Consider the following 56,521-nt stretch of genomic DNA (forward strand, 5'->3'; position numbering starts at 1 on the left):
CGCCCTGGTGGAGCGGATGGCGGCCGAACTGCGGGACGCCCTGCGGCCCGCCCCGGGCGCGCAGGTGATAGCGCTGGTCAACGGCCTGGGGGCCGTCAGCCGGCTGGAGTTGTACGCCGTGCTCAACGAGCTGCTGGAGGCGTTGGAGGGCCAGCGGCTCTCGGTGGCCCGCAGCCTGGTCGGCGACCTGGCCACCGCACTGGACATGCGGGGCTTCTCACTGACCCTGCTGCTGGCCGACGACGAGGAGGTCGCCCTCTTCGACGCCCCCGTCCGCACCCCGGCGTGGCAGTGGTAGGCGGCCCGGTCGGGACGCCCGGCCACACCGAGTTCGACGGGGCCTTCACCGAGCGGTGGCTGCGGCGGTTCGCGGCCTCGGCCGCAGCCGTGGAGCGGGAGCTGACCGAGCTGGACCAGCAGGTCGGGGACGGTGACTTCGGCACCAACCTGTGCACCGGCTTGGGGGCGGTGGTGGCCGCGCTCGACCGGCTGCCCGCCGGTCCCACTGCCGCCGCGACGCCGCTGGGGGCGGCGGCGACGGCCTTCCTGGACGATGTGGGTGGCACCAGCGGGCCGCTGTTCGGCCTGGTCTTCCAGGAGCTGGCCGCCGCCGCGGCGGCAGCCGGCCCGGTCCTGGACGCGCCCGGCCTGGCGGCGGGCGCGGCGGCCGCCCTGGCCGCCGTACAGCGGGTCGGGGAGGCGGAGCCCGGCGACAAGACCCTCGTCGACGCGCTCGCACCGGCCGTCCGGGAGATCCAGCGCTGTCTGGCGGACAGCCGGCCGGATCAGGTGCTGTTGGCCGCGGCCGACGGCGCCTGGGAGGGCGTACGCAACACCGCGATGCTGCGCGCCCGCCGCGGCCGGGCCAGTTACCTGGGAGAACGGGCCTCGGGGATCGCCGACCCGGGGGCGGTGGGCGTGGGCCTGCTGTTCACCTCGGCCGGGCGGGAGGTCACCGTACTGGCGCCGCTGCTCAGCGGCCCGGACCCGGAGTCGACCGACCGGCGGCGGCCGGCGCCCTGAGGGGTGCCGCGCCGGCCCGGTGACCGGGGCCGCCGCCGGTCCGGCGGCGGCCTCACGACGCCGCCCGCTGCGGCCCCAGGCGCTCCGCCCAGGCGACCAGCCGGGGCTCGGCCAGGGTGGGCACCCAGAGGTCGACCAGCGCCGCCAGCTCGGCGGACGGCTGCGGACCGACGCCGAGCACCCGCAGCCCGGCCTGCACGGCGGCCTCAATGCCGCACCGGGAGTCCTCCACCGCCAGGCAGTCGGCCGGGTCGGCGCCGCACAGGCGGGCGGCGGCCAGGTAGACGTCCGGGTACGGCTTGGGGAGCAGGTCGGCGGCCTCGTCCGGGACGACGACGTAGGCGATCAGCTCCAGCAGCCCGGCCTGGGTGAGCGAGGACTCGACCACGTCGCGCGGGCAGTTGCTGGCGACCGCCAGCGGGGCGAAGCGGGCGACGGAGCGGACCAGTTCGGGGGCGCCCGGCATGGTGACCGGGTTCTCCGCGACGAGCTTGCGGAAGCACTCCAGCAGCTGCTCCGTCATCTCCTCGGCCAGCTGGGGCTGGTCGGCGGCCTCCGCCATCAGGCGGCCGCACTCGGTGTAGTGGACACCGCGGGCGCGGGCGGCGAACTCGGCGTCCGGCGCGACGCCGTAGCTGTGCAGCACCAGCTCACGGGCTTCCACCCAGTGGCTTTCGCTGTCCATGAGGGTCCCGTCGCAGTCGAAGACGATGGCTGCGGGGGTCCAGGCGAGGATTCGTTCTGCGTTCATGTTCTGTGCCGTTCGTGAGGGTACGAGGGCGCCCTTGCACAGGGCGGCGGGCCTCGCCCGCGGCGGCGCCGAGGCGCTTGGGAGCACGGGGGTCGCTTGCCGTCGAAGGGTGTGGCCGGCCCCGCGTCGAGAGGGGCGGAGTGGGGGCGTCGGGGACTGCGCGGGCCAGGCGCAGCCGCAGGGCGCCGTTCGGTCCGGGCGGGACAACCCAGGAACATAACGATCGCTACGTTACTTCTCGTACCGTCAGTAGTCAATCGATTACGCGAAGTTGCTACGAACGGATCTCATGGATACCGGAGCACCCCCACCGCCGTCGGCCCGCCGCCCTGCCGGACGCGGAAGACACAGGTGCGGTCGTGCACGGTGCACTCCAGCGGGGCGGGCGGCTGGAACTCGGTGATCCGCAGCGCCCGCAGCCGCCAGGCGATCGGCCGCAGCAGCCGCCCGGCGGTCCGCACCGCGACCGCCTGCCGGGCCGCCTCCAGCAGGGCCATGCCCGGCACATGGTCGGAGCCATGGTCGAAGTAGTACGGGTGGTAGGGGTCGGCGGGGTCGACCAGCAGGGTGTCCCCGGCCAGGGCGAGCACCACATCGCGCGCCGACGCCACCGCCAGCTGCGCCGGCGCGGGGCGCGCGGGCGGGGCGGGCTCCGGCCGGGCGGCCGCCCCCTCCGGCTGGGCGAGCGGCTCGGCCGCGCCGTCGGCCCAGGTGCCCCGGAGCGTCGCGTACTGCCGGGCGTCCAGGAAGCGGGCGCCCCCTTCGGCGTAGGCGAAGGTCCGCCCGCCGGCGCGCAGGTGTATTCGCAGGCGCAGACCTGACGGGCTGTCCGCCCCCTCGGCGCGGCGGACGCCGCTCACCTCGGCGAGGCAGAGCACATCGGTGGCACCGCGTCCGGCCCGGGGCTCCGCCGCCGGGTCCAGCTCGAAGGCCAGGTCCTTGATCAGCAGATGGGCCGCCGCCGGGACGCCGTAGTGCCGCAGCGGCAGATAGATCCCCAGCTGGCGCAGGGTCTCCGCCACCATCAGCGGATTGTGCCGGTCCTCGTCCCGGCCGTGCGGGAAGGTGGGGTGGGAGCGCGGCCACTGGACGGCGGCGAGGAAGCGTCCGGCGCCGCGCGGCCGGACATCCGTCAGCAGCACTTCGGCCACGGATGTGCGATGCACCAACTCGCGGGCGACGGTGCGGGACCAGCTCAGCGGCCGGGGTCGGCGGACCTCCGGTCGGCACAGCCCATCCGAACTATGCATACGAACAGAAGATCCCAGTTTTCGGGAGAGCGCATGTCCGCGACCGGGTCGAGGGCCGGTGACCGACTAGATTCCCTCCGTCGGCGGGTGGCTTCGGCCGGTGATGTCCGGTAGGGGCATCGGGCGGTGGTGCCGGACGCAGCGCCCGACGGGGCTTCGGACAGCGGCTTCGGGCGTCGGCTTCGGGCGCCGGCATCGGGGCGGTGGCTTCGGGCGGTGGCTTCGGGGCGGTGGCTTCGGGCAGTGACTTCGGGCAGTGACTTCGGACTGGGACAAGGACAGAGAACACGTGCAGCAACGGGCGGAGACGACACGCAGGTCGGTGCTGGAGGCGGCGGCGGGCCTGTTCGACGAGCGGGGGTACGCCGGAACCAGCATCAGCGACATCAGCGCGCTGTCCGGCCGCACCAGCGGGGCGATCTACTTCCACTACACGAGCAAGGAGAACCTCGCGCTCGCCGTCGTGCGGGAGCACTTCGCCACCTGGCCGGTGCTGGTCGACCGGCACGCCACCGGCGACGGCTCGGCGCTGGAGCGGCTGGTACGGCTGAGCTTCGCCGTCGCCGAAGCCTTCCGCGACGATGTGGTGGTCCGCGCCGGGGCCCGGCTCTGGGCGGAGCGCAAGGCCATCGACGCACCGCTGCCCGCCCCCTTCGTGGGCTGGATCGACACCGTGACGGAACTGCTCCGGCAGGCCCGCGCCACCGGCGAACTGGCGGCGCACGTCGATCCGGCACCGGCCGCGCACAGCGTCGTCTGCGCCTTCTTCGGTCTGCACACCGTCTCCGACGCGCTCGACGGGCGGCTCAGGATCACGGACGACCTGGCCTGGCTCTGGCTGCTGCTGCTGCCGGCCCTCCAGGCCCGCCCGGCCGCCGCCGCGCTGCTGGCCAGGGTGCGCGGCGGCCTGCCGGCCTCGGCGCCCGAGCCGCCCCGGGAGGCGGCTGTGCTGCCCACCCCGGCGGCGGGCTGACGGGGGCGTACCGCCCGCCGCTGCCGGGTGCGCCGCCCGCTGCTCCCCGGGGCCGGCCGTGCGGCGCACCCGGCACCGGGGTTCCGGGTGCGGCGGCCGCAGCCCGACCGGGCGGGCAGCGGTGGCGGCCGCGCCGTCCGCCGCGTCACCTCTCTTGACATGAGCATCATTGACCCCTCCAATGGGAGCGCTCCCACACACTGCTTCAGGAGGTGGATCGTGCCCGCGCACCGATCGCGGTTCCGCAGGAAGGCGGCAGCCCTCGCCCTGGGCCTGCTGGCCCCGCTGGCCGCCGTACCCGCCGCACAGTCGGCGCAGGCCGCCACCGCAGCCGTTGCGACGCCGCCCGCTGCGGCCCGGCAGGTGTACGAGGCCGAGGACGGCGTCCTGCAAGGGGTCACCGTGGCCTCCGACGCGCCCGGCTACACCGGCACCGGCTATGTCGACGGCTTCGACGAGTCCGGCGACCAGGTCACCATCACGGTGCCGGACAGCCCCGGCGGCCTGTACGACCTGAGCCTGCGCTACCGCGCCCCGTACGGTGACAAGAAGACCACGCTGCTGCTGAACGGCGCCGGGGCCGGCGAGGTGTCACTGTCCGGCACCGAGCAGTTCGCGGACGCGCCGGCCGGCAAGGTGCTGCTGAAGGCGGGCCGCAACACCATCACGGTGCAGAACGACTGGGGCTGGTACCAGGTCGACTCCATCAGCCTGGCCCCGGTGCAGCCCCGGGCCGCCCACCAGGTGACCGGCGACCTGGTCGACCCGCAGGCCACCCCCGAGGCCCGCTCGCTGATGCGGTACCTGGCCGACCACTACGGCAAGGACCTGCTCAGCGGTCAGCAGGACATGGACTCCGTCCAGTGGCTCCAGGACCATGTGGGCCGCGCCCCCGCCATCGCGGGCCTGGACATGATGGACTACTCGCCCAGCCGGGTCGAGCGCGGCACCGCCTCCCAGGAGGTCGAACACGCCCTCGACTGGGACAGGCAGGGCGGCATCACCGCCTTCGTCTGGCACTGGAACGCGCCCAGCCACCTGGTCGACCAGCCCGGCGAGGAGTGGTGGCGCGGCTTCTACACCGATGCCACCACCTTCGACCTGGCCGCCGCGCTGGCCGACCCGTCCTCCGAGGACTACCGGCTGCTGCTGCGTGATATCGATGCCATCTCCGCCCAGCTCTCCCGGCTCCAGGACGCCCAGGTGCCGGTGCTGTGGCGACCGCTGCACGAGGCCGAGGGCGGCTGGTTCTGGTGGGGCGCCAAGGGGCCGGGCCCGGCCAAGCAGCTCTACCGCCTGATGTACGACCGGATGGTCAACCACAACCACTTGCACAACCTGATCTGGGTCTGGAACTCCGTGAGCCCCGACTGGTACCCCGGTGACGATGTGGTCGACGTGGTCAGCGCCGACTCCTACCCGCCGGCCGGCGACCACGGTCCGGTCAGCGCCACGTACGACCAGCTGCTGAGCCTCGGCCATGACGGCAAGCTCGCCGCCCTCGCGGAGGTGGGCTCCATCCCGGACCCGGAGCTGACCCGCGCCTACCAGGCCGACTGGAGCTGGTTCACCACCTGGAGCGGTGACTTCCTCACTGACGGCAACTCCAACTCGCTGGACTTCCTCAAGCGGGTCTACGACGACTCGCGCGTGATCACCCTGGACGAGCTCGGGGACTTCAAGCACGACGGCGGCTGCACCGCCGCATACGACGTGCTCAGCAGTTGGAAGGACGGGTACCTGGTGCGGGTCACCGTGCGCAACAGCGGGACCAAGCCGATCAACGGCTGGCGGGTCGGCTGGAACGCCCCGGCCGACCAGCGGGTCACCGAGTTCTGGAACGCCGACCTGAAGATCAGCGGAACTGCCCGGACGGCGACCGATCTGCACTGGAACGGTGCGCTGAAGCCCGGTGAGCAGGCCGACTTCTACCTGATCGGCGGCACCCCGCCGACCGCGCCCACCACGCCCGCGCCGAGCTGCGCGGCGAACTGACCCGGGGCGCATCCGTCCCCGCGCGTGATACCGCCGCGCGCCGGCCCACCAGCCGGCGCGCGGCGGTTCTTCGCGTCTGCGTGGCCGTGCCTGCCCGGGGTTCGGGGTTCGGGGTTCGGGGTCCGGGACCACCTGGAGCAGCACGGCGGCCGGGTCAGTGCGGGGCCAGGCCGGCGGCCACGGCGATCAGCGCGCCGAGCAGCAGCAGGGCCAGGCCCAGCATCAGATGCACCCGGGAGTGTCCGAGCGGCCGGCGGTGCCGCATCCGCTCCTGGCGGACCCGCCACTGGCGGTAGCCGATCACGGTGACGGCCATGGAGAGCGCGATCAGATAGCAGGCCAGGGCCAGCCGCAGGGCGAACGGGGCCACCGTCACCAGCTCCAGGACCGCCAGCGAGCCGGCCAGCAGCGCGAGGGCGGTCCGCGTCCAGGCGAGGAAGGTGCGCTCATTGGCCAGCGTGGCCCGGTAGTCCGGCTCCTCGCCCCGCTGCCACCAGTCGCCGCCCTCGTCCGGCGGCTGCGCGTCGGCCGCCATCGGTCCGCCTCCCTCATCCGCCCGGGAACCATCCGCCCTGGGAGCCATTTGCCCGGGGAGCCAGCCGCCCGGGAGCGTCACATACCACCCTGCCACACGCCTGATCGCACCACCGGCGTCGAGCCGGGCGGGCCCGGCCCCCGGGCGGGGGTCAGGCCGGGTAGCTGTGGGTCTGGGTGGCTTTGACGGTGGCCCAGACCGGGGTGCCGGGGCTGAGGGCGAGGTCGGCGACGGCGGCGGTGGTGAGGTCGGCCGTCAGGGGGAGTTCGCCGGTGAGGTCGACCCGGATGCGGTCGCCGTGCGACTCCAGCCCGGCGACCTCGCCGCGCCACACATTGCGGGCGCTGGAGGTGGGCCGCTCCCGGTGCAGGGTGACCGCGCTGGGCGGGAAGGCGACGAAGGCCCGGCCGGTCAGTGCCTCGGTCGTGGTGACGGCCGGTCCGGCGTCGAGCCGCACCGTACTGCCGTCCGCGTGGCCCTGGTACAGGTTGAGGCCGACCAGCCGGGCGATGTAGTCGGTACGCGGATGGCGTGCGATGTCCGCCGGGGCGCCGGTCTGCACCGCCCGCCCCTGCTCGACCACCACGATCCGCTCCGCCAGGATCATCGCGTCCAGCGGATCGTGGGTGACCAGGACCGCCACCGCGTCGAACTCCGCCAGGTGGCGGCGCAACTCGGCGCGGACCTCCAGCCTGGTCCGGGCGTCCAGCGCGGCCAGCGGCTCGTCCAGCAGCAGCAGCCGGGGCCGTACGGCCAGCGCGCGGGCCAGCGCCACCCGCTGCGCCTGGCCGCCGGAGAGCCGGCGCGGCCGTACGGCGGCGTGGTCGGCCAGCCCCAGCCGCCCCAGCCAGTCGGCGGCCAGCCGCCGGGCCTCGGCCCGGGGCACGCCGTGGCAGCGCGGCCCGAAGGCGACGTTGTCCAGCGCCGTCAGATGCGGGAAGAGCAGGTAGTCCTGGAAGACGACGCCGACCGGGCGGCCCTCGGGCGGGACCCGCAGCCGCCGCTCGGGCTGCTCCAGCGGGTGCCCGTCCAGCCGCAGATGGCCGCCGCTGAGCGGGGCGAGGCCGGCCAGCGCGCGCAGTGCGGTGGACTTGCCCGCGCCGTTGGGCCCGAGCAGGGCGACCACCTCGCCGGGGGCCGCCGTCAGCCGGATGTCGAGGCGGAAGGCGTCCCGCTCGACCACCAGGTGGGAGTCGAGTCCGGAGTCGGCAGCGGCGTCGGCGGTCATACGGCCCCCATCCAGCGGTCCCGCAGCCCGGCGAGGACGGCGACCGAGACGGCGAGCAGCACCAGGCTGAGCGCGATGGCCGAGTCGGGGTCGCTCTGTAGGGCCAGGTAGACCGAGAGCGGCATCGTCTGGGTGCGGCCGGGGAAGTTGCCCGCGAAGGTGATGGTGGCGCCGAACTCGCCCAGCGCCCGCGCCCAGGCCAGCACCGCGCCCGCCGCGACGCCCGGCGCGATCATCGGCAGCGTCACCCGCCGGAAGGCGGTGAACCGGGACGCCCCCAGCGTGGCCGCCGCCTCCTCGTACCGGGGGTCGGCCGCCCGTAGGGTGCCCTCGACGCTGATCACCAGGAACGGCATCGCCACGAACGCCTCCGCCACCACCACGCCCGCCGTGGTGAACGGCAGCGTGATGCCGAAGGAGGAGTCCAGCCAGCGGCCGACCAGCCCGTTGCGGCCGAGCGCCAGCAGCAGCGCCACGCCGCCGACCACCGGCGGCAGCACCAGCGGCAGGGTGACCAGGGCGCGGACCACCCGGCGCCCGGGGAAGCGGGTGCGGGCCAGCAGCCAGGCCAGCGGCACCCCCAGCACCAGCGCCACCGCCGTGGCGGCGGTGGCGGTGACCAGCGAGAGCCGCAGCGCCTGCCAGACCCCGGCGCTGGCCAGGTGCTGCGGCAGGGTGCGCCATGGCGCCCTGACCAGCAGCCCGACCAGCGGCAGCACCAGGAAGCCGAGCCCGAGCAGCGCGGGCAGCAGCAGCGGCAGCGGCGCCCGGCCCCGGCCCGCCGCAGGGGCGCGCCGGAGCCGGGGGCCGCCCGCCCCGGGCGCGGCCGGGGCGGCCGGGCCCGGGGCGGCCGGAGTGGGGACGGGTGGGGCGGGGTCGGTCACGGGTTGAGGAAGCCCGCCGCGGTGAGCACCTGCTGCCCCTCGGCGGACTCGACCAGGCCCACGAACGCCTGGGCGGCGTCCGCGTTGGGCGCGTGGCTGAGGGTGGCGATCGGGTACGCGTTGACGGCCTGCGCGGACTCGTCGAACGCGACGCCGTCGACCTTGCCGCCCGCCGACTTCACATCGGTGGTGTAGACCAGGGAGGCGTCGACCTCCTTGAGCTCCACCTTGGTCAGCGCGCTCTTGACGTCCTGCTCGTAGGTGACCGGGGTGAGCTTGACGCTGCCCGCCGCCAGCGCCTTCACGGCGGCGGCGCCGCAGGGCACCTCCTTGGCGCACAGCGCGACCTTCAGCCCGGAGCGGGTGAGGTCCTTGAGCGAGGTGATCTTCTTGGGGTTGCCCGGCGCGACGGCGATCTGCAACTGGTTGCGGACGAAGGTCACCGGGGTGCCGACCGCGTCACCGGCGTCGGTGACGGTCTGCATGGTCGCGGGGCTGGCGGCGGCGAAGACGTCCGCCGGGGCGCCGGAGACGATGCTCTGCGCGAGGGCGTCGCTGCCCGCGAAGTTGAACGTCACCTTGGTGCCGGGGTGGGCGGCCTCGAACTCCTTGCCCAGGGCGGTGAAGCTCTCCTTGAGCGACGCGGCGGCGAACACGGTCACGGTGCCGGAGACCTTGTCCGCAGCGGCGGGCGCCGAGCTGCCGGCCGGGGAGCCGGTGGTCGGGGTGCTGTCCGCAGCACTGGAGGAGGTACCGGAGGAGCAGGCACTGAGCGCCAGGAGCACGGCGGCGCCCCCGCCGGCCAGGCGCAGGGTCCGGCGCACGGAACGGGTCGTCACGGGGATGGGTCCTCTCTGCTGCGGCGGGTGCGCGCTTGCACCGTCCTGCCGCCGATCCTAGTTGCGCGACTGCGAGCTCCGTACGGGTATTCGCCTAGCAAGTGCCCAAATGACGGCAACTTCCGGCTCGCAGCTGCGAAACCGCGCCGGCCCCCTTCGGCAGGCCCCCGGACGCCGGGGGCCTCACCCCGGTGGCCGCGCCCCCGAAGGCGCGGCCACCGGGCCCGCAAGACCCGGGACCGCCGCCCGGTGCGCGGGGAGCCTGCTGCGGGCGTGGATCAGGTTGACGTCCAGCAGCAGTTCCCGCCGGGCCAGCACCTCGCCCGGGGTGCCCTCGGCCCTTACCCGGTGGTCCTCCCCGAAGACCAGGCAGCGGTCGGCCAGCCGCTCCAGGCTGTCCAGGTCGTGGGTGGCGTGCACGATGGTCTTGCCGGCCGCGCCCAGCTCCTCGATCAGCTCCATCAGCCAGACCTGGGTGCGCGGGTCGAGGGCGGCGGTCGGCTCGTCGAAGAGCAGGACGTCCGGGTTCATCGCCAGCACGCTGGCGATGGCCACCTTCTTCTTCTGGCCGCCGGAGAGCTGGAACGGCGCCCGGTCGGCGAGCGCGGTGATACCCAGCATCTCCAGCACGTCCGCGACCCGCTCGGCGGCCTGCTCCCGGTCGAGGCCGAGTTGGAGCGGGCCGAAGGCGATCTCCTCGCGGACGGTGGGGGAGAAGACCTGCGCGTCGGCGTTCTGGAAGACGATGCCGAGCCGGGAGCGGAAGCCCCGGTTCATCTGCTCGTCCTCCAGAGTGTCCTCGGTGACCGGGTGGCCGAACGCCAGATACTCGCCGCTGTCCGGGAAGAGCAGCCCGGCCAGCGCCTTGAGCAGCGTGGACTTGCCGCAGCCGTTGGCGCCCAGCAGGGCGATCCGCTCGCCCCGGCGCACGGTCAGCGAGACCCCGTCCAGCGCCGGATAGCGGTCGAGGTAGGTGTGGTGGAGGTCGCGGCAGACCAGCAGCGCGTCCCCCTCCGCCTCTGCGGGGGCGGGCAGCGCTGCGTGGTGCGGGTCAGTGGGCAAGGAAGCGTTCTCCTGTGACGATGAGGACTGCGGCGGCGAGCGCGGCGGCCAGGTAGAGGCCGTCGGCCGGCCGGAGGGCGGCGCGGTCCAGGGTCTTGGCGTCGCCGGTGTAGCCGCGTGCCGCCATCGCCTGGTGCACCTCCTCGGAGAGCTGGTGCGACCGGCCGATCAGGGCGCCGACCGAGGCACCCAGGAACGCTCGGGCCCCCCGGTCGTGCTTGACCGGGCCCAGCGTACGGGCGGTGCGGGCCTCGTACATGTCGGTGATCCCGGCCAGCAGCAGGAAGACATAGCGGTACGCCATCCCGATGATCAGCACGAACATCCGTGGCACGCCCAGCGCCCGCAGCGCCGCCAGCAGCCGCGCCCAGGTGGTGGTGAGGGTCAGCAGCACCACCAGCGAGATGGAGACCGCGACCCGGCTGACCACCAGCCCGGCCGAGAGCAGCCCCTGCCGGGTGAAGCCCTCCGGGTGGCCGTGCCAGTGCCAGAGCGTCCAGACCACCTCGCCGTGGGTGACCACCGAGAGGGTGGCGGGCAGCACCATGATCCCGGTGAAGATCGGCACGAAGAGCCAGACCCGCTTGACGAAGAAGCCCAGCGGCAGGCCGGAGGCGGCGGCCACCGCGAGGGTGGCCGCGTACAGCACCAGCAGCGCCGGGATGGTGTGCAGCAGCGAGGCCGCGACCAGCAGCGCCACGGCGGCCAGGATCTTCGCCCGGGGGTCGATCCGCTGGAGCAGGCCCGCGCGGGCGGCGACGTCCTCGGTGAACATCACCTGCTGGAGCAGCTTCGCCCCGGAGGTGAGGGTCTTGCGCAGATAGCTGCCCTTGGTGCGCTTGCCGATGCAGCCGCAGGGGCACATCGCCAGCTCGCCCTGGAGCAGCCACTGCGGGGTTCGGCTCCCGGTGGGCCGCTCGACGGCGGTGCTCATCGGGCGCTCACCGCGGCGGGCCGGTCGGCCTCGCCGGTCCCGTCGGAACCGCCGTCGCGGCGGGCCGCGACGGTGCGGGCGACCAGCGCGACCAGGTAGACCGCGACGCCGATCGCGGCGATCCCGACGACGGCGGAGACCAGGTAGCCCAGCCAGGGGTGGGCGTCATCGGTGAAGTCGTAGTCCGCGAAGATCGCGTGGTGCCACCAGCCGGCGTACTTGTTGAGGCCGCTGGGCACCGCGCCCAGGTGCACCGAGGAGAGGTCCAGGTCCTCCGGGGCGTCCTCGCCGAACGCGCCGCCCGGCGCCAGCAGGCCCAGCGGGGTCAGCACCACCATCAGGCCCACCGCGCTCGCGGCGACCACGGCCGGGCGCAGCCGGCGCGGCCGGTCGACCCGCTCGCCGGCGGCCGGGACCCCGGGGTGGTTCAGCCGCAGCAGCGGCAGGTTGGCGCGCTGGAGGTAGGCCAGGACGCCGCCGGTCAGGATGGCTTCGGCGGCGCCGGCCACGGTCAGGTGGGCCAGCGCCATGGCGGGGATGGTCTGGCTGAGGTGGTACGGGGAGTACAGCGGGGTGCCGGCGGCGTCGTGGAACAGCGACGGCTGGATGCCGAACTCGATGGCGGCGGCCAGCGCCGCCGCGTTGATGCCGACGTAGCCGCCGATGGCGGCGGCCACCACCCGGCGTCCGGAGGTCAGCTCGGAGCGGGCGGCGATCATCCGGTACACCCCCAGCGCGGCGAACGGCAGGATGATCGCCATGTTGAGGACGTTGGCGCCGTACGCCAGCACACCGCCGTCGCCGAACAGCAGCGCCTGGAAGGCCAGCGCCACCGCGATGGCGATCACCGCCGCCCACGGCCCCAGCACCACCGCGATGACGCAGCCGCCCACCGCGTGCGCGGTGGTGCCGTCGGGTATCGGCACGTTGAACATCATGGCGAGGAAGGAGACCGCTGCGAAGACCGCCAGTACGGGCACATGTCGGTTCCGTACCGTGCGTTTGACGCGGACGCTCGCCACGGCCAGCACCGGCACCGAGACGGCGAACGCCGCGGCGCAGGTCTGGGGGCTGAGGTAACCGTCGGGGATGTGCATGGCTCCGCCTCGGTGGGGGACTCGGGTGAGGGGCCCCGCTCCGCACCCGGCCGCCCGTCGCGGGGTCGACTGCCACCGGGCAGCGCGGAACGCGGTCCTCGCGGACGTAGGCACCATGATGCCTGCTCTCCGTACCTGCAAGGAAGTCGCAGAAGCGGTGGAGTCGCCGCAGGGGGGCGCCGCCCCCGCCGGGGCGGTACCCGCTGCGGGGCCGCCCGGGGCACGACTCCGGGCGGTAGCATCGCGCCTGACCCTCCATCACCTGGGCGGAGGGCTGCCGGACGGCTCCCGGCCGACGCCGGCGGACGGCCCGAGCAGCCTGGACGCGGCCGGGGCCGGCTGCGAGCCCGCCGCCTGACCGGCCGCCGCCGGACCCCGGCCCGCCGCCGCCGACCGTCCGGCCCCGGCGGGTCGCACTACCCAAGCGCGGGCCGCCTCTCTACGGTGATACGAACAGCTTCATGAAGGGGGCCCAGTGGAGGCTGAGTTGGCGGCACTCGCGGCGTCGGGGGCGACGACGCTGGTCGGGTTGATGGTCTCGGAGAGCTGGACCCAGGCACGGGACCGCGTCGCGCGGTTCTTCGCCCGGGGCAGCGGCGACCCGGCACCCCAGGAGCAACTGGAGGTCTCCCGGGCCGAGCTGGCGGCGGCCCGCGAGACGGGCGACGACACCGGCGCGGCCGATGTCGAGGCCGAGTGGCGGACCCGGCTGCGCCGGCTGCTGCGCGCCGACCCGGCGGCGGCGGCCGAGCTGCGGGCCCTGCTGGCCGAGCTGGGCCCGCAGCAGACCGAACCGGCCGGCAGCGTGCACAACACCATCAACGGCGGCGTCCAGCACGGGCCTGTCATCCAGGGACGCGACTTCTCCGGCCTGACCTTCCACACCTCGGGCCCCCAGGGCTGACCCGGCGTGCCACACGACAACCTGCCCGACGCGCCCGGCTACCCGGTCGTGCACAACACGCTGAACGACACCATCGTCCAGGGTGCCAGCATCCAGGCCGGCCAGGTCCACGGCGGGATCACCTTCAACTACGCGGCGCCCGGCCCGACCCGGCCGGACGACGCCCCCGACCAGGTCCCGGCCCCGGCGGCGCCGTTCGTCGACCGGACCGCCGACCTCTCCCGGCTGGACGCCTGGCTGGCCCCCGGCGCCGCCCCGAGCATTGGGGTGCTCACCGGGCTGCCCGGCGTCGGCAAGTCCGCGACCGCCTGCCACTGGGCGCAGCGGTCCCGCGCCGACTTCCCCGACGGCCAGCTCTACGTCGACTTCGCCGCGCTGCGTGACCGGGCCGGCGCCGACGTCTCCGAGGCGCTGGCCATGTGCCTGCGCGCGCTGGGCATGGACGACCAGTACATCCCCGGCAGCCTCAGCGAGCGGGCCGGCCTCTACCGGACCCGTACCGCAGGACGCCGGGTGCTGGTGGTGCTGGACGACGTGACCCAGCCGGCCCAGGTCAGCGCGCTGGTGCCCAAGGGCCCCGGCGCGGTGCTGGCCACCAGCAACGCCCGGCTGGGGGAGCTGTCGCTGCACGGCGCTCGGCTGATGCCGCTGGAGCCGCTGGACGCGGCCGGCGGCGCGGAGCTGCTGTCCGCCCTGTGCGGCGCCGAGCGTGTCGCGGCCGAGCCGGACGCCGCCGCCCTGCTGGTCGAGCTGTGCGGCGGCCTGCCGGTGGCCCTGCACATCGCCGCCGCCCGGCTGCTGACCCGCCGCCGGCTCACGCTGGCCGGGCTGGCCGAGGAACTGGCCGACGAGAACCACCGGCTCACCGGGCTCACCGTGCGGTCCGTACGAGGGGAGAGCACCGTGTCCGCTGTCATCGGCCTGGCGTACCGGGACCTGCCGGACGACGCCGCCCGGCTGTACCGGCTGCTCGGTCTGCTCCCCGGCCGCACCTTCGACGCCGGAACCGCCGCAGCCGCCGCCGGACTGGACACGCCCACCGCCGAACGGCTGCTGGACGTCCTGGACGACGCGCATCTGCTGGACACCACCGAGGACGGCCGCCACCGCTTCCACGACCTGGTCCGGCTGCACGCCCGCGAGCGCGCGGCGGCCGAGGAGCCGGACCGGGAGCGGGAGGCGGTGACCGCCCGGGTGGTCCGGCACTACCTCGCCCTCACCGCCCTGGCCGACCGCGCGGTGCAGCAGAAGCGGCTGCGGATCGGCAACCTCGCGGAGCTGCTGCGGGACGCTCCCGACCCGTTCGCGGCGGGCGGCCGCCCGGCCGCGCTCGCCTGGCTGGAAGCCGAGCGGGCCGACATCCTCGCCGTGCTGCGGGCCGCCGCCCGGCACGGCCTGGACCGGCGGACGTGGCAGCTCGCGGAGGCGTTCACCATCCTCTTCCTGAACCACCGCCACCTGGGTGACTGGCAGGAGTCCCTGGAACTGGGCATCGCCGCCGCGGTCCGCGACGGGCAGCCCGCAGCGGAGGCCCGGCTGCGCAGCCTGCTCTCCCGCCCGCTGCTCGACCTGGGCCAGGACGAGCGGGCCCGGCTGGAGCTGGAGACCGCCGCCGCCCGCGCCGAGGAGTCCGAGAACCTGGTGCTGCGCGCCTCCGTCCAGGAGTTCCTGGGCCGGTACTGGGACCGCCACGACCCCGACCGCGCCCGCGCCGCCTACCGGCGCTCCCTCGACCTCAACACCGCCGCCGACGAGCCGCGCGGCGTCGCCATCGCCGCCTTCTTCCTCGGCTGCGCCCAGCACGCCGCGGGCGACCACCACGCCGCCCTGGCCACCCTGGACGACGCCTACCGGCGGATGCGGGAGCTGGGCGACGCCCGGATGGCGGCCCGGGTGCGGGCCGCCCTCGGGCAGGTGCACGGCAGTCTCGGCGACAGCGGTGCGGCCCGGCGCGAACTGGAGGCGGCGGCCCGGGAGCTGCACGAGGTGCGGGCCTCCCACTACGAGGCGCAGGCCCTGGTCGCCCTGGCCGACCTCGGGGAGCGGACCGGGGGCGATCCGGCGGCCGTACGGGAGCAGCTGACCCGGGCCGCCGAGATCCACCAGGCCGGGGGCAGCCCGGAGGCCGAGGCGTTGCTTGACCGGCTGGCCCGGCTCGGCTGACAGCGGTTCGGAACGGGGCGGCGGTCAGAGCGACGGGCGGACCCGTAGCGCGACGTCCTGGCGGCGGCCGCCGACCCGCAGGGTGACCACGGTGTCGTCCAGCGGCAGGGCCGCCCGCAGGCAGGCGTAGACCACGGCGGCCGACAGGCCGGGGTCGGCCGCCGGGCCGGTGGCCGCCGCCTCCACGATCCGGCCGTCCCGCAGGCCCGCCAGGCAGCCGCCGTCCACCGGGACGGCGGCCAGCAGGCTGCCCGGGAAGCTCTCCAGGGTCTCCCGGACCCAGCGCACCCCGGCGACCGCCGTCCCGGCCGGCCGGCGGCGGAGCAGCACCGAGGCGCTGCCGGTCAGCCGCTGGTCGGGCTCCTCCTCGTCGCAGGCCAGATGGACATACGCCCCCGCGCCCTCCGCCAACGGCCCCTCCACGCCCGGCTCCCCGGCCACGGCCGCCGGGTGGCGGCGTACGGTGACCGACCACTGGCCGGCCACCCGGTCGACCGCCGTGTGCACCAGCGCCGAGGTCACCGGCGCCGACCGCTGCTCCGGCGGCGGGTAGGCGAGCGCCGGTGCCGCCGCCGGGCCGGGCTCCGGCAGCCGCAGCAGCCCGTACAGCGCGGTGCGCAGCCGGGCCAGCGCCTGGTCCGGCTCGGCGAAGGCCCGGTCGGTGATCCCGGCGTAGCGGCCCGGCGTGTGCTCGCGGACGGCCCGGTCGAGCTGGGCCCGCAGCGGCTCGCCACCGGCCAGGCGCGGGGCGGTGCGGCTCAGCTCGGCCATCGCCGTCCCCGGCTCGGAGTCGCTGCCGACCGTGGCGAGCAGGACGGGCTTGCCGAGCGCCGCGCCGTACAGGGTCACCGAACCGTGGTCCCCGACCACCGCGTCCGCCGCGACCAGCGTCGGCTGCCAGCCCCGCTCCGGCGGGATCAGCAGCAGCCCCGCCTCCAGCGCGGCGGCCTGGAGGGTGCGGATCTGCCAGGAGCCGTGGCCGGACCAGACGTTGGGATGGGTGATCGCGGCCACCCGGTACTCGTCCAGCGGCAGTTCGGCCAGCAGCCGGGCCGGCAGCTGCGGGTCGCGGCCCAGCAGCGAGGTCGGCCCCCAGGTGGAACTGACCACCACCAGCCGCTGGTCGTCCGCCACCCGCAGCGCCCGCCGGTACGCCGCGCGCCGGGCCAGCCCGGCCCGCAGCCGGTCGTAGCAGGGGTCGCCCACCAGCAGGGTGCGGCCCGCCGCCAGCGGATGGGAGGCGAGCAACTGCTCCTCCTGGTCCGGGTGCGAGACGGCCAGCCAGGCGCGGCCGGTCGCCAGCAGCGAGTCCGGTACCACGCCGGACAGCCGGGTCCGGGCGCTGCGCGAGTCCGGCACCCGCTTCTGGAACCCCACGCCGTGCGGCAGCACCAGCACCGGGCAGTCGCCCTCGGGCAGGTCGATGTTCTCGCTGGCGGAGAGCACCAGGTCGGGCGCCAGGCCGTCCAGCTGCTCCCACGGCATGACCCGGCAGCCCTCGGCGCGCAGCAGCTCCGACACCCCGTCGCCGAAGGCGGAGGTGGGGTCGTGGGCGACCACCACCGTCACCCGGCCGTCGCCGCGCAGCAGGGCGGGCAGCACCTCCAGCACCCGCACCGCCGAGGTCACCGTCCGGGCCGCCACCACCAGGGTCCGGGTGCCCTGGAACGTACGCCAGCGCTCCGCGTCGTGCCCCACCGGCACCCGCAGCAGGCTCACCGCGCCCCCGTGGGGGCAGGGCGGGCGGACCCGACGTCAGCTCTCATCGGACCTGCAACCTCCCTGCCCGGCGCCCCGAAGCACCAACGGTAGAACACCGGGCGGCCGCTGCGGGGGAGTACGGCGGCTCCGGGGCGGCGGCGGCCCGTCCGCCTCGGGGAAGCCCTTGGGCGGGGCGTCCCTGATCAGTCCGTCCGCCGGCTCCCCGGGCCGGTGAGCCCTTTTCAACCCCGGTGTGAACTGGTGAGATGGAGGGGCGGGAACGGTTTCGAAGGAGACACGGGGGGAGCCGGACCGCAGCTTCCGAGGCCAGGGGGCAGATGTGGTGGGGAACGGTCCGCACGGAGAGAACCGTGCCGGGGACGGGGATACCCGCAACCAGTTCACAGGCTCCGCCGGACCTGTCTTCCAAGGGCGCGACTTCCTTGGCAACATCACCGTCAATCCGCCGCCGCAGCCCGTTGTTGCGGAGCCCCCGGTCCGAGCAGCCGGCGACCCGGCCTTGGCCCAGGCCGCAGACGACCTGGCATTCGCGGTCAAGCGCCAGTGGGAGACAGAGGCGGCGCTGCGCCGCCTGAATGATCCGTATCCGCTCCCGGTCCGGTGGCAGCCGGCAGCACCGGCGCTCATGGAGCCCTGGCCCTCACTGGTCCGGCTGGCCACCACGGGAGTCGGCCGAGCGTGGCCGGGCCCGGTGTCCGGCTGGGCGTCCGGGCCGGAGGCACTGTTCGGTGCCGGGGGTGATCTGGTGGAGGTCTTCGCCAGGGTGCCCACCGGCCGCCTGGTGGTACTCGGAGAACCGGGCTCCGGCAAGAGCGTGCTGCTGGTACGGCTGGTGCTGGACCTGCTCGCCCGCCGCCGTCCCGGAGACCTGGTGCCCGTGCTGGCGCCACTGGGCTCCTGGGACCCGGACCGGGAAGACTTGGACGCCTGGCTGGAGCGGCGGCTGAGCGTCGACTACCCGGCGCTCGGCGAACCCGGCCGGACCGGAACCAGCCGGGGGCGGGAACTGCTGGACGCCGGCTCGATCATGCTGGTGCTGGACGGGCTGGACGAGATCCCCGCCGGTGTCCGCGGCCGTGCCGTCGCCCGGATCAACAACGCCCTCGGCCGTCATCCCGACCTGGCACTGGTGCTCGCCTCCCGCAGTGACCCGTTCAGCGCAACGGTCCGGCCCAGCAGCGGGACCGAGGTGCGGCTGACCGGCGCGGCAGGCGTCGAGCTGCTGCCCCTGGACCTGGACACCGTCGCCGGGTACCTGCGGGACTCCGCAGGAGGACCGACCAACGCGGCCTCCTGGCAAGAGGTCTTCGCCGCGCTGGCCGCCGAGCACGACCCGCACCCCCTGGCCCAATTGCTCACCACACCGTTGATGGCGTCTCTGGCCCGCGTCGCCTACACGCCCCCGCCGGACGAGCACCCCGCCCCCGCCGGCTGTCCGCTCGAACTCCTGGACCGCTCGCGGTTCCCCACCCCGAGGGTGATGCGGGCGCATCTGCTGGACTCCTTCATCCCCGCGGCCTATGCGTTGCCCGCGACGCCGCAAGCACAAAGCGACTGGACCAAGCGGCAGGCGACCCACTTCCTGGCCTTCCTCGCCCGCGACCTGGAGGAGCGGCAGAACGGCAGCACCGATTTCACCTGGTGGAATCTGGCCGATGCGACACCGAAGCCGCTGGTGGGAATCGCCGCAGGTCTCGCGGCGGTGCCGGCCGGGGCTGTCATGCCGTTCGGTGCCTGGCTCGGAGTCGGCATGGTCGTGGGCGTCGCAGCGGCCTTGACCGCCCGGCGGTGGAGCCCGCCCGGCCGCACCTTCAACCGCGGGCTGGCGGGCGGGCTGGTCGGCTGCCTCCTCGGGTCCGCTCTCGGACTCGGCATCCGCTTCGCACTCGGGGTCCACAGCCCGGCGGGATATCTGGTCAGCGGACTGGCACTGGGCCTCATCCCCGGATTCCTGGGCGGCTTCAGAGCCGGATTGGCCGGCGGCATGGCGGCGTCCTTCGTCGGGGCGTTCGTCGGTGAGCCCACGATGGGTGAGGCGGCTCCGCTGGCCAACAGCATCGGTTTCGCCGTCGCCGCCGCATGTGTCGTCACCTTCGGCCAGCGCCGCCTTCCGGCGCGAGGACTTCGCTGGTCCCCGCTCGGCATCCTCAACGCCGTGGGCGGTGGCCTTGCCATCGGGCTGGCGGTCGCCCTCCAGGCGGGTGCGCTCAGCGGCCTGGTGGCGGGGGCGGTCGCCGCCGCCGGCGGCTCCTTCGGCGCCGGGCTGGAGGCGAAGCCGGCCGAGGCGACGGTGGCGGCAGATCCTCAGACGGTACTGCGCCAGGACCGGGTCACATTCTGGACCACCGCGCTGGCGGGCGGCCCCGCCATCGGGCTCGCCGCCGCCGTCGTCGTCGGGTCGGCCCTCGGGTCATCGAAGGGCATCCAGACCGGATTGGCCGACGGACTGGCGACCGGGCTGGCCTGGGGCTTCCTTCAGGCCGCCTATGGAGGGTTCACGCTCGCACGGTGCTGGCTGGCCCTGCGGGGCCGGCTGCCGTGGCGGGTGATGCCCTTCCTCGCGGACGCCCATCAGCGAGGGGTGCTGCGCCAAGCCGGTGCCACCTACCAATTCCGGCATGCCGAGTTGCAGCGGCGCCTTGCCGGGAATCCCCTGGGAGGGGGGAGGGCCGCGGGGGATCGGGAGAGCGGGGCCCTTCCGGACGGCGGCCGGTCCGCCTGATCCCGTCTGATCCCGCCCGGCCCGGCGGTCGAGGGCGGCTGACGGCCGGTCGGCGGCGCGCTGCGGGGCCGGGGCCCGGGTGGGCCCCGCACTCCCCGTACGGGGCGCGGCATGGCACCCTGTGGTCCGTCCCAGAACCGGTCCCGTCCCCGTCGACGTCCACCGGCTGGGCGCCACCGCCGACGGACCGACCTGTGGGGGACCGCATGACCTCGGAGATCTACTTCAGCAGCAACCACCGTGACCTGTGCCAGCAGAGCGGCACCGGTGCCGGGTTCCAGTTCGAGTTCTCGTGCTCGCGCTGCCATGACACCTGGCGCTCGCCGTTCGAACCGTTCACCAGCGGCAGAGTGGCGGGCTGGGTCGGCAAGGCCGCCAGCACGGCCTGGGGGATGCTCGGCCGTACCGGCAGCAGCATCAGCACCGCCGTCGACGGGCTGGCCGGCGCGGGCTGGGGCAGCGCCCGGGACGCCGCCTTCCAACGGGCCATCACCAACGCCGAAACGCACTTCAACCGGTGCGGCCGCTGCACCGACTACGTCTGCGGCCGCTGCTGGAACGCCGCCCAGGGCCTCTGCCTGCACTGCGCGCCGGACACCGCCGCCGAGGCGCTGGCCGCCCGGCAGCGGGGGCTCAACGACCGGGCGTCGGAGCGGGCGTACGAGGTCGGACAGCAGCGGGCACAGAACTTCGACGTCACCTCGGACCGCCAACTGGTCTGCCCCCAGTGCCGCGCCGAGACCCGGGGCTCCGCCTACTGCCCCGACTGCGGCCACCACCTGGCCCAGCAGGACCAGTGCGGGTCCTGCTCCGCAGCGGTCCCCGACGGCGCCGCCTTCTGCCCCGCCTGCGGCACCCGCCGCTGAGCGGCCCGGGGCGGGGGACCACCGGGGAGCTCGGGCCGGGTACGGGCGGTGACTTGGTGGTGGCCGGGGCGCCGGGGTGCGGCGTGGTTGGGCGCCGCCCCGGCCGGGGTCAGCCGGTCAGCAGGATGATCTCCAGGGCGCGGGGGCCGTGGACGCCCTCGACGCGGGTGAGTTCGATGTCGCTGGTGGCGGACGGGCCGGAGATCCAGGTCTGCGGGCGCAGCGGGTCCAGCCGGGCGACGGCCTGCGGGACGGAGTCCACCACCTGGTCCGGCAGGCGGACGACGCACAGGTGGTGGTCCGGGACCAGGGTGGCCCGGCGGCGTCCCTGGCCGGCCGTGCCGTCCAGCACGATGGTGCCGGTCTCGGCGACGGCCACCGCGCAGCCGGTCAGCACGGTGTCCACCGCGTCCAGCTCGCGGGCGCTCTGCTCCGGCCGGTCCGCGACCCGCCGCACCGAGCTGTCCACTCCGGTCAGCCACTCCGCGGGCAGCCACTCCGCGGGCAGCCCGTCCGGCACCAGCAGGGTGCGGCTGCCCCGGGCGGCCAGCAGCCGGCCGAGCAGCGCGGGCAGTTCGGCGGCGTCGCAGCGGTGCACGGCGGCGCGGTAGTCGGCCAGGCGGTCGGCCAGCAGGTCGGCCCGCTGCGCCGGGGTCCGCTCGCCGTGCGCCCGCAGGTAGTCGCGGGTGACGGCTACGTCCTCGGGCCGCTCGTCGCGGGGTACGTCGGCCAGGGCGCGGCGGACCCGCCCCAGCACGCGGTCACGGGAGTTCACCGGTCCTCCTGGGCGGTCTCGCGGGTGCGCTGCCACCAGTCGCGGAAGGACTCGGCCGGCAGCTGCGGCAGGTCCCGGCTGTCGGTCCAGGCCCGGCCCGGTCCGGGCAGTCGGCGCAGCCGCAGCCGGCGGGCCCGGGTGGCCGCCCGTTCGGCCAGGGCGAGCGCCTGCGGGTGGTCCAGCACCCAGCGGGCGGCCCGCATCGCGGCCCGCTCGGCGGTGTGGCCCCGGGCGGGCCGGACGGTGACCCGGTTGCCCCGGACGGTCGCCGGGCCGCCCTGGACGACGCGTTCCCGCAGGTGGACCAGGACTTCGGGGATGTCGATGGCGACCGGGCAGACCTGGTAGCAGGCGCCGCACAGTGAGGAGGCGTACGGCAGCGACGCTTCGAGTTCGCCGGTGATGCCGCGCAGCTGCGGGGTGAGGATGGCGCCGATCGGCCCGGGGTAGATCGAGCCGTACGCATGGCCGCCGGCCCGCTCGTACACCGGGCAGACGTTGAGGCAGGCGGAGCAGCGGATGCAGCGCAGGGCCTGGCGGCCGGTGGGGTCGGCGAGGGTGTCGGTGCGGCCGTTGTCGAGCAGGACCAGGTGGAAGGTCCGGGGGCCGTCGCCGTCGGTGGTGCCGGTCCAGGTGGAGGTGTAGGGGTTCATCCGCTCGGCGGTGGAGGAGCGGGGCAGCAGTTGCAGGTAGACCTCAAGGTCCTGCCAGCGGGGGACGACCTTCTCGATGCCGACGACGGAGATCAGGGTCTCGGGCAGGGTGAGGCACATCCGGCCGTTGCCCTCGGACTCGACCACGACCAGGGTGCCGGTCTCGGCGACCATGAAGTTGGCGCCGGAGATGCCGACCTTGGCCCGCAGGAACTTCTCCCGCAGGTGCAGCCGGGCGGCCTCGGCCAGTTCGGCGGGCGCGTCGGTCAGGCCGTCGGGCGCCGGGCGGCCCCAGCGGGCCATGGCGTCGGTGAAGATGTCGCGGATCTCGCCCCGGTTCTTGTGGATGGCCGGCACCAGGATGTGCGACGGCCAGTCGTCGCCCAGCTGCACGATCAGCTCGGCCAGGTCGGTCTCGTACGCGGTGATGCCGGCGTCGGTCAGCGCCTCGTTCAGCCCGATCTCCTGGGTGGCCATCGACTTGACCTTGACCACCTCCGTCTCACCGGTGGCCCGGACCAGGTCGGTGACGATCCGGTTGGCCTCCGCCGCGTCCACCGCCCAGTGCACCGTGCCCCCGGCGGCGGTGACGGCGGCCTCCAGCTGCTCCAGGTAGTGGTCCAGGTGCCGCAGCGTACGCTCCTTGAGCCGGGCGCCGGCCGCCCGCAGCTCCGCCCAGTCGGCCAGCTCGGCCACGGCGGCGGCCCGCTTGTCGCGGATGGTGTGGGTGGCGTGCCGCAGGTTGCGGCGGAGCGTGGTGTCGCGGGTGGACGCCCTCGCCGCCTCGGGGAAGGCGGGCATGCCCAGCGGTACGCCGCTCATCGGGCCTCCCCCAGGACCAGGCGGTCGGTGGTCAGCGGGTAGGGGTCCTGTTCGGTGGCGGCGAGGATCTCCGCGAGGTGCAGCGGGCGGACGCCCGCCCGCTGCCGGGCGAGGACGCCGCCGAGGTGCATCAGGCACGAGTTGTCGACGGTGCAGACCGCCTCGGCGCCGGTCGCCAGGACGGCGCGGGCCTTGTCCTCGCCCATCGCCGCCGACACGGCGGGGTTCTTCACCGCGAAGGTGCCGCCGAAGCCGCAGCACTCCTCGGCGCCGGGCAGCTCCAGCAGCTCCAGCCCGCGCACCGCCCGCAGCAGCCGGGTCGGCCGGTCGCCCAGGCCCAGCAGCCGCAGGCCGTGGCAGGTCGGGTGGTAGGTCACGGTGTGCGGGAAGTAGGCGCCGACGTCGGTGACGCCCAGCACGTCCACCAGGAACTCGGTCAGCTCGTAGACCTTGGGAACCACGGCCGCCGCGGCGGCGGCGAGTGCGCCGCCCCGGCCCTCGGCGGCGGCCGCGCTGCCCAGCCGGGGGTAGTTGTCGCGGACCATCGCCGCGCAGGAGCCGGACGGCGCCACCACGTACTCGTAGCCCTCGAACGCCGCCGCGAAGCGCCGCAGCAGCGGTTCGGTCTGGTGCCGGTAGCCGGTGTTGTACTGCGGCTGCCCGCAGCAGCTCTGCGCGGCGGGGAAGCCGACCTCGACGCCGAGGCGCTCCAGCAGCCTGACCACCGCGCGGCCGGTGTCCGGGTACAGGGCGTCATTGACGCAGGTCACGAAGAGCGCTGCGCGCACGTCGCCTCCGGGGTGTTCGGTCGGGTGCTGCCCACCCTGGGATCATCCCCGCACCGGGGCCCGCACCGCGACCGGGAACGGCCGCCCGGCCGCCCCGGCGGGCCCTCACTCGGGCCCGGCGGACTCCGCCTGCCGGCGCTCGCAGCGCCGCAGGTGCTCGCGGACGTCCGCCTCGGGGTCGTAGACCATCTCCACGACGCGGTCCTCCCACCGGTCCAGGTCGGCGGCGACCAGGTCGGCCTTCTGCGGCGGCAGCAGACCCGGGGAGTGGTCGGTGATCAGCGGGTGGTCGAGCAGGACTCCGATGGCGTAGGCGCGGGGGACGATGCCGTTCTGCACGGCACGGCCCCAGAAGGCGAGGGCTTCGACGTACGGCACGAAGGTCATCGCGCTCTCCGTTCGTGAGGCGTCACCCTGAGGGGGTCCTTCCGAGCATTCCCGCCCGTCTGTAAGGATGGCGTAGGCATCGCCGGGGGCCCACCGGTGCCGTTGATCACACCATGCTCACCTGGGAGTTCGCATCCCGTTGCCATTTGGCAAGTATTCTTCCCCCGGGGTTGCGTGCTGCCCGACCGCGTGCTGCGCGACGGGTGGTCGAAGGGAAGACGATGGCTGAAGGCTTGGACGGCGCACCGGTGCCGCGGCTGACCGCGAGTCCGGTGCACGGCGGGACTCTGGAGGCGTCCCGTGTGGTGCCACAGGGAGCGGCGGCGGCACTGCTGCTGGTGGAGGACGACCCCGGGGACGCACTCCTGGTCGAGGAACTGCTGGTCGACAGCGGCATGCGGGCCACCCTGTCCTGGGCGCGCTCGCTGGCGGAGGCCAAGACCATGCTGGCCGGGCAGGGCGTGCCCGAGTGCATCCTGCTCGATCTGCACCTGCCCGACGCCCAGGGCCTGGACGCGGTCACCCAGCTGCTGGCCGCCGCGCCCGGCGCGGCGGTGGTGGTGCTCACCGGCCTGGCCGAGGAGGCGTCCGGCCTGGCCGCAGTGGCCGCCGGTGCACAGGACTACCTGGTCAAGGGCCATCTGGAGCCGCAGCTGTTCGGCCGCGCCATCCGGTACGCCGCCCAGCGCAAGCAGGTCGAGCAGGCCGCCGCCGCCCTCCAGGCCGGCCGGCTGCGGGCCCAGGAGAACGCCCGGCTGGAGCGCGGGCTGCTGCCGGTCCCGCTGCTGCGCACCGCCGACTTCGAGGTGGTCCCCCGCTACCGGCCCGGCCGGGCGCAGGCCCTGCTCGGCGGCGACTTCTACGACGTGGTCGAGACCGTGGACGGCACCGTGCACGCCGTGGTCGGGGACGTCTCCGGGCACGGCCCGGCCGAGGCCGCCCTCGGGGTCTGCCTCCGGGTGGCCTGGCGGTCCTTCGTCCTGGCCGGCGCCTCCGGCTCGACGCTGATGGAGCTGCTGGAGCAGATCCTGGTGGCCGAACGGGACGGCGAGCAGCTGTTCGCCACCCTCACCAGCCTCTCCTTCCACCCCGACCGCCGCCGGCTGCGGGTGCTGCGGGCCGGCCACCCCGGACTGCTGCAACGCTGCGACGGCGCCGTGCAGTGGGTGGAGCCGGCGGCCGGCCCGGCCCTGGGCCTGATGCCCGGCCACGCCCACTGGCCGCAGGACGAACTGCTGCTGCCGCCCGGCGCCGGGGTGGCCCTGTTCACCGACGGCCTCTTCGAGGGGCACGTCGGCCGGGGCCGGGAGCGGCTCGGCGAGGACGGACTGCTGGCGCTGGCCCGCAAGGCCGCCGCACTGCCGCCGGACGGCTTCGTCGACAACCTGATCAGCGAGGCCGAGAGCGCGGCCTCCAGCCATGGCGGGCTGGCCGACGACGTCGCCATCGTCCACCTGGGATGGAAGAAGAGCAGCCTATGAGTCCCGCACCAGCCTCCACCGGAAGCGCCCCGCCACGGCGGCTGACCGTGCAGGGCTGGTTCCACCTCGTCCTCGGCCTGATGGGCGTGCTGGTGGTCGTCGCGGCCGTCGTCGGCGCCCAGCTGCTGCACCGCACCGACACCGTCTCCGACCGCCTACAGGAGTCCATCCTCCCGGCCCGGGTGCAGGCGTACCGGTTGCAGGCCGCCCTGGTCGACCAGGAGACCGGCGTCCGGGGCTATGTCCTCAGCGGCGGCGACCAGCAGTTCCTGGAGCCGTACACCAGGGGCGCCAAGGACGAGAGCGAGGCCGTCGGCCGACTGCGGACGCTGCTGCGCGGCAGCGGCATCCCCACCGCCGACCTGACCGCCCTGGAGGCCGCCGCCGACGGCTGGCGCACCGGCTACGCCGTACCGCTGGTCGACCAGACCCGTGGCGGCACCTCCGTCGCGGGGAACTCCGCCCTGCTCGACGGCAGCAAGACCGCCTTCGACCGGCTCCGTACGCTGTTCGACGAGCAGAACCAGCACCTGATGGACGAACGCGACCGGATAAGGACCGAACTCGCCCACACCCGCGACCAGCGCACCTGGGTGTTCAGCATCATGATCGCGGCCTTCCTGCTGACCTGCGCCGGCCTCGCCCTGCTGCTGCACCTGGCCGTCGCCCGCCCGCTGCACGCCCTGCGCGCCGCCTCCCGCAAGGTGGCCGAGGGCGACTTCGAGCACCGCATCCCGGCGGCGGGCCCCGCCGACCTGCGCGCCGTGGAGGCCGACGTGGAGGCGATGCGCGACCGCATCGTCCGCGAGCTGGAGACCTCCCGCGCCAAGCAGGACGTCCTCGCCCAGCAGGCCGCCGACCTGGACGCCCAGGCGGTCGAGCTGCGCCGCTCCAACGCCGAGCTGGAGCAGTTCGCCTATGTCGCCTCGCACGACCTCCAGGAGCCGCTGCGCAAGGTCGCGTCCTTCTGCCAGCTGCTGGAGAAGCGCTACGGCGACAAGCTGGACGAGCGCGGCGTCCAGTACATCGGCTTCGCCGTGGACGGCGCCAAGCGGATGCAGGTCCTCATCAACGACCTGCTCACCTTCTCCCGGGTCGGCCGGCTGACCGAGGCCACCGTGCCGGTCAACCTGGGCCCGACCCTCGACAAGGCCGTCGCCAACCTGGCCGCCGCCGTCGAGGAGAGCGGCGCCGCCATCGAGCGCCCCGAGCGGCTGCCGGACATCGTCGCCGATCCGATGCTGCTGACCATGCTCTGGCAGAACCTGCTCGGCAACGCCATCAAGTTCCGCGCCCCCGACCGCGACCCGGTCATCCGGGTCGCCGCCCGGCCGGAGGCGGACGGCTGGCACTTCGAGGTCACCGACAACGGCATCGGCATCCCCGAGCAGTTCGCGGAGAAGGTCTTCGTCATCTTCCAGCGGCTGCACGGGCGCGACTCGTACACCGGCACCGGCATCGGCCTGGCACTCTGCAAGAAGATCGTCGAGCACCACGGCGGCCGGATCTGGCTCGACACCGACCGTACCGAGGGCGCGAGCGTGCACTTCACACTGCCCGCCGCGCGCCTCGCCCCCGCCCGGACAGCGGACACCGCCCGGACAGCGGACACTGCCCGGACAGCGGACACTGCCCGGACAGCGGACACCGACCAGGCAGCAGGCACTGACCAGGCTGCGGGCACCGACCAGGACCCCGCCGCCCCCACCGAAGGAGCCCCCGCATGACCGTCCCCGCCCAGCCCATCGAAGTCCTGCTGGTGGAGGACGACCCGGGCGACGAGCTGATGACCCGCGAGGCGTTCGAGGACAACAAGATCGGCAACACCCTGCACGTCGCCCGGGACGGCGAGGAGGCGCTGGACTTCCTCTACCGGCGCGGCGCCCACACCGAGGCACCCCGCCCCGATCTGATCCTGCTCGACCTCAACCTGCCCAAGTACGACGGCCGCCAGGTGCTGGAGCGGATCAAGTCCGACCCGGACCTCGCCCACATCCCGGTCGTGGTGCTGACCACCTCCGCCGCCGAGGAGGACATCCTGCGCAGCTACAAGCTGCACGCCAACGCCTATGTCACCAAGCCGGTCGACCTCGACCAGTTCATCGCCGCCGTCCGGCAGATCGACGAGTTCTTCGTCCAGGTCGTCCGGCTGCCCCGGCACTGAGCCCCCCGGCCGCGCCCGGCGGGTCCGCACCGGCCGGCCACCGGTGGGCGGCGGCCCGGCGCCGGGCCGGCGCTGGGCCGGATGGGGGGTGGCGGGTGTGGCGGTGGCGGGACGGGGCAGCCGTTGGGCATGCCTGTGCTGCGACTGATCGCCCGCCCCATGCTCGCCTCGATGTTCCTCGCCGGGGGTCTTGACGCCGTGCGTAATCCCGCGCGCCTCGTGCCCGCCGCAGCGAAGGTCGTCCAGCCCCTCGCGGAGCAGCTCCCCGCCCTGAAGGACCGCACCGAGCAGGCCGTCCGGCTCAACGGCGCCGTGCAGCTCGCCGCCGGTACGCTGCTGGCCCTCGGCCGCAAGCCCCGGATCGCCGCGCTCGTCCTCGCCGCCACGCTGGTGCCCACCACCTGGGCCGGACACCGCTTCTGGGAGGCCGACACCCCGGAGGAGCGCGAGCAGCAGATGATCCACTTCCTGAAGAACGTCTCCATGATGGGCGGCCTGCTGCTGGCCGCCGCCGACACCGGCGGCCGGCCCTCCCTCGCCTGGCGCGGCCGCCACGCCGTGCACACCGCCCGCCACGACGTGGCGCTGGCCGGACGCACCGCCAGGGCCACCGGGCGCCCCGCCGCCAGGGCCGGCCGGCTGAGCGCCCACCTGTCGCACTGACACCGGCACGCCCCGACACCGGCATGCCCCGACACCGGCATGCCCCGACACCGGCATGCCCCCGTCCACCGCTCGCCCCGATCCGCCCCGCCGGACCGGGGCACCGGGCCAGGATGGCGGACGGGGCCGAAGTGCAGCGGCCCGACCAGCCACAGCAGAGGAGAGCCGGCCATGAGCCAGTCCGCGGACGCGGCGTCGACCGCCACCCATGACGTCATCGTCATCGGCGCCGGACCGGTGGGCGAGAACCTCGCCGAACGGGCCCGCGCCGCCGGGCTGACCGTCGCCCTGGTGGAGAGCGAACTCGTCGGCGGCGAATGCTCCTACTGGGCCTGCATCCCCAGCAAGGCACTGCTGCGCCCCGGCGCCGCGCTCGCGGACGCCCGCAGGGTGGCCGGCGCCCGGCAGGCGGTCTCCGGCCGACTGGACGCGGCGGCCGCCCTGGAGCGCCGGAACGGCTTCACCTCGGACTGGGAGGACAGCGGCCAGGTCGACTGGGTCAACGGCATCGGCGCCGAACTGGTACGCGGCCACGGTCGGCTCGACGGGCCCCGGCGGGTCACCGTGGAGACCCCCGACAACGGGCAGCTCGTCCTGACGGCCCGTCATGCGGTGGCGGTCTGCACCGGCAGCCGCGCCGTACTGCCCGACCTGCCCGGCATCGCCGAGGCGCGGCCCTGGACCAGCCGGGAGGCCACCGCCTCGCGCACCGTGCCCCGGCGCCTCGCCGTGGTCGGCGGCGGCGTGGTCGGCGCGGAGATGGCCACCGCCTGGCAGTCGCTCGGCGCCTCGGTCACCCTGCTGGTACGCGGCCAGGGGCTGCTGCCCCGGTTGGAGCCCTTCGCCGGCGAACTCGTCGCCCAGAGCCTCACCGAGGCCGGGGCCACCATCCGTACCGGCGTCTCCGTCACCGGCCTGCGCCGCCCCGGCGGCACCGGGCCGGTCACCCTGCTGCTGGACAGCGGGGAGCAGTTGGAGGCCGACGAGGTGCTGTTCGCCGTCGGCCGCGCCCCGCGCACCGACGACCTCGGCCTGGAGACGGTCGGCCTGGCGGCCGGGTCCTGGCTCACGGTGGACGACACCTGCGTGGTCCCGGCCGTCGCGGGCGGCTGGCTGTACGCCGCCGGTGACGTCAACCACCGGGCGCTCCTCACCCACCAGGGCAAGTACCAGGCCCGGATCGCGGGCGCCGTGATCGGCGCCCGCGCCGCAGGCCGCCCGCTGGACCCGGCCCCCTGGGGCCCGCACGCCGCCACGGCGGACATCGCGGCGGTACCGCAGGTCGTCTTCACCGACCCGGAGGCCACCGCCGTCGGGCTCACCGCCGAACAGGCGGAGCGCGCCGGGCACCGCATCCGGGTGGTCGACTACGACCTCGGCCAGGTCGCCGGGGCCGCCCTGTACGCGGACGGCTACCGGGGCCGGGCCCGGATGGTCGTCGACCTCGACCGGAACGTCCTGCTCGGCGTGGCCTTCGTCGGGCCGGGCGTCGGTGAGCTGCTGCACTCCGCCACCGTCGCCGTCGCCGGCGAAGTCCCGATCGACCGGCTCTGGCACGCCGTCCCGTCCTTCCCGACCATCAGTGAGATCTGGCTGCGGCTGCTGGAGACCTACCGGGGTTGAGCGGGCGGGTCGGTGGCGGACCAGCGGAGCGCCGGTACCGTGGCGCACAGCGGGGTGCCGTCCGGGGCGGTCAGGGAGAGCCGGGCCTCCAGGGCCGCGCCGGTGGCGGCGGCTCGGGCGAGGGCGTCGGGCGGCAGGGTGGCCAGGGGCAGCTTGGCGCGGCGGAACACGGTGAAGCGGCCGTCCGCCACTTCTCCCCAGGTCAGTTAGAGGAAACGGTTGCCCCGGCGGCCATGGACCGCTGGTCCGGTGAGGTCGGGCGGGCCGGTGAGGTCGGGCGGGCCGTCCTGGGCGGGGCGGACCCGTACGCGGGTGCTGAACACGGCCTGCGGGGCGTCGCCCGGCACCGGGTCGACCGGGTCGGCGCCGACCTGGAGGGCCACGTGCACATTGCGGTAGCCGGCGAAGGCGGTACCGGGCAGGTCATGGCCGACGATGCGGAGGGTGATCGGGTCCATGCTCCGCATCCTCCCGCCGCGGCGGCTTCCCGGCCCTACGGCGGGACCGGTGGCGCTGCCACAGCCGGACGGCCGCCACGGTGACCAGCACCACGACGACCAGGAGCAGCAGCGACCCGCCGAGGGCGTGCGCGAAGCGGGGCCAGGCGGCGCCCACGGCGTAGCCGACGCAGGCCGATCCGGTGCCCCAGAGCAGGGCGGCGAGGGCGTCGAAGAGCAGAAAGCGCGGGTACGGCATCCGGGTGGCCCCGGCCGTCAGCGGCATCGCGGAGCGGACGAAGGGGATGAAGCGGCCGAAGAACACCGCCGCCGGGCCGTGGCGGTCCATCAACTCACCGGCGCGGCGGAGCCGGTCCGCGCCCCGGCCGGTCGGCTTCCCGGCGGTGAGGCGGTTGCCGGTCAGCCGGCCGATCAGATAGCCGGTGGAGTCACCCGCGATGGCCGCCGCCACGGCGACGGCGGCCACGGCGGCGACCGAGACCCGTTCGCGGTGGGCGAGGACGCCGCCGAGGACGACTGAGGTCTCGCCGGGGAGCAGGAAGCCGAAGGGGACGGCGACCTCGCAGAAGACCAGCACGGCGACGGCTCCGTAGGCGGGCGCGCCGGCCAGGCTGTTCAGCCAGTCGGTGATCTGCTCCATCGCGCTCCTCCGTCGCCTTCACTCCAGCTTGGGCGCAGCGGGGCGGTGCGGCCATGCCGGGAGGTGCGTGCGGGGGCGTCGGGGCGTCGGGGTGGCTGGGTGGCTGGGTGGCTGGGTGTCCTGGGCGAGCGGGGGTGGGGGGAGCTGTGGGTGCGGCCTGTTGCGGTGGTGGGGGGGTTGGTCGCGCGGTTCCTCGCGCCCCTGGGTGGGTGGGGGGTGCTTGGTGGGGATGGGTGCGGGTGGGTGGGGGCTGGTCGCGCCCCTGGCGGGGTGCGGGGTTGCTGTGCGGGGGGAGGGCGACGGTTTCTCGCGTCCCTGGCCGGGGGCGGGCTCAGGGGGCCGGGAGGTGGGCGAGGGAGTCGCGGGGGCGCCGACCCAGCGCGGCCGGGTCGGCGGCCGCCTCAGGCCGTCTTGGGGACCAGCAGTGAGACGGTCTCGGCCACACAGGCGGGCTTGGCGCCGCCCTCGATCTCGATGGTGTGCCGCACCACGGCCTGCTTGCCCAGCGCCGCTTCGCGCAGGTCGACCAGCTCGGCGCCGGAGCGGACCCGGGAGCCGACCCGGACCGGGGAGGGGAAGCGGACCTTCTCGGTGCCGTAGTTGACCGCCATCGCCAGGCCGTCGACCCGGAAGATCTCGGACGTCAGCATGGGGATCAGCGAGAGGGTGAGGTAGCCGTGCGCGATGGTGCCGCCGAACGGGCCGGTCGCCGCCCGCGCCGGGTCGACGTGGATCCACTGGTGGTCGCCGGTCGCTTCGGCGAAGAGGTCGACCTGCTGCTGGGTCACGGTGTGCCAGTCGCTGTGGCCGAGGTGCTCGCCCTTGGCTGCGGCGAGTGCGTCGAGCCCGTCGAAGAGGCGCATGTCCGTTCCTGTCGTGAGGCGTGCGGGAGGGGGCGGAGAGGGCGTCTGAATAAGCGCTTGCTCAGCATTCATCGCGGCGGCCCGCCGTGTCAACGGCCGGAACGGTACGGCGGGCCGCGTCCTCCCGCGCCACCCGGACCGCTCAGCCGCCGAGGTGCGGGAAGAGGTCCAGGAACGGTCCGGCCGTCACCGACAGGCCCCGGGCGTAGGGCGCGTCGAAGTCCCAGATCAGGAAGAGCAGGAAGGCGATCAGCGCGCTGAACACCCCGGCCAGCAGCAGTTCGCGGGCCGAGCGCCGGATCTGGAGGGTGAAGATCAGACCCACCGTGACCACCGCCCCCGAGATCAGGCCGAACCAGACCAGCGGCGGCATGGTCGCCCCCGCGTTCTGCCCGCGCGAGGTGCGGGCCTGGTCGACCAGCGCCACCTGGTCCACGATCGGCTGGTACGCCTGCCCCTCCAGGTCATTGGCCGGCGCGTGGTCGCTGACATCGCGGCGGACCTTCTCCAGCAGGGCGGCGCTCTTGTCGGTGAGACCGCCGTGGTCGGCCATGTACGACCACTCGGTGTGCACCACATAGGAGACATAGGCGTCGATGTCGGCGCGGGTCCGGTCGCGGACCGCCGCCGGGAACACCTGGACCCGTTCGCTGATCTCATGCAGCGCCTGGGCCTCCTGGAGGGTGTCGGCCTGGGCGCCGCTGCGGCCCTCCCAGACTCCGGCGATGGCCAGGCCCAGCACGATCGCGTAGACCACGCCGACCATCATCACCATGTACTCGATCACGTCCGGGGTCTCCGACGGATCGTCGTCGGCCGGGATGCGCCGCTGGCGCAGCGTCACCACGGCGACGACCACCACACCGGCGGCCACCATGGCGATGGTGAGGGCAAGCCATTCGGACACGGGATACCTCCGTGGGCGAGGCGGGAAAGAGGGGACGGACCGGCGTCAGGAGGACCGGCCACGGCTGCGGCCGGTGCGCGAGCGCGGCCGCAGGGCCGCCGCGGCCAGCACGGCGGGCACGGTGACGACCAGGGTGGTGGTGACCACCGACCTGCCGTGCGGCTTGGGCGCGGCGGGCGGCGCGGCCCGGTGCACCACCAGCGGCGGCGCGGACACGGTCGGCACCGGCGTGGGCCGGGCCGCCACCGGGGTGGGGCTGGGACTGATGGGACCGGGCGTGGGGCTCGGGCTGGGGGCGGGCGGCGGTACGGCCACCGGGCGCGGCGTCGGCCGTACCGGCGGGGTGGGGGCGGCCGGTGGCTTCGGCGGCACCGGTGGCTTCGGCGGCTTGGGCGGCAGTGGTGGCTTGGGCGGGGTCGGCGGCGCGGGGGTCGGCGGCACCGGGGTCGGCGGCGCGGGGGGCTCCGGCGTCGGGGGTTCGGTCGTCGGCGGGGCGAAGGTGGGCGGGGCTGAGGTGGGCGGCGGGAGCGTGGGTGGCTCGGATGTCGGGGGCGGGGTCGTCGGTGGTCTCGGCGGCCGGTGCCGGCACGGATGGTGCGGGTGATGCGAGTGGTGCGGGAAGGGCCAGGGCGGCGGCCCGCAGCGGCACACCCGCGCCGCAGCCGACGCCGGGGCGGCGGCCGAGAAGCCGACGCCGACCACCCCGGCGGCAGCCAGGGCCAATACCGCCGCCACACCGATCCGGCGGCCGATCCGGTGAAGAAGCCGTTCGCTCACAGGGAGGATGCTGGGGCCCCCAGCGCGACGCCGTGCCGGGAACGCCCCTCCGTTAGCCCGAAAGGGGGTATTTGACGGCCAACGGGATTGGAATCACCTGACACTGACCAATGGCCTGCTGGCACCGGCTCCCCGGAACGGCCCCGTTTCGACCACGCGCCGCAGGGGACCCGTACCTCCTGCTCCGTCCCGTCGGCCGAGGAGACACGAGGGCCCATGCTGCTGTCCAGGAAACGGGAACGGTTCCGGCGGAGGACGGCCCGCTCCGCCGAGCACGCGGCCACCGCCCTGGACGCACGGCTCCCGGTGATGGCCGGCGCCAGGGCCCTGCTGCGCAAGGCGTTCCCCGACCACTGGTCCTTCCTGCTCGGCGAGCTCGCCCTCTACAGCTTCGTCATCCTGCTGGTCACCGGCGTCTACCTCACCCTCTTCTTCAAGCCCAGCATGGCCGAGCTGGTCTACCACGGCAGCTACCAGCCGCTGCACGGCGTACGGATGTCCGAGGCGTACGCCTCCACCCTGGACATCAGCTTCGACGTACGCGGCGGCCTGCTGCTCCGGCAGATCCACCACTGGGCGGCGCTGCTGTTCGTCTCCGCGATCGGCGTCCACCTGCTGCGGATCTTCTTCACCGGCGCCTTCCGCCGCCCCCGCGAGGTCAACTGGGTCATCGGCGTCACCCTCTTCCTGCTGGCGCTGCTGGAGGGCTTCGCCGGCTACTCGCTCCCCGACGACCTGCTCTCCGGCACCGGGCTGCGCACCGCCGAGGGCATCGTGCTGGCCATCCCGCTGGTCGGCACGTACCTCCAGATGTTCCTGTTCGGCGGCGAGTTCCCCGGGCAGGACATCGTGCCCCGGCTCTACACCGTGCACATCCTGCTGGTCCCCGGCGCGCTGCTGGCGCTGATCACCGTGCACCTCATCCTGGTGGTGTACCTCAAGCACACCCAGTGGGCGGCCCGGGGCCGGACCAACCGCAATGTCGTCGGGCCGCCGCTCTTCCCGCACTACACCGCCAAGTCCGTCGGCCTGCTGCTGATGGTCTTCGGCGTACTCGGGGTGCTGGCGGCGATCGGGCAGATCAACCCGGTCTGGATGTACGGCCCGTACCGGCCCGACCAGGCGTCCACCGACGCCCAGCCCGACTGGTACGTCGGCTTCCTGGAGGGCGCCATCCGGCTGATGCCCGGCGTGGAGACCCGGCTCTGGGGCCACACCCTCTCCTGGAACCCGCTGCTCCCGGCCGTGGTGCTGCCCGGGGTGCTCTTCATGGTGCTGTACGCCTATCCGTTCTTCGAACGCTGGCTCACCGGTGACCGGGGCGAGCACCACCTCTGCGACCGGCCCCGGAACCGGCCGGTCCGCACCGGGCTCGGCGCCGCCGCCGTCACCAGCTACGCCGTGATGCTGGCCGCCGGTGGGCAGGACGTCATCGCGTACAGCTTCCACCTCTCGGTCGACTTCCTGGTGTACGTGTTCCGGACGCTGTTCTTCGTGCTGCCGGTGGTCGCGTTCTGGGTCACCAAGCGGGTGTGCCTGGGCCTCCAGGCGCATGAGGAGGAGCTGCTGACGGAGGGGGAAGAGACGGGGTTCGTCCGGCAGGGGGTGGCGGGCGGCTTCGAGCAGGGGCGCCGGGAGGTGGCCGCCGGGCGGCGGTACACCGCGCTGGTCCGGGACGTGCCCGCGCCGCTGCCGGTCGGGGAGGCGGCGGGGCGGGCCGGGTGGCTGCGGGCGCTGCTGAGCAACTGGTACTACACCGACCGGGTGCGGCTGCCGGCGCCGCCGGACGAGCGGCCGGCCGCGGCGGTGGTCAGCAACCGGCCGCCGGAGCGGGAGTCCTCGGCGGACTGAGGGGGCGTCCGGCCCGCGAAAAGGGCCGCCGCCCCCGGGGAGGGGGGCGGCGGCTTGGGGCAGGTGGTGCGGGGGGCGGTTCCCTACGGGTAGTTGACCACCTGGGACGGCATGGTCGACGTGCCGGAGGTGGGGCCGCCGGTGTTGTTGACCACGTGGTTGTACTGGCCGTTGCCGCCCAGCGAGATCACCAGCGCGTCGTGCAGCTTGACGCCCGGCTTGTTGGGCACCTCGAAGCCGTGGTCCATCCGGATCGAGGTGTCGGAGGTGAAGTTGCAGTAGCTGCCGAGCCCCCACGCCTCGTGGGTGTTGACCGAGTCGTCCACCTTGTAGGCGGCGAAGCCCAGCGTGTTGCCGTTCTGGATCGACGCCTGGTTGGGGGCGTCGTACGCCTTCTCGTTCTGGAAGAAGATCGTCTTGCCGTTCTCGCCGGACCACTCCACGTCGTACTTCTTGAAGTGCTCGACGAAGAGGCCGGTGGCCAGGACGTTGTTGCCGCGGACCAGCAGGCCGTAGTCGGACGGGTTGGTGTTCCAGCCGACGCCGGCGCCGTGGTCGGCGCGCCACAGCCAGGTGTGGTCGATGATCGTGTCATTGCTGTTGACCACCATGCCGGCGGTGGCGGAGCCGGGGCCCGCGCCGCCGACCCGGATGAAGACGTCCTGCACGGTCGTCGGGTCGGCCGCGTGACTGGCCGACGCGTTGTCCGGGCCGACCTGGAGCAGCGACGGCGAGTTGACCGTGCCGGCGTCGATCAGCAGGCCGGCCAGCTTGACGCCGTCCACGTCCGCGACCTTCATCGCGGTCACGCCGTTGTCCGGGACGATGGTGGCGAGGCCGAGGCCCAGCACCACCGTGTCGGCGCGGGTGACGTTGATCGTCTGGTCGACGTGGTAGACGCCCGGGGTGAACAACAGGTTCAGGCCCTGGGCGAGCGCCGCGTTGATGGTGGCGGCGTTGGCGCCCGGCTTGACCACGTAGAACTGGCTCAGCGGCAGCGAGCTGCCCTGCGGGGTGCCGTTCTGCCAGTCGGTGCCGCGCGCGTTGGTGCGCTTGGCGGGCACGAACACCTTGTAGGTGTTGCCGTCCAGGTACAGGAACGGCTTCTCGCGGGAGACCGGGGTGGTGTCCAGCGTGGTGTACGGCGGCTCGGGGAAGCCCTGGGCGGGCGCGCCCTGGACGCCGGAGAACACCTGGTTCCAGACGCCGTTGGAGAAGCCGCCGATCTGGCTGTCCCGGGTGTACCACTGCTGCTGCGAGTAGTTGCCCACGGTGCCGTCGATCTTGCTGTCGGCGATGTAGCCGCCGCTCGCCCAGCCGTAGCCGTTGGGGGCCAGGTTGAGGTCGCCCTTGACGTGCATCCGGCGGAACGGCGCGGCCTGGGCCACGGCCCAGCGGTCGCTGCCGCTGACCGGCTTGAGCGCCAGGTTCTCGGCGGAGCGCCAGAAGTTCTGGGTGGCGTTGCCCGCCGCCCAGCCGGCGTCCACGGTCACATCGCCGTTGATCAGGGTGTCGTCGGGCGACAGGCCGAGACCGGCGATCGAGGTGTAGAAGCCGATCTGCGCGTTGAGGTTGTTGTACGTGCCCGGCTTGAACAGGAACGCGTACCGGCCGGTGCCGAACTGCGCGGACTCCTGCTTGGTGAACACCTCGTCCAGCTTGGCCTGGATGTTCGGCGTGGACGGGTCGAAGACGATCACGTTGGGGCCGAGGTCGCCGCCGCCGGTGATCGGACCGGTGGTGCCGCCGCCACCGGTGTCGCCGCCGCCCGTGGTGCCGCCGCCGGTGCCGCTGCCGCTGCCGGTGTGCACGGCCATCTCCCACAGGGAGTAGCCGTAGCCGGTGGCGCGCTGGGTGCCGTACAGCCGGACGTAGCGGGCGGTGCCGGAGACGTTGAGGGTCTCGTTGCCGCCGGGGCCGTTGGTGGTGGAGTAGGCGGTGGTCCAGTTGGCGCCGTCGGTGGAGAGCTGGATCTGGTACGCCTTGGCGTACGCGGCCTCCCACCGCAGGTCGATCTGGCAGACCGGCTGGGCCGAGCCCAGGTCCACCTGGAGCCACTGCGGGTCGGCGGCGGCGCTGGACCAGCGGGTGCCGTTGTCGCCGTCGACCGCGTTGGCGGCGGGGGTGCCGCCGTTCTCCTGGCTGGAGGCGCTGGCGGGCTTGCCCTTGGCCGCGTTGTCGGTGCTGCAACCGCCGCCGGTGCCGGAGCCGCCGTCACTGCCGGTGCTGCCGTAGACCTGGAACTCCCACAGGGAGTAGCCGTAGCCGGTGGCGCGCTGGGTGCCGTACAGCCGGACGTAGCGGGCGGTGCCGGAGACGTTGAGGGTCTCGTTGCCGCCGGGGCCGTTGGTGGTGGAGTAGGCGGTGGTCCAGTTGGTGCCGTCGGTGGAGAGCTGGATCTGGTACGCCTTGGCGTACGCGGCCTCCCACTTCAGGACGACCTGGCTGACCTTGTCCGGGGCGCCGAGGTCGATCTGTATCCACTGCGGGTCGGCGGCGGCGCTGGACCAGCGGGTGCCGTTGTCGCCGTCGACCGCGTTGGTGGCGGGGGTGCCGCCGTTCTCCTGGCTCGACGCGGTGACCGTCTTGCCCTGGGAGAGCAGGGCGGCGTCGGCGTGCGCGGTGGCGGCGGGCCCGAACAGCAGCAGTCCGGAGACCAGGGCGGCCGAGACCGTCCCGGCCAGGGCGCGCCGCGAGTACCTGCGCGAGGTCGGCGGACGGGAGGGCGGAGCAAGCATGGAGACTCTCCTGAGTCAGGGGGTGGGGAGGGCCACGGCCGATCGACCGCCGCCAGCGGGGGTGTGGGTCGGACCGTGTGGTGCGGGAAAGCGCCCCTGGGTGGGAGAGCGCTCTCCTGGGCAGTGATGTTTCCGCCCTTGTTCAAGCTGTGTCAAGGGTCGTGCAGACGTGATCTACCGCCCGCTGCCGGGCGGGTCACGGACGGTGACGTGCCGTTGGGTGCGGGGGTGGCTGCCGCGAACCGGCCCTTGTCGGGCGGATGTCCGCACCTCGCCCAGGGGGAGTGGGCCACCGTCGCAGTCAACTGATGGTCCGTCAGCAGTGCCAGGAGTAAGCTGATCGGTTCGGCCAAAACGGAGAGCGCTCTCCCCTTCGGTGCCGCCACGCCCGCCCGCGTGGGCCCGGGAAGGCGACCCGGGTGACCCCAGGCGTGAAGCGCCGCCGACTGGGCACCCGCCTCTGCGCGGCAGCGGTCCACGTGAGAGGACACGACATGGGCGTACGCACCTGGATCCAGGAGTGGCCGGTGTACCGGCAGCTCAGCGGCACCGACCCGCTCGGCCGGGGCGCGGCGGCCAGCTCCGCGGCGACCCGGGCCCTGCGGCCGCGTACCGAGACCGCCGACAAGGTGGTCAAGTCCATTTGCCCGTACTGCGCCGTCGGCTGCGCCCAGAACGTGTACGTCAAGGACGACCGGGTCGTCCAGATCGAGGGCGACCCCGACTCGCCGGTCAGCCGGGGCCGGCTCTGCCCCAAGGGCTCCGCCACCCTCCAGCTGACCACCGGCGACGCCCGCCGCCATGAAGTGCTCTACCGCCGCCCGTACGCCGCCGACTGGGAGCGGCTGGATCTGGACACCGCGCTGGACATGGTGGTCGACCGGGTGATCCGCACCCGCCGCGAGACCTGGCAGTGGGAGCAGCAGGGCGCGGCCGTCAACCGCACGCTGGGCATCGCCCACCTGGGCGGCGCCACCCTGGACAACGAGGAGAACTACCTGATCAAGAAGCTGTTCACCGCCCTGGGCATCGTCCAGATCGAGAACCAGGCCCGGGTCTGCCACAGCTCCACCGTCGCCGGCCTCGGCACCTCCTTCGGCCGGGGCGGCGCCACCACCTTCCTCCAGGACATGCAGAACTCCGACTGCATCCTGATCGAGGGCTCCAACTTCGCCGAGGCCCACCCGGTCGGCTTCCAGTGGGTGATGGAGGCCAAGGCGCGCGGCGCCAAGGTGATCCACGTCGACCCGCGCTTCTCCCGCACCAGCGCGCTGGCCAACCTGTACGTACCGATCCGGGCCGGTACCGACATCGCCTTCCTCGGCGGCATCGTCAACCATGTGCTGAGCACCGGCGCCGACTTCCGCGAGTACGTGCTGAACTACACCAACGCCGCCACCCTCGTGGGCGAGGACTTCCGCGACACCGAGGACCTGGACGGCGTCTTCTCCGGCCTCAACGAGGAGAGCGGCCACTACGACGCGCACACCTGGCAGTACGAGGGCGTCGAGGTGCAGTCGGCCTCCGGCGAGCGCGACACGCTGTACGAGGAGCGCAGCGAGGGCGGCCGCAGCGTCGCGGAGTCCGGCCAGGGCGAGTCGCACGGCTCCGGCGGCGCCGCGATCACCGGCGGCGGCACCCTCCCCGGCGGCCCGCACCGCGACGAGACCCTCCAGCACCCGCGCTGCGTCTACCAGATCCTCAAGCGGCACTACGCCCGCTACACCCCCGAGCTGGTCGAGCGGACCTGCGGCATCCCCCGCGACACCTTCCTGGAGGTCTGCCGCGCGCTCATCGAGAACTCCGGACCCGACCGCACCAGCGAGTTCGTCTACGCCGTCGGCTGGACCCAGCACACGGTCGGCGCCCAGTACATCCGCACCGCCTGCATCCTGCAACTGCTGCTCGGCAACATCGGCCGCCCCGGCGGCGGCATCCAGGCGCTGCGCGGCCATGCCTCCATCCAGGGCTCCAGCGACATCCCCACCCTGTTCAACCTGCTGCCCGGCTACATCCCGATGCCGCACGCCCACCAGCACGAGGACCTGGACGCCTTCGTCGACGGCGTGAAGACCGAGAACGGCTTCTGGGCGAACATGCGGTCCTACGTGGTCAGCCTGCTCAAGGCGTACTGGGGCGACGCCGCCACCGAGGAGAACGACTACTGCTTCGGCCACCTGCCGCGCCTCACCGGCTCGCACAGCACCTACGAGACGGTGCTCGCCCAGCTCGACGGCACCTGCAAGGGCTACTTCCTGATGGGCGAGAACCCCGCCGTGGGCTCCGCCAACACCAAGATGCAGCGGCTGGGCATGGCCGAACTCGACTGGCTGGTGGTGCGGGACTTCTCGCTGATCGAGTCCGCCACCTGGTGGCAGGACGGCCCGGAGATCGAGACCGGCGAGCTGCGTACCGAGGACATCGGCACCGAGGTCTTCTTCTTCCCCGCCGCCGCGCACACCGAGAAGGACGGCTCCTTCACCAACACCAACCGGATGCTCCAGTGGCACTTCGCCGCCAAGGAGCCGGACGGCGAGGCCCGCAGCGACCTGTGGTTCCTCTACCACCTGGGCCGCCGCATCCGGGAGCGGCTGGCCGGCTCCACCGACCCGATGGACCGCCCGATCCTCGACCTGGCCTGGGACTACCCCACCCACGGCCCGCTGGACGAGCCCAGCGCCGAGGCCGTCCTCGCCGAGATCAACGGCCGCGGCCCGGACGGCGCGCCGCTGTCCGCGTACACCGAGCTGAAGGACGACGGCTCCACCTCCTGCGGCTGCTGGATCTACTGCGGGGTGTACGCCGACGGCGTCAACCAGGCCGCCCGCCGCAAGCCGCACACCGAGCAGGACTGGATCGCCGCCGAGTGGGCCTGGGCCTGGCCCGCCAACCGCCGGGTGCTCTACAACCGCGCCTCCGCCGACCCGGACGGCAACCCCTGGAGCGACCGCAAGGCGCTGGTCTGGTGGGACGCCGGGCAGGGCCGCTGGACCGGCCACGACATCCCCGACTTCATCCCCGACCGGGCCCCCACCCACCGCCCGGCCCGGGGCGCCACCGGCACCGACGCGCTCAGCGGCATCGACCCGTTCATCATGCAGGCCGACGGCAAGGGCTGGCTGTACGCACCCGCCGGGCTGGTCGACGGCCCGCTGCCCACCCACTACGAGCCGCAGGACTCCCCGGTGCGCAACCCCCTGTACGGCGGTCAGCAGCGCAGCCCCGTACGGCAGCTGCTGCACCATGAGCACAACCGGCCGCACCCCAGCGGCGACGACCCGGGCGCCGAGGTCTTCCCGTACGTGGTGACCACCTACCGGCTCACCGAGCACTTCACCGCCGGCGGTATGAGCCGCTGGTCGCCGTACCTGGCGGAGCTGCAACCGGAGTTCTTCTGCGAGGTCTCCCCGGAGCTGGCCGCCGAACGGAAGCTGGAGCACACCGGCTGGGCCACCCTGATCACCGCGCGCGGCGCCATCGAGGCGCGGGTGCTGGTCACCGAGCGGATGTCGCCGCTGCGGCTGGACGGGCGCACCGTGCACCAGATCGGCATGCCGTTCCACTGGGGGCCCAACGGCTACACCAGGGGCGACGCCGCCAATGAGCTGACCGCGATGGCGCTGGACCCCAATGTCCACATCCAGGAGGACAAGGCGCTGACCGCCGACATCCGCCCCGGCCGCCGCCCGCGCGGCCCCGCCCTGCCCGCCCTGGTCCGCGCGTACCGGGAGCGCGCCGGGATCACCGACCGCACCGGAACGGAGGTCCGGGGATGACCGACTCCCTGATCGGCCGCAATCTGCTCGCCGGGCCCGAACCCGACCCGGCGGGCGACGCCGGGCACACCGGCCACCCCGACCGCGTCGGCTTCTTCACCGACACCTCCGTCTGCATCGGCTGCAAGGCGTGCGAGGTGGCCTGCAAGGAGTGGAACGCCATCCCCGAGGACGGCCTGGAGCTCACCGGCATGTCCTTCGACAACACCCAGGGCCTGGGCGCCTCCAGCTGGCGGCATGTCGCCTTCATCGAGCAGACCAAGCCGCTCGGCCACTCCGAGGTCGACATCGACCACAGCGGCGTGGACGTGCTGGCGCTGGCCGCCCAGGGCTCCGCCACCCCGGTCGAGCTGGCCGCCATCACCCCCACCACACCCGGCCCGCCCTCGCCGGACGGCCGCACCGAGCTGCGCTGGCTGATGTCCTCCGACGTCTGCAAGCACTGCACCCACGCCGCCTGCCTGGACGTCTGCCCGACCGGCTCGCTGTTCCGCACCGAGTTCGGCACGGTGGTCGTCCAGCAGGACATCTGCAACGGCTGCGGCTACTGCGTACCGGCCTGCCCGTACGGCGTCATCGAGCAGCGCCCCGACGACGGCCGCGCCTTCAAGTGCACCCTGTGCTACGACCGGCTGGGCGCCGGCCAGGAGCCCGCCTGCGCCAAGGCGTGCCCCACCGAGTCCATCCAGTTCGGCCCGCTGGCGGAGCTGCGCGAGCGCGCCGCCGCCCGGGTCGCCCAGCTGCACCGCAGCGGCGTCACCGACGCCCGGCTGTACGGCGCCGACCCGGCGGACGGCGTCGGCGGCGACGGCGCGTTCTTCCTGCTGCTGGACGACCCCGAGGTGTACGGCCTGCCGCCGGACCCGGTGGTCACCACCCGCGACCTGCCCGCCATGTGGCGGCAGGCCGCCCTCGCCGCCGCCACCCTGCTCGGCGGCCTGGCCGCCGTCTTCGCCGCCCACCCCCGGGTGGCCGACCGCACCGGAAGGACCCGCCGATGAGCACCTCCGACGTGACCAAGCAGGGCATCCGGGGCGAGCGGCCGGGCCGCGACGCGCTGGTGGGGGAGGGCGTGCGCCGCTCCCGGGGCCGCCACCGGGGCCGGCGCGGCGAGCAGGCGATGGTGCCGCAGGCCGAGTTCACCTCGTACTACGGCCGACCGGTGATCAAGCCGCCGTCCTGGGCGCCGCTGGACATCGCCGGGTACTTCTTCCTCGGCGGGCTGGCCGGCGCCGGCTCGGTGCTGGCCGCCGGGGCCGAACTGACCGGCCGCCCCGCCATGGCCAGGGCGCTGAAGCTCTCCTCGCTGGCCGCCGTCAGCGGCTCGGCCGCCGCCCTGGTGCACGATCTGGGCCGCCCCTCCCGGTTCGCCAACATGCTGCGGGTCCTCAAGCCGACCTCCCCGATGAGCGTCGGCTCCTGGCTGCTCGCGGCGTACGGACCGGCGGCCGGCGCCGCCGCCGTGCTGGACGCCGCCGGGCGGCTGCCGCGTCTGGGACGGGCCGCCACCTGCGGCGCGGCGCTGCTCGGGCCGGCCGTCGCCGCGTACACCGCCGTGCTGGCCGCCGACACCGCCGTACCGGCCTGGCACGAGGTGCACCGGGAGCTGCCGTTCGTCTTCGTCGGCTCCGCCGCCGCCGCGGCTTCCGGTATGGCGTTGGTCACATCCCCGACCGCGCAGAGCGGCCCGGCGCGCAGTGCGGCGGTGCTCGGCGTGGCGCTGGAGACCGCCGCCGTCAAGATCATGGAACGCCGGATCGGCATCATCGCCCAGACCTACCGCACCGGCACCGCCGGGCGGCTGATGCGCGCCTCCGAAGCGCTCTCCGCCGCTGGTACGGCCGGGGTGCTGCTGGCCAGGCGCAGCCGGGCCGCCTCGGTGCTCAGCGGCGCGGCGCTGCTCGCGGCGTCCGCCTGCACCCGCTTCGGCGTCTTCCACGCGGGCCTGGAGTCGGCCAGGGACCCCAGGTACACGGTGCTGCCGCAACGGGAGCGGCTGGAGCGCCGCCGGGCCGCGCGGGGGCCGGCCACGGCGGAACGTCCGGCACAGTAGGGGTATGAGGATTGCGAAGTCATCGACGGCCGGTGGCCGCCGGCGACGTCGGCGCCCGGTCCTGGCCGCGGGTGTGTCGGCGCTGTCGCTGCTGCTGCTCGCCACCGGGGCGACCCACACCAGCGCGCTGCGCGCTCGCACCGCCGGGCACGGCCACGCCGCGCACCAGCCGGGCAAGCCGCATGTGCCGCACCCGACGCCGGAGGCGTCCCGGGTGGGGGCACTCTTCAACGGCAGCCTCAGCGACGGGCACTTCTGCACCGCCAGCGTGGTCGACAGCCCCGGCGGCAGCCTGATCATCACCGCCGCGCACTGCCTGGACGACAGCGCCACCAGCCTGGTCTTCGCCCCCGGCTACCGGGACGGGCAGGCTCCGTACGGCGTCTGGCAGCTGACCGGCGCCTACGTCGACCCGAGCTGGACGGACCACTCGGACGAGGACGCGGATGTGGCCTTCGCCACGGTCGCCCCGCAGGACGGTAAGCACCTGGAGGACGTGGTCGGCGGCAACAAGCTCGGCATCGACCCCGGCGACGCCCGCAAGGTCCGGCTGACCGGCTACCCCGACTCGCTGGACGAGCCGCTGTCCTGCACCAACACCGCCTCCCGCTACGGCAGCAGCCAGCTGCGGATCGCCTGCTCCTCGTACAGCTCGGGCACCAGCGGCAGCCCCTGGCTCACCGACCCGGACCACACCACCCACACCTCGACGGTGATCGGCGTCATCGGCGGGCACCAGCAGGGCGGCGACACCGACGACGTGTCGTACAGCTCCTACTTCGGCCCCGCCGTCGCCGCGCTCTACCACCGGGCCACCGCCGCCGGCGGCTGAGGCCGCGCACCCCGGCCCTCGGTCACCACCACGTCCGGCTCACCGCCCACGACCCGCGCCGGACCTCCCGGGCCGCCGCCGCGCCTGCGGCGGCGGCCCGGGGCGCGAGCCGGCGACGGGGGTCAGGCCGGGCAGAGCACCTGGGTGACGCCGGAGTAGGTGATGCCGTCCTCGGTGCCGGCGCCGCCCGCGTACTCGTAGTAGAGGTACGAGTAGAAACCGGCCTCGATGCCGCCGCCGCAGCCGCTGTCGGGCTCGATCAGATAGGTGAGGGTGGCGGTGCGGGACTCGCCGGGGTGGATGGGGGCCGCGTAGGCCGGGACGGTGCCGATGGCCGGGCAGGGGGCGCCCAGGGCGTCGGTGCAGCCGGTCCAGGTGTACTTCAGGCCCGCCGCCACCGCGTACATGGTCTGGTAGGTCTGCTGGAACGACTGGAAGACGAACTGCACGTCCGAGCTCTGGTTGTTGGTGAAGGTCACCGTGACCGTCACCGAGTCGCCGGGGTGGGCGGTCGCCCTGTCCACCGACAGGGTGAGGTACGGCGGGGCATCGGCGGCCTGGGCCGGCTGGGACAGGCCGACGAGCCCGATCAGCAGGGCGAGCAGCGCGGCGAGTCTGAGGACCCGTAAGTCGGTCTTCGACGGTGTCTTCGGCATGCCCAGGCAGCGTAGGCGGCCGGTCCGCGCCCGTCACCGCCCCGTACGAGCCTGGCCGGATCTCGACGCCGACTGGATCTCGACGCCGACCGGATCTCGACGCCGACCGGGCCGCACCCGGCCGGCCCACGCCGACCGGGCCGCCCGGTGTGGGCCGGTGCCCGCTGGGTACGGAGCCTGGACGGCAGCCCCGCCGGGAACCCGTGGCGGCGAGGGGCGCCGCACAGCGAGGAGGACTGATGGCCGACGCCGTGGTCGTCGGCGCCGGGCCCAACGGCCTGGTCGCCGCCAATGTGCTGGCCGACGCGGGCTGGAGCGTCGAGGTGCTGGAGGCCCAGCCGCAGCCCGGCGGCGCGGTCCGCAGCGACCGGGGCGTCCACCCCGACTTCGTCAACGACCTCTTCAGCTCCTTCTACCCGCTGGCCGCCGCCTCCCCGGCGCTGCACGCCCTGGAGCTGGAACGCCACGGCCTGCGCTGGTCGCACGCCCCCGCCGTACTCGCCCACCCCATGCCGGACGGCCGCTGCCCGGTCCTGCACCGCGACCCCGCCGCCACCGCCGCCTCGCTGGACGAACTCGCCCCCGGCGACGGCGCGGCCTGGCTGCGGCTGTACGACCTCTGGCAGGAACTCGGCCCGCACCTGATGCAGTCCCTCTTCACGCCCTTCCCCCCGGTCCGCTCCGGGCTGGCGCTGGCCGCCAAGGTCCGCGCGGCGGGCGGCCTGCGGCTGCTGCGCTTCATGCTGCTGCCGGTGCGGCGGCTGGCCGAGGAGGAGTTCAGCGCGCCCGGCGGGCCGCTGCTGCTCACCGGCTGCGCGCTGCACGCGGACCTCGCCCCGGAGTCGGCGGGCAGCTCCGTGTTCGGCTGGCTGATGGCGATGCTCGGGCAGAGCCTGGGGTTCCCGGTGCCGGAGGGCGGTTCCCAGGAGCTGACCGCCGCCCTGGTACGCCGCCTGGAGTCCCGGGGCGGCACGCTGCGCTGCTCCACCGACGTCCGGCGGGTGGTGGTGCGCGGCGGCCGGGCGGTCGCGGTGCGCACCGCCGATGGCGACGAGGTCCCGGCGGCCCGCGCGGTGCTGGCCGACGTGCCCGCGCCCGCGCTGTACGGGGGCATGGTGGCCTGGGAGGAGCTGCCGGCCCGGCTGCGGGACGACATGCGGCGCTTCCAGTGGGACTACGCCACCTTCAAGGTCGACTGGGCGCTGGACGGGCCGATCCCGTGGACCGCCCCGCAGGCCGCCGCCGCCGGTACGGTCCATCTGGCGGCGAGCGTGGACGAGATGACCGAGTTCACCGCCCGGATCGCCACCGGACGGGTCCCGGAGCGCCCGTTCGCGCTGCTCGGCCAGATGACGACCGCCGACCCGACCCGCTCCCCGGCCGGTACCGAGTCCGCCTGGACGTACAGCCACCTCCCCCGGCGGGTGCGCGGCGACGCGGGCCCGGACGGGATCACCGGCAGCTGGGACGAGCGGGAGAAGGCCGCCTTCGCCGACCGGCTGGAGGCGGGGGTGGAGCGCTTCGCGCCGGGCTTCCGCGACCTGGTCCGGGAGCGGCGCATCCTGGCGCCGCAGGACCTCCAGGACCGGGATGGCAACCTGGTCGGCGGCGCCCTCAACGGCGGCACCACCGCCGTCCACCAGCAACTGGTCTTCCGGCCGGTGCCCGGCACCGGCCGCCCCGAGACCCCGGTGGCCGGCCTCTACCTCGCCTCGGCCTCCGCCCACCCGGGCGGCGGCGTGCACGGCGCCTGCGGCGCCAACGCCGCCCGCGCGGCGCTGCGCGGCCACCGCCACGGCCGTCTCCTCGCCCCCGGCCTCGCCGCCGCCCAGCGCCTCCTCTCCGGCCCGGCCCCCCGCTGACCGCCGGCCGTCAGCCGCGCAGCAGGGGGAGCCCCTCAAGTCGTTCTTCGATGTGTTCGGTGACGAATTCCGGTACCGGTAGGTTTCGCTTCACCTCCGGCCAGGACGCTGCCATCGCTGCTGCCGTCTCCACGGCGATGGCAGCGGTCCGCTTCGGGTCCGCGTGCAGCGCCTCGGCGAGCAGGTGGAAGTTCTCCGTTCCGATCAGCCGGGTCGAGTGCGTGCCGCCCAAGGCGAAGGCCAGGCGATCCTCGGTGAACTCCGGGTAGGAGGTCACCGAGACGAGGTCGTAGGCGGGTGACAGCCGCGCCTGGCGCCCGTCCGGATAGCGCAGTGTCCAGTTCTTGAGATGGGCATCGAGATTGCCCATGACGACGGCTGCGGCGAGGCGTCGGATGTACTCGGGATAGTCGTCCGGGGGGCAGACCGCGCGCACCACGCGGCCGACGCCCGCGTAGCTGGCCCGGTCGTACTTGGTGTCCGCAGAGACCTCCCGCACTTGCGCGAAGTCCTCCTGGTGGACCCGGCCTGCCTCGGTGCGGTCGAATCGGCGCACCGCGAGGGCGTACTCGCCGGATTTGACCAGACCCCGAGGCAGACCGTGCAGTTCGGACGCCGGCACCAGGCGGCAGGGCGGTACCTCGATACCGGCCAGGCGGGCCCATTCGAGCATCGCGAACTCGTTGGCCGGGACCTCCGGGAACCGGCGGTCAGGGAGCTTGACGATCCAGTCGCCACCCTGGCCGGTGGCCGGGAGCACCATCGCCTTGCCGTCCTCCGCCATGGAGAACTTGGGTTGGGCGCCCGCGAGGGAGAAGCGCAGCGGATGGTCGTGCGTGCACTCCTCGGCGTCCCGCAGTTCCGGGATGGCGGACAGGTCGCCGTCCACGATCACTCGGACGGCGCCGGGCAGATCCTCACCGAGATGGGTCAGCAACAGGAAGTCGTGCACGCTCGTCCGTCCCAGCTCGGTGGCGACCAGCCGCCGCAGCCCGCTGCCGGGCTCGGGCAGCAGGTTGGAGAACCACTCGGGGACGCTGCCGCTGGCGGTCCTGCGTTTGCGCGGGTCGCGCTGGAAGCCCTGACCGAGCACGGGGTGGTCGGGGGCGAGGTCCGTGTAGTCGAACCAGGTGTTACCGCCGTGAAAGCCGAGAACGCCGACCCGGCGGTCGTTGAGGAACACGGTGGCGGCGGCGTCCTGCACCAATGTCGGAGCTCTTTCTGTCAGCTGAACGGCGGGTCGGAGGCGTCGGCGGGTGGGCTGTCGTCCTCGAACCATGAGGCAGTGCCGGGACCGTCGTCGAAGGACCAGAGGGCTTGGCGCTGCACATGGGTGGCGATCGTTTCGCTGAGGATGGCCGCTCGGCGTTCGAGGAAGGCGGAGACATCCTCGTCGTAGAGCAGAGTCGCGCACTCCTGGTCCATGCAGTGCGACCGGAGTATCTCCGGCGGAGCCACGGCGAGGATGTCGCCAAGGCTTATCCGGCCGGGCAGGGGTGGGTGGAGGGCGCGGTTGGCGAGGGTATCCGCCAAGCTGCCTGCACCTCCTGCTGCGGAGACGACCTCGGTCAGCAGCGGACTGCCGGTGTCCAGTAGCCGAGGCAGGAACGAAGGCTGATCGATACGCCCCCTTGGCTGGATCTCTTCTCCGTCTATGCGGCCCGTGACGAGCATGACGGGGTGAGCGCTGAGCATGCCGAGCAGATTGACCTTGGTCTGCGCGCGGTTGAGCCGGGTCTGGGTCAGGTCCGGCTGCCACTGATCGCCGCCGGGTGGCAGCAGGTTCAGCAGCCTGGTCGCGCTTTCGAGGGCGTCTTCCTGCACGGCCTTCGCATTCCTGCGCAGTCCCACGGTGTTGCCCTGGGGGGCCACTCCGACGATCGAGCCTCGCCAGATCCATCGGCGTAGCAGCTCGGCCGGGCGTCCCTGCGGCAGGCCGAACAGGGCACAGAACCGGGCGAGGACCGGTACGAACATCGCGTACGGCAGAAGGCGGACATGGGGAATGCCAGCCTGCTCCCGCAGGAATTCGATGGTGAGGCTGAGGGCCTTCTCGGCCTCGGCGAAGGCAGTATGCCGATCGGTGTGATCGGTGAACTCGTTGCGGAAGTCCCGGTCCACCTGGCCGCCGCGGACCGCCATGACGCTCTGCATCACCGTCTGGGTGGTGAGCGTGCCGAAGCCGAGTCCGGTCAGGCGACTCCGGAGGTCTTCCAGGCCGGAGGGCTCGCCTGCGTCCGGTACGGAATGCAGTGCTTCGAACACCTCTGCCCGGGTGAGACGCTTGCCGAAGGTGTTCATCCGGTCAAAGATCTCACCGAGGGCGCCCTCGTCGTCGCCCTCCACCACGTACACGGGGATCTCGTAGTCGCGGATCGCGGTTCCGACCGTGTCGCACTCGTTGAACTGGTCGTCGGTCAGCCAAGGGCGGTCTCGCTGCCAGGGGATCAGCCGCCTGTTGTCCACCGCTACGGACACGGGCAGCCAGTCCTCCTGAACCGGGCGCGATTGCGAGGCTGACAGGAAGCTGTGCGTCTCCAGGTCGTAGAAGACCCGGAAGCGCCGATCGACAGTCCCCTCCGTGGCGGTGAGCGCGCCGACCAGGGTGGTGAGCCGCTGCTGCCCGTCCACCACCAGTAGCGCGGCGCTCCGCGCGGGAGCGTCGATGCGCAGCTCGCCGAAGACGACCTCCTCGGGAGGGGCGGGTCGGCGCCACATGAGCAGGTTGCCGATGGGGTAGCCCCGCAGAATGCTGTCGAAGAGACGTACGGCGTCTTGCGCGTCCCAGCGGAACGGCCGCTGGAAGCGGGGAATGCGGATCTCCCCCGAGAGCGCCTGGGCAACCAGCTCGGTCGGTCTGGCCCGGCTCACCCGGGGTTGCGTGATCGGTGCCACCACTGCCCTCTTCTCCTCGACGCCCCTTCCATCGCCGGCGCCACGTCAACGGATGGTCTGGAGCAGTTTGCCGGTGGTGGTGACCGTCCAGAACGACCAGCCGTTGCGATTTGGGTTGATACCGGGGTTGTGCGCCTGGAGTACGGCGGCTGCGGCTCCGCTGGGGGATTTGTACCAGCCTTGCGCCGGACCGGAGGTGATCGTCAGGCTCCGGGTCGCCGGATCGTATTGCCCGTCCGCTCGCTGGCCCTCGTAGACCGCGTGCACCTTGACACCTGCCGCCTCTTCGATGTTGCCGGTATGGGCGGATTCTAGAAAGCTCTTGACGAGCCGGCTGACCATCTCGCCCTCGGAAATCCCCGCCCCGGCGGCGAGAAGTCGTACCTGCTCCTTGGTGGAGCCAGATACCACGATCCGGGTTTCCGCACTCATAGTGCTGACAGTAGCAAATCCAGGCCCCAGCTCCAAGCGGCCGGACGGCCGGGCGCCCAGGTCAGGGGGCGGCTTCGACGACCTTGGCGAGGCGGGTGAGCATGCGGCGGTGGCGGAGTTGGATCAGGATCTCCACCGGGGCCATGTGGAGGTGGGAACCCGGGCCGCGCAGCGGGTGTTCGTCGACGATCACCAGGGTCTCGGCGTTGCCCCAGGGCATGAGCTGGATGGCGATCCGGGCGGTGCCCAGCGGGCCGGCCACCGCTTCGAGTTCCAGCCGGTGGGGCGGCTCGCAGACCCGTACCACCGTGCGGTTGCGCAGCCGGGCGGGTCCGAGCCGTACACAGTAGTGGATCTCCGAACCGACCTCCGGCCAGTGCGAGTCCGCCTCGCGGGTCTCGGCGGTGCCGACCACCCACTTCGCGTACTGGCTGCCGTCGGCCAGCACGGACCAGACCGTCTGCGGCGTCCGTCTCACGAGTCCATGTCGTACTGCCATCAGTCCCGCGTACCCAGCGCTCCGCGCGGCTCGCCGGACGGTTCGACGACTTTTGGACAGCGGTATGGCCCCCGACTCGCGGGGGCCATACCGCTCAGCCGCGCTGCGGGCGGCGCCGCCGGGCCGGCGAGGGCCGCGGCCGGGCGCGCAGCAGCAGGGCTCCAGCCGCCAGCCCGGTACCGGCGACCAGCAGGCCGGTGGTGACCGAGGCGCGGCGCAGCCGGCTGTGCTGCGGTACGACCTGCCCGGTGCCCGGCAGCGGCTGGACCGCCGCCCGGTGACGGCGGGGATGCACCACCGACCCCCTGACGCCGTCCGCCGCGCCGTGGACCCGGCCGGTGAACGACGCCCGCAGGCCGCGCAGCCGCCGCTTGGTGTCCCGGGCACGGCGGTGCGCCATGCTGCCGGGCGAGACCCGGTCGGCCAGCCGGTCGACCGTCAGGGTCAGGTGGTGGCGGGTCACCTCGATCTCCCGCCTCAGCTCCTCGGGTGTCGTGCCCACTGCGCGTCCTCCTTCAGCGTCTCCACGGTCTGCTCCGGTTTGGGATGTACGGTGTGCAGCTTCCGCCGCCCGCCGAGGAACAGCACCCCCGCGACCAGCGCCCAGAAACCGGCGACCACGAGCGCGGCCCAGGCGAGGCCGATGACATGGGCCAGGCCGAACACCCCGGCGAGGCTGCCGAACAGCACCAGCAGGTGCCCGGCGTACCCGGCGCCGCCGAGCATGCCGGCCCCCTTGCCGGCTTTGCCCGCCTCCTCCTTGAGCTCCATCCGGGCCAGTGCGATCTCCTGGTGGACCAGGAGCGACAGGTCCCTGCCTAGTTCGCCGACCAGTTCGCCCACCGAGGCGCGGTCGGGATCGAGGACCGCCATCCGCCGGTCCGTGATCGGTTCGTCGTACACCTGGGCTCCGCTCATCGCTCAGCCTCCTTCGCCGTCCGCCGTCTGCGGGCCCCCTGCGGCCTCGGGTTTCCCCGTAGGGCCCGGACAAACCCGATCAGGACCGGGCAAACAACGTGGGGAGCGGACAGACCGCCTTCGCTCAGCGGGTGGGCGCGGATTCCAGCAGATTGCGCAGCGAGGGGTCCTCGGCGCACCGCCCGGCGCCCCGCACCGCCGCCGTCCCGGGGTCCTGCGCGATGTGCACCGGTGTGCCGGTCGCCTGCTGGAGCAGCCGGTCCAGACCGTGCAGCCGGGAACCGTCGCCGGTCAGGGTCAGCCCGCGCATCAGGATGTCCTGGGACAGCTCGGGCGGGCAGTGGTCCAGCACGGCGGTCAGCGCCCACACGATGCGGTCCAGCGGGTCCCGCAGCGCCGCGCGGATCTCGGCGCCCTCCAGCAGCAGGGTGCGCGGCAGCCCGCTGTACGAGCACCTGCCCCGCACCGACAGCCGTCGGCCGGCCGTCTCGGCGGCGGCCAGGTCCCGCTTGAGCCGCTCCGCCGTGTGTCGGCCCACGTCCAACTGGTACTGCCTGCGCAGGTGCTGGAGGATCGCCTCGTCCAGCGCGTCCCCCGAGACGGGCACCGACCGGGCGGCGACCACGCCGCCCAGGCAGAGCACCGCGATCTCGGTCGTCCCCGCGCCCACGTCCACGATCAGCGTGCCGGTCGCCTCCTGCACCGGCAGGCCCGCGCCGACCGCCGCCGCCACCGGCTTGGGGATCAGCTTCACCCGGGTGACGCCCACCACCCGGCAGGTGTCCAGCACGGCCCGGCGGCCGACCCCCGAGGTGTCCGAGGGCGCGCAGACCACCGCCTGGGTACGGGCGGGGATGCGGTGCCCGGCGACCAGCAGCAGATGTTGCAGCATCCGGCCGGTGACCTCGAAGTCGTCGATGTTCCCGGCCCGCAGCGGCCGGATCACCTTCACATGGGCCGGGGTGCGGCCCGCCATCCGGCCGGCCTCCGCGCCGATCGCCAGGATGCGGCCGGTGGTGACGTTGACGGCCACGGCCGACGGCTCGTTGACCACCACGCCGGCGTGCGCGTTGTAGATCCGGGTCGCGGCGGTTCCGAGGTCGAGTGCTATGTCGCGCGTCAGCAGGCCCACGGTCGTCCTCCGGGAGGGGGATGTCGGGGCGGGTCCGCGGCGGCGCCGGCGGGCTTCTCGGGCCCCGGGCGCGGAGCGGGTTCGGCTGCTCGACGCCTGTACGACCCATGCTCGCCGGGCCGGGGCGAACCGCAATTCGTACCGGCCGGGGCGCACCGGGCGGCGTGGCGGCGGGCGGGCGCCGACCTGCGGGGGCGTCCGTGCTCCGGCCCGGGGCGGGGTTGGGCCGGGAGGGTGAGGGCGGGTGCGGTACGGGTGGCGGGGACCCCGCCACGGTGGCGGGGTCCCCGCTGGGGTCAGCTCTGCCGGTCGCCCTGGGCCTCGGCGGCGGCGCGGGCGCGGACCTCGTCCATGTCCAGGGCGCGCACCTGGGACAGCAGGTCCTCCAGGGTGGGCTGGGGGAGGGCGCCGGGCTGGGAGAAGACCAGGATGCCGTCGCGGAAGACCATCAGGGTCGGGATGGAGCGGATCTCCAGCGCCGACGACAGCTCGGGCTGGTCCTCCGTGTTGACCTTGGCGAAGAGCACGTCGGGGTTCTTCTCGGCCACGCGGTCGTACACCGGGGCGAAGGAGCGGCACGGGCCGCACCAGGAGGCCCAGAAGTCCACCAGGCGGATGCCGTCGCTCTGCACGGTCGTGATGAAGTCGTCCTTGGTCAGCTCGATCGTCGAAGTCGCCATCGCGCGGGCTCCTCGCAGCGGGAGGTTCGCGGCCGCCGGGGTGGTGGCCGCCGTATCCGGCCCAACCGGTGGTCGGGGGGCGGTATTCCGGCTTGGGGCCGGGTGGGTGGGATGTTTGCGGGGCGGTTGCGGGGGCGGGGGTGGTGGTTTGTACGTTTACGGGGGTGGTGGGGCTGGTGGTTTGTACGTTCACGGGGGTGGTGGGTTGTTCGCGCAGTTCCTCGCGCCCCTGGGTGGGTGGGGGGTTGGGGTTGGGGGGTTCGCTGGGGTGGGTGGGGGGTTGGTGGCGCAGTTCCTCGCGCCCCTGGGTGGGGGGCGCGTAGTTCTCGGCTCAGCTCAGGGGGGTGGTGCGGGGGGCGGAGTCGGGGTCGTCGGGGGAGCGCAGGTCGGCGATGCGGAACAGGCCGCCCTCGCCGTCGCGCAGCGCCGCCACCCTGCCGTACGGGGTGTCAGCGGGCGGCACCGCCACCTCGCCGCCGAGCCCGACCGTGCGCCGGGCGGCGTCGTCCACGTCCGGCACCGCGAAGAAGACGTCCCAGCGGGTCCGGATGCGCGGGTCGGGCGCGGCCTCCACGGCGCCGCCGCACAGACCGGCCACCGGGTGCCCGTCGACCCGCAACACCACCCGGTCGTGCTCCCAGGCCACATCGCCCCGGTCGTCCGGGTCCGAACCCCAGCCGAACACCTCGCCGTAGAAGACCGCCGCCGCGAACGCGTCCCGGGTCTGCAACTCGATCCAGGCCGGAACCCCCCGTGAGCGCCGCATCCGCCAACCGGGTGTCTTCTCGCCCTGCCAGATGCCGAACGCGGCACCCGCCGGGTCCGCCGCCAGCGCCGCCCGGCCGTCCTGGAAGCCCAGCGGCCCGACGGCGACCGTGCCGCCCGACTCGCGGACCGCCTGCGCCGCCGCGTCGGCGTCCAGCGCGGCGAAGAAGACCGTCCAGGCGACCGGGAACCCCAGGCTCTGCGCCATCGACCCGATCCCGGCCACCGTCCAGCCGCCGGCCATCGCCTCCACATAGGGCCCCAGCCGGTCCGAGCGGGCGGAGCGGAACTCCCAGCCCAGCAGGCCGCCGTAGAAGTGCTGGGCCATCTCCAGGTCGCGCGCCATCAGGCTGACCCAGCACGGGGTGCCGGCCAGCGCCCGCCATGTGCGCTCCGCCATCGCCGCCCTTCCTTTCCTGCCGCCGAGTCCTGCCCGCCGACTCTCCTGCCCGCCGACTCCTGCCGCCGTCCTCCTGTCGATGGTCACAGCTCGCGGGACGGGGCGCGCGGCGGCGACCGGCCGCCGGTTCACCCGGCCCCGCGCCGGGCAGGGGAGCCGACGTGGTCATTCCCGTGCACGACAGCAACCCGGTGCGCCGCACGCCGTGGGTCACCTATGCGCTGATCGCCGCCAACCTGGTGGTCTTCCTGCTGACCCCGAGCGTGGTCACCGCGCCGGGCGGCACCTCGCTCGCCCAGCTGTGCCACCTCCAGGCGTTCACCGAGCGGTGGGGAGCCGTCCCCCGGGAGCTGATCCACGACCGGCTGCCCGCGCTGGTCCCCACCGGCGGCGCGGCGATCGGCCCGGGTGGCCCCGGCTGCCTGCTGGGCCCGCCGGACTACCGCAAGTCGCCGCCGCTCTCGGTGCTCACCGCGATGTTCGTGCACGGCAGCTGGCTGCACCTGCTGGGCAACATGCTGTTCCTCTGGATCTTCGGCAACAACATCGAGGACCGGCTCGGCCGGGTCCGCTATCTGCTCTTCTACCTGTTCTGCGGATATGTGGCCGGCTATGGCTTCGCCCTGCTCGACACCGACTCCACCGCCCCGCTGATCGGTGCCTCCGGGGCCATCGCCGGGGTGCTCGGCGCGTATCTGGTGCTCTACCCCCGGGTCGGCGTCTGGAGCCTGGTGCCGTTCCTGTTCTTCATCCCGCTGCGGCTGCCCGCCTGGGTGGTGCTCGGGCTCTGGTTCGTGCTCCAGGCGTTCTACTCGGCGGGTTACGGCGTGTCCGGTGCCGGTACGGTCGCGTACGCGGCCCATGTGGTGGGCTTCGCCGTCGGCGCGCTGCTCGCGCTGCCGCTGCGGGCCGGTACCGTACAGCCGCCGCAGCCCCCGCGCCCGCCGCCCCGGCAGTGGCGCGGCTGGTGATCAGCCCGCCGGGAGGTAGACCGGGCCGGTGTCGGCCTCCTCGTCGTCGGGGGTGCGGACCGGCAGCGGCGAGAAGCGGACCGGCAGATGGGCGAGTGCGCGGTGGAACGGG

50 protein-coding genes and 1 pseudogene (2 of these 51 cut by a window edge) are annotated in these 56,521 nt (G+C 74.0%); 20 read left to right on the top strand and 31 right to left on the bottom strand.

Annotated features, from left to right (window positions below; translation table 11 throughout):
* Positions 1–298 carry the 3' portion of a dihydroxyacetone kinase subunit DhaK gene (locus ACIQGZ_RS15495; RefSeq protein WP_402602136.1) on the top strand. The gene continues 701 nt to the left of window position 1, outside the view, so only the last 298 of its 999 coding nucleotides appear in the window; its start codon lies beyond the left edge, outside the window; the stop codon is at positions 296–298.
* A complete protein-coding gene (gene dhaL / locus ACIQGZ_RS15500) occupies positions 286–1,023 on the top strand; it encodes a dihydroxyacetone kinase subunit DhaL (RefSeq protein WP_402602137.1) in 738 nt (245 codons plus the stop codon). The genes ACIQGZ_RS15495 and dhaL overlap by 13 nt, the downstream gene beginning before the upstream one ends.
* A gap of 52 nt (positions 1,024–1,075) precedes the next feature.
* Here the strand turns inward: dhaL and ACIQGZ_RS15505 are convergent, their stop codons facing one another.
* Positions 1,076–1,774, bottom strand: a complete 699-nt coding sequence (locus ACIQGZ_RS15505) for an HAD family hydrolase (RefSeq protein WP_402602138.1) — start codon at positions 1,772–1,774, stop codon at positions 1,076–1,078.
* Positions 1,775–2,061: 287 nt separating this feature from the next.
* Positions 2,062–3,024, bottom strand: coding sequence for a ScbA/BarX family gamma-butyrolactone biosynthesis protein (locus ACIQGZ_RS15510; protein ID WP_402602140.1), 963 nt, complete (start codon positions 3,022–3,024; stop codon positions 2,062–2,064).
* Positions 3,025–3,313: 289 nt separating this feature from the next.
* On the opposite strand from ACIQGZ_RS15510, the gene ACIQGZ_RS15515 reads away from it, so the two are divergent.
* Together ACIQGZ_RS15515 and ACIQGZ_RS15520 are read left to right on the top strand one after the other, a co-directional pair.
* Complete coding sequence (locus tag ACIQGZ_RS15515; protein WP_402602141.1) at positions 3,314–3,997, top strand: ScbR family autoregulator-binding transcription factor; 684 nt, start codon at positions 3,314–3,316, stop codon at positions 3,995–3,997.
* A gap of 219 nt (positions 3,998–4,216) precedes the next feature.
* Positions 4,217–5,992: a glycosyl hydrolase gene (locus ACIQGZ_RS15520; RefSeq protein WP_402602143.1), complete on the top strand. Its 1,776-nt coding sequence runs from the start codon at positions 4,217–4,219 to the stop codon at positions 5,990–5,992.
* Positions 5,993–6,146: 154 nt separating this feature from the next.
* Here the strand turns inward: ACIQGZ_RS15520 and ACIQGZ_RS15525 are convergent, their stop codons facing one another.
* The 7 genes from ACIQGZ_RS15525 to cbiM form a co-directional block, all read right to left on the bottom strand.
* Entirely contained in the window at positions 6,147–6,527 is a 381-nt protein-coding gene (locus tag ACIQGZ_RS15525) for a YidH family protein (RefSeq protein WP_402602144.1), read from the bottom strand.
* A gap of 151 nt (positions 6,528–6,678) precedes the next feature.
* Positions 6,679–7,755: an ABC transporter ATP-binding protein gene (locus ACIQGZ_RS15530; RefSeq protein ID WP_402602145.1), complete on the bottom strand. Its 1,077-nt coding sequence runs from the start codon at positions 7,753–7,755 to the stop codon at positions 6,679–6,681.
* Entirely contained in the window at positions 7,752–8,639 is an 888-nt protein-coding gene (locus ACIQGZ_RS15535; RefSeq protein WP_402602146.1) for an ABC transporter permease, read from the bottom strand. Before ACIQGZ_RS15535 ends, ACIQGZ_RS15530 begins: the two co-directional genes overlap by 4 nt.
* A complete protein-coding gene (gene modA / locus ACIQGZ_RS15540) occupies positions 8,636–9,478 on the bottom strand; it encodes a molybdate ABC transporter substrate-binding protein (RefSeq protein ID WP_402602148.1) in 843 nt (280 codons plus the stop codon). Before modA ends, ACIQGZ_RS15535 begins: the two co-directional genes overlap by 4 nt.
* A 183-nt stretch (positions 9,479–9,661) precedes the next feature.
* Positions 9,662–10,540 (bottom strand): energy-coupling factor ABC transporter ATP-binding protein, encoded by an 879-nt coding sequence (locus ACIQGZ_RS15545; RefSeq protein WP_402602149.1) that lies wholly within the window; start codon positions 10,538–10,540, stop codon positions 9,662–9,664.
* Entirely contained in the window at positions 10,530–11,474 is a 945-nt protein-coding gene (cbiQ, locus tag ACIQGZ_RS15550; RefSeq protein WP_402602151.1) for a cobalt ECF transporter T component CbiQ, read from the bottom strand. Before cbiQ ends, ACIQGZ_RS15545 begins: the two co-directional genes overlap by 11 nt.
* Positions 11,471–12,571 carry a cobalt transporter CbiM gene (cbiM, locus tag ACIQGZ_RS15555; RefSeq protein ID WP_402602153.1) on the bottom strand — a complete coding sequence of 367 codons (1,101 nt, stop codon included), beginning with the start codon at positions 12,569–12,571 and terminating at the stop codon, positions 11,471–11,473. Before cbiM ends, cbiQ begins: the two co-directional genes overlap by 4 nt.
* A gap of 475 nt (positions 12,572–13,046) precedes the next feature.
* Here cbiM and ACIQGZ_RS15560 point away from each other — a divergent pair, with 475 nt between their 5' ends.
* Positions 13,047–13,475, top strand: a complete 429-nt coding sequence (locus tag ACIQGZ_RS15560) for a hypothetical protein (RefSeq protein WP_402602154.1) — start codon at positions 13,047–13,049, stop codon at positions 13,473–13,475.
* Positions 13,476–13,481: 6 nt separating this feature from the next.
* On the top strand, positions 13,482–15,638 hold the full coding sequence (locus ACIQGZ_RS15565; RefSeq protein WP_402602155.1) for a hypothetical protein: 2,157 nt from the start codon (positions 13,482–13,484) through the stop codon (positions 15,636–15,638).
* 24 nt (positions 15,639–15,662) lie between these two features.
* Here ACIQGZ_RS15565 and ACIQGZ_RS15570 read toward each other — a convergent pair whose 3' ends face one another.
* The gene (locus ACIQGZ_RS15570) at positions 15,663–17,357 is read right to left on the bottom strand and encodes a hypothetical protein (protein WP_402602156.1); all 1,695 of its coding nucleotides are present in this window, start codon (positions 17,355–17,357) and stop codon (positions 15,663–15,665) included.
* A gap of 628 nt (positions 17,358–17,985) precedes the next feature.
* Here ACIQGZ_RS15570 and ACIQGZ_RS15575 point away from each other — a divergent pair.
* Positions 17,986–20,082, top strand: a complete 2,097-nt coding sequence (locus ACIQGZ_RS15575) for an NACHT domain-containing protein (protein WP_402602157.1) — start codon at positions 17,986–17,988, stop codon at positions 20,080–20,082.
* 206 nt (positions 20,083–20,288) lie between these two features.
* Positions 20,289–20,948 carry a zinc ribbon domain-containing protein gene (locus ACIQGZ_RS15580; RefSeq protein ID WP_402602158.1) on the top strand — a complete coding sequence of 220 codons (660 nt, stop codon included), beginning with the start codon at positions 20,289–20,291 and terminating at the stop codon, positions 20,946–20,948.
* Positions 20,949–21,057: 109 nt separating this feature from the next.
* On the opposite strand, the gene ACIQGZ_RS15585 is transcribed toward ACIQGZ_RS15580, so the two are convergent.
* The 4 genes from ACIQGZ_RS15585 to ACIQGZ_RS15600 form a co-directional block, all read right to left on the bottom strand.
* On the bottom strand, positions 21,058–21,723 hold the full coding sequence (locus tag ACIQGZ_RS15585) for a lactate utilization protein C (protein ID WP_402602160.1): 666 nt from the start codon (positions 21,721–21,723) through the stop codon (positions 21,058–21,060).
* Positions 21,720–23,198: a lactate utilization protein B gene (locus tag ACIQGZ_RS15590; protein ID WP_402602162.1), complete on the bottom strand. Its 1,479-nt coding sequence runs from the start codon at positions 23,196–23,198 to the stop codon at positions 21,720–21,722. The genes ACIQGZ_RS15585 and ACIQGZ_RS15590 overlap by 4 nt, the downstream gene beginning before the upstream one ends.
* Entirely contained in the window at positions 23,195–23,986 is a 792-nt protein-coding gene (locus ACIQGZ_RS15595; RefSeq protein ID WP_402602163.1) for a (Fe-S)-binding protein, read from the bottom strand. The genes ACIQGZ_RS15590 and ACIQGZ_RS15595 overlap by 4 nt, the downstream gene beginning before the upstream one ends.
* 105 nt (positions 23,987–24,091) lie before the next feature.
* Entirely contained in the window at positions 24,092–24,373 is a 282-nt protein-coding gene (locus ACIQGZ_RS15600) for a hypothetical protein (protein WP_402602164.1), read from the bottom strand.
* Positions 24,374–24,594: 221 nt separating this feature from the next.
* Between ACIQGZ_RS15600 and ACIQGZ_RS15605 the strand changes: the two genes are divergently transcribed.
* From ACIQGZ_RS15605 to ACIQGZ_RS15625, 5 genes are all read left to right on the top strand, one after another.
* Complete coding sequence (locus ACIQGZ_RS15605) at positions 24,595–25,854, top strand: PP2C family protein-serine/threonine phosphatase (protein WP_402602166.1); 1,260 nt, start codon at positions 24,595–24,597, stop codon at positions 25,852–25,854.
* Positions 25,851–27,581: an ATP-binding protein gene (locus tag ACIQGZ_RS15610; RefSeq protein WP_402602167.1), complete on the top strand. Its 1,731-nt coding sequence runs from the start codon at positions 25,851–25,853 to the stop codon at positions 27,579–27,581. Before ACIQGZ_RS15605 ends, ACIQGZ_RS15610 begins: the two co-directional genes overlap by 4 nt.
* Entirely contained in the window at positions 27,578–28,018 is a 441-nt protein-coding gene (locus tag ACIQGZ_RS15615) for a response regulator (protein WP_402602168.1), read from the top strand. The genes ACIQGZ_RS15610 and ACIQGZ_RS15615 overlap by 4 nt, the downstream gene beginning before the upstream one ends.
* Before the next feature lie 129 nt (positions 28,019–28,147).
* Positions 28,148–28,681, top strand: a complete 534-nt coding sequence (locus tag ACIQGZ_RS15620; protein WP_402602170.1) for a DoxX family protein — start codon at positions 28,148–28,150, stop codon at positions 28,679–28,681.
* Positions 28,682–28,852: 171 nt separating this feature from the next.
* A complete protein-coding gene (locus ACIQGZ_RS15625) occupies positions 28,853–30,304 on the top strand; it encodes a dihydrolipoyl dehydrogenase family protein (protein WP_402602172.1) in 1,452 nt (483 codons plus the stop codon).
* On the opposite strand, the pseudogene ACIQGZ_RS15630 reads toward ACIQGZ_RS15625, so the two are convergent.
* The 5 genes and pseudogenes from ACIQGZ_RS15630 to ACIQGZ_RS15650 form a co-directional block, all read right to left on the bottom strand.
* Positions 30,292–30,771: pseudogene (locus tag ACIQGZ_RS15630) on the bottom strand (DUF5990 family protein). The gene ACIQGZ_RS15625 and the pseudogene ACIQGZ_RS15630 sit on opposite strands and share 13 nt — an antisense overlap.
* Positions 30,728–31,402, bottom strand: coding sequence for a DedA family protein (locus ACIQGZ_RS15635; RefSeq protein ID WP_402602174.1), 675 nt, complete (start codon positions 31,400–31,402; stop codon positions 30,728–30,730). The pseudogene ACIQGZ_RS15630 and the gene ACIQGZ_RS15635 overlap by 44 nt, the downstream one beginning before the upstream one ends.
* A 401-nt stretch (positions 31,403–31,803) precedes the next feature.
* A complete protein-coding gene (locus ACIQGZ_RS15640; RefSeq protein ID WP_402602175.1) occupies positions 31,804–32,265 on the bottom strand; it encodes a MaoC family dehydratase in 462 nt (153 codons plus the stop codon).
* 142 nt (positions 32,266–32,407) lie between these two features.
* Positions 32,408–33,172: a hypothetical protein gene (locus ACIQGZ_RS15645; protein ID WP_402602176.1), complete on the bottom strand. Its 765-nt coding sequence runs from the start codon at positions 33,170–33,172 to the stop codon at positions 32,408–32,410.
* 45 nt (positions 33,173–33,217) lie between these two features.
* Positions 33,218–33,388 (bottom strand): hypothetical protein, encoded by a 171-nt coding sequence (locus ACIQGZ_RS15650; protein WP_402602177.1) that lies wholly within the window; start codon positions 33,386–33,388, stop codon positions 33,218–33,220.
* A gap of 777 nt (positions 33,389–34,165) precedes the next feature.
* Here ACIQGZ_RS15650 and ACIQGZ_RS15655 point away from each other — a divergent pair.
* A complete protein-coding gene (locus tag ACIQGZ_RS15655; protein ID WP_402602179.1) occupies positions 34,166–35,800 on the top strand; it encodes a cytochrome bc complex cytochrome b subunit in 1,635 nt (544 codons plus the stop codon).
* A gap of 83 nt (positions 35,801–35,883) precedes the next feature.
* Here ACIQGZ_RS15655 and ACIQGZ_RS15660 read toward each other — a convergent pair whose 3' ends face one another.
* Positions 35,884–38,538, bottom strand: coding sequence for a discoidin domain-containing protein (locus ACIQGZ_RS15660; protein ID WP_402602181.1), 2,655 nt, complete (start codon positions 38,536–38,538; stop codon positions 35,884–35,886).
* Positions 38,539–39,032: 494 nt separating this feature from the next.
* On the opposite strand from ACIQGZ_RS15660, the gene fdh reads away from it, so the two are divergent.
* The 4 genes from fdh to ACIQGZ_RS15680 are packed head-to-tail and all read left to right on the top strand — an operon-like array spanning position 39,033 to position 45,199.
* Positions 39,033–42,314 carry a formate dehydrogenase gene (gene fdh / locus ACIQGZ_RS15665; RefSeq protein WP_402602182.1) on the top strand — a complete coding sequence of 1,094 codons (3,282 nt, stop codon included), beginning with the start codon at positions 39,033–39,035 and terminating at the stop codon, positions 42,312–42,314.
* Positions 42,311–43,315, top strand: a complete 1,005-nt coding sequence (locus ACIQGZ_RS15670; RefSeq protein ID WP_402602183.1) for a 4Fe-4S dicluster domain-containing protein — start codon at positions 42,311–42,313, stop codon at positions 43,313–43,315. Before fdh ends, ACIQGZ_RS15670 begins: the two co-directional genes overlap by 4 nt.
* Entirely contained in the window at positions 43,312–44,367 is a 1,056-nt protein-coding gene (nrfD, locus tag ACIQGZ_RS15675; protein WP_402602184.1) for an NrfD/PsrC family molybdoenzyme membrane anchor subunit, read from the top strand. The genes ACIQGZ_RS15670 and nrfD overlap by 4 nt, the downstream gene beginning before the upstream one ends.
* Positions 44,368–44,371: 4 nt before the next feature.
* A complete protein-coding gene (locus tag ACIQGZ_RS15680) occupies positions 44,372–45,199 on the top strand; it encodes a trypsin-like serine peptidase (protein ID WP_402602185.1) in 828 nt (275 codons plus the stop codon).
* Positions 45,200–45,321: 122 nt separating this feature from the next.
* On the opposite strand, the gene ACIQGZ_RS15685 is transcribed toward ACIQGZ_RS15680, so the two are convergent.
* The gene (locus ACIQGZ_RS15685) at positions 45,322–45,855 is read right to left on the bottom strand and encodes a hypothetical protein (protein WP_402602186.1); all 534 of its coding nucleotides are present in this window, start codon (positions 45,853–45,855) and stop codon (positions 45,322–45,324) included.
* 239 nt (positions 45,856–46,094) lie between these two features.
* Between ACIQGZ_RS15685 and ACIQGZ_RS15690 the strand changes: the two genes are divergently transcribed.
* Entirely contained in the window at positions 46,095–47,717 is a 1,623-nt protein-coding gene (locus ACIQGZ_RS15690) for a phytoene desaturase family protein (RefSeq protein WP_402602188.1), read from the top strand.
* Between the two features lie 10 nt (positions 47,718–47,727).
* Here ACIQGZ_RS15690 and ACIQGZ_RS15695 read toward each other — a convergent pair whose 3' ends face one another.
* The 9 genes from ACIQGZ_RS15695 to ACIQGZ_RS15735 form a co-directional block, all read right to left on the bottom strand.
* On the bottom strand, positions 47,728–48,921 hold the full coding sequence (locus ACIQGZ_RS15695) for a type II toxin-antitoxin system HipA family toxin (RefSeq protein WP_402602189.1): 1,194 nt from the start codon (positions 48,919–48,921) through the stop codon (positions 47,728–47,730).
* A gap of 20 nt (positions 48,922–48,941) precedes the next feature.
* Positions 48,942–50,612, bottom strand: a complete 1,671-nt coding sequence (locus tag ACIQGZ_RS15700; protein WP_402602191.1) for a DUF262 domain-containing protein — start codon at positions 50,610–50,612, stop codon at positions 48,942–48,944.
* A 45-nt stretch (positions 50,613–50,657) separates the two neighbouring features.
* The gene (locus ACIQGZ_RS15705) at positions 50,658–51,044 is read right to left on the bottom strand and encodes a hypothetical protein (RefSeq protein WP_402602193.1); all 387 of its coding nucleotides are present in this window, start codon (positions 51,042–51,044) and stop codon (positions 50,658–50,660) included.
* A gap of 61 nt (positions 51,045–51,105) precedes the next feature.
* On the bottom strand, positions 51,106–51,543 hold the full coding sequence (locus ACIQGZ_RS15710; protein WP_402602194.1) for an SRPBCC family protein: 438 nt from the start codon (positions 51,541–51,543) through the stop codon (positions 51,106–51,108).
* 94 nt (positions 51,544–51,637) lie between these two features.
* Complete coding sequence (locus ACIQGZ_RS15715; protein WP_402602195.1) at positions 51,638–52,045, bottom strand: DUF3618 domain-containing protein; 408 nt, start codon at positions 52,043–52,045, stop codon at positions 51,638–51,640.
* Positions 52,021–52,461: a phage holin family protein gene (locus ACIQGZ_RS15720; protein ID WP_402602196.1), complete on the bottom strand. Its 441-nt coding sequence runs from the start codon at positions 52,459–52,461 to the stop codon at positions 52,021–52,023. Before ACIQGZ_RS15720 ends, ACIQGZ_RS15715 begins: the two co-directional genes overlap by 25 nt.
* Before the next feature lie 124 nt (positions 52,462–52,585).
* A complete protein-coding gene (locus ACIQGZ_RS15725) occupies positions 52,586–53,593 on the bottom strand; it encodes a rod shape-determining protein (protein ID WP_402602198.1) in 1,008 nt (335 codons plus the stop codon).
* A gap of 296 nt (positions 53,594–53,889) precedes the next feature.
* The gene (gene trxA / locus ACIQGZ_RS15730; protein ID WP_402602199.1) at positions 53,890–54,273 is read right to left on the bottom strand and encodes a thioredoxin; all 384 of its coding nucleotides are present in this window, start codon (positions 54,271–54,273) and stop codon (positions 53,890–53,892) included.
* Positions 54,274–54,604: 331 nt separating this feature from the next.
* Positions 54,605–55,438 (bottom strand): VOC family protein, encoded by an 834-nt coding sequence (locus ACIQGZ_RS15735; RefSeq protein ID WP_402602200.1) that lies wholly within the window; start codon positions 55,436–55,438, stop codon positions 54,605–54,607.
* A gap of 161 nt (positions 55,439–55,599) precedes the next feature.
* Between ACIQGZ_RS15735 and ACIQGZ_RS15740 the strand changes: the two genes are divergently transcribed.
* Positions 55,600–56,409, top strand: a complete 810-nt coding sequence (locus ACIQGZ_RS15740) for a rhomboid family intramembrane serine protease (RefSeq protein WP_402602201.1) — start codon at positions 55,600–55,602, stop codon at positions 56,407–56,409.
* On the opposite strand, the gene ACIQGZ_RS15745 is transcribed toward ACIQGZ_RS15740, so the two are convergent.
* A protein-coding gene (locus ACIQGZ_RS15745) for a cytochrome P450 (RefSeq protein WP_402602202.1) crosses the window boundary here: on the bottom strand, positions 56,410–56,521 show its end. It continues 1,184 nt past the right edge of the window; the window shows 112 of its 1,296 coding nt (coding positions 1,185–1,296); its start codon lies off the right edge, out of view — the gene reads right to left on this strand; its stop codon occupies positions 56,410–56,412.

The sequence above is a fragment of the Streptomyces sp. NPDC092296 genome (genome assembly GCF_044755465.1).
Classification (GTDB): domain Bacteria; phylum Actinomycetota; class Actinomycetes; order Streptomycetales; family Streptomycetaceae; genus Peterkaempfera.

What these genes read in the sequence shown, in the direction of transcription:
- ACIQGZ_RS15690 (WP_402602188.1), top strand. Translation starts at nt 46,095, where the DNA reads ATGGCCGACGCCGTGGTCGTCGGCGCCGGGCCCAACGGCCTGGTCGCC.
- ACIQGZ_RS15655 (WP_402602179.1), top strand. Translation starts at nt 34,166, where the DNA reads ATGCTGCTGTCCAGGAAACGGGAACGGTTCCGGCGGAGGACGGCCCGC.
- ACIQGZ_RS15505 (WP_402602138.1), bottom strand. Translation starts at nt 1,774, where the DNA reads ATGAACGCAGAACGAATCCTCGCCTGGACCCCCGCAGCCATCGTCTTC.
- ACIQGZ_RS15710 (WP_402602194.1), bottom strand. Translation starts at nt 51,543, where the DNA reads ATGGCAGTACGACATGGACTCGTGAGACGGACGCCGCAGACGGTCTGG.
- nrfD (WP_402602184.1), top strand. Translation starts at nt 43,312, where the DNA reads ATGAGCACCTCCGACGTGACCAAGCAGGGCATCCGGGGCGAGCGGCCG.
- ACIQGZ_RS15510 (WP_402602140.1), bottom strand. Translation starts at nt 3,024, where the DNA reads ATGCATAGTTCGGATGGGCTGTGCCGACCGGAGGTCCGCCGACCCCGG.
- cbiQ (WP_402602151.1), bottom strand. Translation starts at nt 11,474, where the DNA reads ATGAGCACCGCCGTCGAGCGGCCCACCGGGAGCCGAACCCCGCAGTGG.
- ACIQGZ_RS15575 (WP_402602157.1), top strand. Translation starts at nt 17,986, where the DNA reads ATGGAGCCCTGGCCCTCACTGGTCCGGCTGGCCACCACGGGAGTCGGC.
- ACIQGZ_RS15530 (WP_402602145.1), bottom strand. Translation starts at nt 7,755, where the DNA reads ATGACCGCCGACGCCGCTGCCGACTCCGGACTCGACTCCCACCTGGTG.
- trxA (WP_402602199.1), bottom strand. Translation starts at nt 54,273, where the DNA reads ATGGCGACTTCGACGATCGAGCTGACCAAGGACGACTTCATCACGACC.
- ACIQGZ_RS15640 (WP_402602175.1), bottom strand. Translation starts at nt 32,265, where the DNA reads ATGCGCCTCTTCGACGGGCTCGACGCACTCGCCGCAGCCAAGGGCGAG.
- ACIQGZ_RS15600 (WP_402602164.1), bottom strand. Translation starts at nt 24,373, where the DNA reads ATGACCTTCGTGCCGTACGTCGAAGCCCTCGCCTTCTGGGGCCGTGCC.
- ACIQGZ_RS15620 (WP_402602170.1), top strand. Translation starts at nt 28,148, where the DNA reads ATGCCTGTGCTGCGACTGATCGCCCGCCCCATGCTCGCCTCGATGTTC.
- ACIQGZ_RS15705 (WP_402602193.1), bottom strand. Translation starts at nt 51,044, where the DNA reads ATGAGTGCGGAAACCCGGATCGTGGTATCTGGCTCCACCAAGGAGCAG.
- ACIQGZ_RS15685 (WP_402602186.1), bottom strand. Translation starts at nt 45,855, where the DNA reads ATGCCGAAGACACCGTCGAAGACCGACTTACGGGTCCTCAGACTCGCC.
- ACIQGZ_RS15615 (WP_402602168.1), top strand. Translation starts at nt 27,578, where the DNA reads ATGACCGTCCCCGCCCAGCCCATCGAAGTCCTGCTGGTGGAGGACGAC.
- ACIQGZ_RS15680 (WP_402602185.1), top strand. Translation starts at nt 44,372, where the DNA reads ATGAGGATTGCGAAGTCATCGACGGCCGGTGGCCGCCGGCGACGTCGG.
- fdh (WP_402602182.1), top strand. Translation starts at nt 39,033, where the DNA reads ATGGGCGTACGCACCTGGATCCAGGAGTGGCCGGTGTACCGGCAGCTC.
- ACIQGZ_RS15580 (WP_402602158.1), top strand. Translation starts at nt 20,289, where the DNA reads ATGACCTCGGAGATCTACTTCAGCAGCAACCACCGTGACCTGTGCCAG.
- ACIQGZ_RS15605 (WP_402602166.1), top strand. Translation starts at nt 24,595, where the DNA reads ATGGCTGAAGGCTTGGACGGCGCACCGGTGCCGCGGCTGACCGCGAGT.
- ACIQGZ_RS15525 (WP_402602144.1), bottom strand. Translation starts at nt 6,527, where the DNA reads ATGGCGGCCGACGCGCAGCCGCCGGACGAGGGCGGCGACTGGTGGCAG.
- ACIQGZ_RS15735 (WP_402602200.1), bottom strand. Translation starts at nt 55,438, where the DNA reads ATGGCGGAGCGCACATGGCGGGCGCTGGCCGGCACCCCGTGCTGGGTC.
- cbiM (WP_402602153.1), bottom strand. Translation starts at nt 12,571, where the DNA reads ATGCACATCCCCGACGGTTACCTCAGCCCCCAGACCTGCGCCGCGGCG.
- ACIQGZ_RS15590 (WP_402602162.1), bottom strand. Translation starts at nt 23,198, where the DNA reads ATGAGCGGCGTACCGCTGGGCATGCCCGCCTTCCCCGAGGCGGCGAGG.
- ACIQGZ_RS15625 (WP_402602172.1), top strand. Translation starts at nt 28,853, where the DNA reads ATGAGCCAGTCCGCGGACGCGGCGTCGACCGCCACCCATGACGTCATC.
- ACIQGZ_RS15660 (WP_402602181.1), bottom strand. Translation starts at nt 38,538, where the DNA reads ATGCTTGCTCCGCCCTCCCGTCCGCCGACCTCGCGCAGGTACTCGCGG.
- ACIQGZ_RS15720 (WP_402602196.1), bottom strand. Translation starts at nt 52,461, where the DNA reads ATGAGCGGAGCCCAGGTGTACGACGAACCGATCACGGACCGGCGGATG.
- ACIQGZ_RS15670 (WP_402602183.1), top strand. Translation starts at nt 42,311, where the DNA reads ATGACCGACTCCCTGATCGGCCGCAATCTGCTCGCCGGGCCCGAACCC.
- ACIQGZ_RS15635 (WP_402602174.1), bottom strand. Translation starts at nt 31,402, where the DNA reads ATGGAGCAGATCACCGACTGGCTGAACAGCCTGGCCGGCGCGCCCGCC.
- ACIQGZ_RS15610 (WP_402602167.1), top strand. Translation starts at nt 25,851, where the DNA reads ATGAGTCCCGCACCAGCCTCCACCGGAAGCGCCCCGCCACGGCGGCTG.